Origin of the sequence: Mitsuaria chitosanitabida ATCC BAA-476 = NBRC 102408 (assembly GCF_001598255.1) — a bacterium.
Lineage (GTDB): Bacteria > Pseudomonadota > Gammaproteobacteria > Burkholderiales > Burkholderiaceae_C > Roseateles > Roseateles chitosanitabidus.
This window is the reverse complement of sequence record NZ_BCYP01000018.1, coordinates 1-56,142: the sequence shown is the minus strand read 5'-3', so window position 1 is coordinate 56,142 and position 56,142 is coordinate 1. Positions and strand designations below refer to the sequence as shown.

Sequence of the window (56,142 nt, the reverse complement as noted above, 5' to 3'; positions counted from 1 at the left end):
TCGCCACGCGGGGGCTGTACATGACGAACGAGAAAGAATGAACGATGGCATCGTCGACGGAACCGGCAGGGTTCCCGCGGCGAGCGATGAATGCCGGTGGAACTACAGCACTGTTAATGCCCGGGTCGTGGGTTCGAATCCCACCGGTCTCCTGCGGGAGGCCGTAGCTCAGTCGGTAGAGCAGGAAACCGTTTCACCTCCCCTTGTCATCGCTCTCCGCGGGAACTCGCCGGTCGAGTCGACGCGCCAAAGGAAACAGCCATGAAGAACTACAACGAGATGGAAGTCGCCGACGGTGTGTCGGTGAAGATGTGGACGAAGGGCGTGCCCGTCGAGGACGAGGCGCTCAAGCAGCTGGCCAACGCGGCCAGGCTGCCCGTCGTGTTCAAGCACGTGGCCGCCATGCCCGACGTCCACGTGGGCATCGGCGCGACGGTGGGCTCGGTGATCCCGACGCTGAAGGCGATCATCCCCGCCGCGGTGGGCGTGGACATCGGCTGCGGCATGATGGCCTGCAAGACCACGCTGCGCGCCGAGGACCTGCCCGACAACCTGGCGCCCCTGCGCTCGGCGATCGAGGCCGCCGTGCCTCACGGCCGCACGCCCAAGGGCCGCGACGTGGGCGCGTGGGAGAACCCGCCCGAGGCCGTCGACGCGGCCTGGGCCGAGCTGGCGCCCGAGTTCGCCGAGCTCTGCCGCGATTACCCCAAGCTGAAGAACACCAACAACCACAAGCACCTGGGCACGCTGGGCACCGGCAACCACTTCATCGAGGTCTGCCTGGACGAGCTGGGCTTCGTGTGGTTCATGCTGCATTCGGGCTCGCGCGGCGTGGGCAACGCGATCGGCACGATGTTCATCGAGCTGGCCAAGAAGGACGCGATGCAGCATCAGGCCAACCTGCCCGACGCCAACCTCGCCTACTTCGAGGAAGGCGCGAAGTATTTCGGTGACTACGTGCGCGCGGTGAGCTGGGCGCAGAAGTTCGCCGAGACCAATCGCGAGGTGATGATGCGCCGCGTGATCGCCGCCGCGAAGAAGGTCATCGGCAAGCGCTTCGAGAGCCACATCGAGGCGGTGAACTGCCACCACAACTACGTGCAGAAGGAGACCCACTTCGGCCAGGACGTGTTCGTGACCCGCAAGGGCGCGGTCAGCGCGAAGCAGGGCCAGATGGGGATCATCCCCGGCAGCATGGGGGCGCGCAGCTACATCGTGCGCGGCAAGGGCAATCCCGAGAGCTTCGAGAGCTGCTCGCACGGGGCGGGCCGCACGATGAGCCGCACCGAGGCCAAGCGCCGCTTCACGCTGAAGGACCAGCGCGCCGCGACCGAGGGCGTGGAATGCCGCAAGGACAAGGACGTGATCGACGAGATCCCCATGGCCTACAAGGACATCGACGCCGTCATGGCCGCCCAGCAGGACCTGGTGGAAGTCGTGCACACGCTCAAGCAGGTGGTGTGCGTGAAGGGCTGAGCGCCCGCCCCCCTCCGGGGCGTGGCGCCGACCCCGGAGGATGAGGGAGAAGCGACATGGATTGGAAGCAATGGTTCTCCGGCGACCGACCGCCGGCACTGTCCGCCGAGGCCTGGTTGCCTCATCTGCGCTCGTACAACGGCCACGAACGCGAGGCCGCGGTCAAGGCGCTCGGCCGCCTGGGCGCGCATCAGGCGCTGCCGGATCTCATCGCCCGGGTGAACGACTGGGTGCCACAGGTGCGCGCGGCCGCGGACAGCGCGGTGCGGCGTTGCCTCGTCGACGCGGCGCTGCCCACCTGGCTGACCGTGCTGCCGGCGCTCGTCGAGCTGCTGCGTGGTCGACGCGCCGACCATGCCCCGCTGCTGGCGGCGATCGCCGGCTATCTGGTCGCACCATCTCGCATCGACCACCTGAACGAGGTGCGCGCCTCGCTGCCGCGCCTCGTGCAGCGCTGGCTGGATGCGCAGGAATGGCAGTCGGCCTCGGAGGAGCGGCGCGCCAGCCTGATCGCCGAACGGCTGACGGGTCACGACGTCGCGGCGATCCGCTGGGCCCTGCATCGGATCGATGACCTCGCCAGCCCGATGGCACGGCCCGCGCTGTGGCTGCTCGCCTGTGATCAGGCGCACGGTCCCGTGCGCGCGCAAGCGCTGCGGCGTCTCTGCGACGAGTTGCCCGAGGTGGGCTCGGCGACAGCCTTGCGGCTGACGCTCGACCCGAGGGCTGCGGTGCGCGATGTCGCGATCGCACGCTTGCGCGGGACGGGCGGCCTGGAGACGATCCGGGACCGGGCGCTGGCCCAGCTCGAGTCGCCGGCATCGGCGCCGCATCGCGGCGTGCCCGCCCTGCTCTTCCTGGCCACGGTCGATCCCGACGGGATGAACGCGCGCTGCGAGCGACTGCTCTCGAGATCCGGCGAGGCGCGCCCTCCTGGATCGCTGCGGGCCGTCGCGCTGCATCACCTGGTCAGCGCGAGCAAGGACGAGGCGCAGCAGCGCTGGATCCGGCAGGCCCTGGCCGAACCCTCGCCGCGCATCCAGCGGATGGTGGTGGAAGCGATCCGGCGCGGCGCGCCGCCCCCGACACCGGACGAGCTGTGGCCCCTGGTGCTCGAGCATCGTCGGGCCGATGCCTTGCGTCGGGGGCTGACGGTGCTCCGGCACTGGGGCACCTGGACCCAGCTTCGCGAGCTGCTCAAGCTGACGCGTCTGCCGCTGCCGGAAGGCGGCGCCGACGTGCTGCTGGAGGCGTTCGACCGCTGGTGCGAATCCACGCGCCAGGGCGTTTCGGCGCCCGCGGAACCGGAGGCCGGCCGACTTCGCGCCCAGTGGGCCTCGTGCGCCCCCGCGCTGCCGCCCGACCTTCAGCGACGCTTGAGCTTCGCGCTGATCGTGAGCCGCCTGCTGGAATCCGCCTGAACGTCCGTCGCGCCGTGCCCCGGCACGACGGGCTCGACAGGCACAGGAAATGGACAACAAGGAGAGGCGCTCGCCCGCGGCCGATGTCGCGCGGCGGCGCCATGAATGAGATGAACACGAGGGAGAACATGATCGAACTGGACGGCTCGCAAGGCGAAGGCGGCGGGCAGATCCTGCGCACGGCGCTGGCCTTGTCGATGTGCACCGGCGTGCCGCTGCGCATCGTCGATATCCGCGCCAGGCGCCCCAAGCCCGGGCTGATGCGTCAGCACCTGACCTGCGTGCTGGCCGCGCAGGAGGTCTGCGGCGCGACGGTGATCGGCGCGGAGCTGGGATCGCGGACGCTGGAGTTCCGGCCGGGCCAGGTGCATGCGGGCGACTATCGCTTCGCGGTCGGCACCGCCGGCAGCTGCACGCTGGTGCTGCAGACCGTGCTGCCCGCGCTGATGCTGGCCGACGCGCCCAGCCGCCTGCAGCTGTCGGGCGGCACCCACAACCCGATGGCGCCGCCCTTCCATTTCCTGGAGCGCAGCTTCGCGCCGCTGCTGCGGCGCGCGGGCGTCGGCCTGGACCTGACACTGCGCCGGCACGGCTTCTTCCCCGCCGGGGGCGGTGAGCTCGAGGCCATCATCACGCCCGCGATCGAGGGGCTCGACCCGTTCGAGCTGCTGGAGCGCGGCGCGGCGGTGGAGGCCTATGCGGAGGCGCTCGCGCCGGCGCTGCCGCGCGGCGTGGCCGAGCGCGAGCTCGAGACCGTCGCGCAGCTCACCGGCTGGGCCGAGTCGCAGTTGCGTCTGGGACAGGCCCGTCAGAACGAGGGCCCTGCCAACGCGTTGATGCTGACCTTGGTCCATGCGCAGGTGGCCGAGGTCTTCATCGCCTTCGGCGAGCGGGGCGTGTCGTCCGAGGAAGTGGCGCGCACCGCGGTGAACGAGATGCGCGCCTATGAAGCCTCGGCCGGCGCGGTCGGTCCGCACCTGGCGGATCAACTGGCGCTGCCGCTCGCGCTGGCGGTGGCCGGCTCCGGTCGTCCGGCGGCCTACACCTGCACCGAGCTGACCGAGCACAGCCGCACCAACTTCGCGGTCATCGAACGCTTCCTCGACCTGCGCTTCGACACGCGGCTGGAAGTCTCACGTGCAGGCAACGCCTGGCGGGTCGACGTGCTCCCCGGCGGCCGCTGACGCCACGCACGCCCCTGGGCGTCGTCCGCCGCGGCGGCACACGGCGGTCACGCGCCGCGGATGAAACCACCTTGAAACACACCGCCCACCTGCCACGTCACAATGCCGCTCCTCGCGCTCGGCGAGCGCGAGCTCCCACGCGCCCGCAAGGGCGCGTTCCTCATTCCCAGCTCCCTCCGCAGGTCCCGCCATGAGCCACGCCCTTCCGCTGCAGCAGCACCTCCCGACCACCAGCCCACTCGCCTACGGCTGCATGGGCCTGGGCGGTCATTGGGACCACAACCCGTGGACCGAGGCCGACGTCGACCACGCGCAGGCCGCCACCGAGGCGGCGCTCGAGATCGGCGTCACGCTCTTCGACCACGCGGACATCTACACCTTCGGCAAGGCCGAGTCGGTCTTCGGCGCGCTGTTCCGCCGCATGCCCTCGCTGCGCGACCGCATCGTGCTGCAGAGCAAGTGCGGCATCCGCTTCGCCGACGACGAGGGCGGCAAGCGCTACGACCTGTCCGGCGGCTACATCGTCCAGGCGGTCGAGGCCAGCCTGCGCCGGCTCGGCACCGAGAAGCTGGACATCCTGCTGCTGCACCGCCCCGATCCGCTGATGCAACCGGACGAGATCGCCGAGGCCTTCCAGCGCCTGCGCGCCGCGGGCAAGGTCGCTCACCTGGGCGTGTCCAACATGAACGCGGGCCAGATGGCCTGGCTGGGCCGCGCGCTGGACCAGCCGCTGGTGGTGAACCAGCTCGAGCTGGGCCTGGGTCATCTGGAGCCGATCGACGCCGGCACCTGCTTCAACGATCGCCAGGCCGGCGCGCGTCCCGGGGCGCTCGCCTGGGCCGGCACGCTGGAGCACTGCCAGCAGCACGGCATCCAGCTGCAGGCCTGGGCCGCGCTGGCCCGCGGCCGCTTCAGCGGCGAGACCGCGCAGGACCCCGCCGACGAGGCGGGCCGCGTGCTCGTGCGGCAGCTGGCGCAGCAGCATGGCGTGAGCACCGAGGGCATCCTGCTGGCCTGGCTGATGAAGCACCCGGCCCGCATCCAGCCCGTGATCGGCAGCGCCAACCCGGCGCGCATCCGCGCCTGCGGCGACGCGCTGCGCGTGACGCTCAGCCGACCGGAGTGGTACGCGCTGTACGAAGCGGCACGCGGCGCCGCGCTGCCCTGATCCCATCCCCCGCTCGCGCCAGCCGCGCGCGCTCAGGCCGATGTGCCTGCTCGCGGGGCTCGACCGTCGCTCACACGCGGATCAGAAGGCCGCCGACAGCTCGGCGACGATGGTCGCGGCAGGCGCCTCGCGCACGGCCGAGAAGTTCTGGCCCGCCCACATCGACGAGAACTCGCCGCTGCCCTGCGATTCGACTTTCGCGCGCAACGGCGCGAGACCGGCGGTCGCGAGCGGAAACTCGGGCGCGTCCTCGCTCAGCGGACCGACCTCGCGCATGAAGCGGTTGACGATGCCGCGCGCTGGACGACCGGTGAAGAGGTTGGTCACCGCCGTGTGCCGACCCGCCGGCTCGCGCAACGCCGCACGATGATGGGCGCTGGTGGTGGCTTCCTCCGCCAACAGGAAGGCGGTGCCCAGCTGCACCGCTGACGCGCCCAGCGCCAGCGCCGCCCGGATGCCGCGGACATCGGCGATGCCGCCCGCCGCGATCACCGGCACCCTCACCGCGCGCACGATCTGCGGCAGCAGCGCGAAGGTGCCCGGCTGGCGCGTCAGGTCGTGGCTGAGGAAGTGGCCGCGATGGCCGCCCGCTTCCCAACCCTGCGCGATGATCGCGTCCGCCCCGTGCTGCTCCAGCCAGAGCGCCTCGTCGACCGTGGTCGCGTTGCCCAGCACCTTGCTGCCCCAGCCCTTGACGCGGGCGATCAGGTCCGCGGGCGGCAGGCCGAAATGGAAGCTCACCACGGGGGGCTTGAAGGGCTCGACCAGGTCGGCGATCTCGGGCGAGAACGGGGCGCGGCCGGGACCGGGCTTGATCTGGGACGGGTCGATGCCGAACTCGGCGTAGTAGGGACCGAGGCGGTCACGCCAACGCGCCTCGCGGGCCTCGTCGGGCACCGGCGGGGTGTGGGCGAAGAAGTTGACGTTGAAGGGATGGCGCGTGCCGTCGCGCAGGGTCCGCAGCTCGGCGCGGAGCTGGTCCGGCGAGAGCATCGCCGCCGGCAGGGAGCCCAGGCCGCCGGCCTCGCTGACCGCGACGGCCAAGCGCGCGCCTTGCACGCCGGCCATCGGTGCCTGGATCAGCGGCAGCTTCGTGCCGAGAAAGAAGGGGGCGAAGGGAGCGGCGGTCGACATGGCATGGATCCTGACTCGATGGACGAGTCGCGATGATCGCGCAAGGTCGATGCCTTTGTCGGGGCGGGTCCGAAGACCCTCACCCCAGCCCTCTCCCGCAAGCGGGAGAGGGGGCATTCGGACCGGGCGGGCCAGGTCGGGCCGAGGGGGCCAGGTCCAGCGGGCGAGCTCAGCGGGCCGAGCTCGGCGAGCGGGGCTCAGCGAGCGGGGCTCAGCGGGTCGGGCTCAGCGGCGCTCGCTCACTTGCAGGTGAAGCTCTTGGCGTTCACTTCCTTGACGTAGCCGGCGCCGCAGGTCGCGGTGGCCTGCTCGCTCATCTTGCGCACGTCCTCGGCGCGCTGGGCGTTGCCCTCGCTCGAGTTCGGGGCGATGACGCAGCCGGTGGACAGGGCGGTGGCGGCGATGGCCAGCATCAGGGCGGCGGTGCGGACGGTCATGGGGGACTCCCTCGTTGGTTTCGGATGGGTGCGGAGTCTAGGGGCCGCCGTGCCCGTCGCCCCCGGGGTCCGACGAACTGCGCCCGGGGGATGACGAACTGCAGGGCCGCGCGACGGCCCGGGGAACCGGATCGGCGGCGCCGGCCACGCCACGCCCCCCCGACGACAGTGGTCCGTTGCAAGACCTGACCCCGACTCGCGCGGGAGGCCGCGTCGACACCGGCCGGGGCGCACCGCTGCGCGTCGCTCCGGGCCGGGCGCCGCGTCAAGGCCGCGCCAGCGCCTCCACCGGATCCAGCCGCGCCGCGTTGCGCGCCGGCAGGAAGCCGAAGATCACCCCGATCAGCGACGAGACGCAGAACGCGCCCGCGATCGCCGTGGTCGAGATCGCCATCCGGAAACCCGTGCCCGCCGCCAGGTGGTCGACCAGCAGGCTCGCGCCCACGGCCAGCGCCACGCCCAGGCCGCCGCCGATCAGGCAGACCAGCACGGCCTCGATCAGGAACTGCCGCAGGATGTCCCCTTGCCGCGCGCCCACGGCCATGCGCACGCCGATCTCGCCGGTGCGCTCGGTCACCGACACCAGCATGATGTTCATCACCCCGATGCCGCCCACCACCAGCGAGATCAGCGCGATCGACGAGATCAGCAGCGTGATCGTCGCCGTGGTCTGCTCCACCGTCTTGCGGATGCTGTCGGTGTTCATCATGAAGAAGTCGGTCTTGCCGTGGCGGTGCGTCAGCAGCGCGCGCACACCCTCCTCCGCCGCGGCGTTGGGCACCGCGTCGCTGACCCGCACCGTCACCCGCGCCAGATAGTCCTGCCCGGTGAGCCGGCTCATCGCCGTCGTGTAGGGCAGCCAGATGCTGTTGGACTCGTCGTTGCCGAAGGCGCTCTCCTTCCTGGCCGTCACGCCGACGATGCGCACCGGCACCGTGCCCAGCAGGATCACCTCGCCCAAGGCCGGTTCCCCGTTGGGGAACAGCGTCTTGCGCGCGTTGTCGTCGATCACCGCGACCTGCTCCTGCAGCCGCACCGACTCCGCGTTGAAGGCCTGCCCCTGCGCGAAGTCATAGCCACGCACGCGGAAGAACTGCTCGCCCACGCCGGTGATGGACGCGCTGACGTCCACGTTGCGGTAGCGCAGCCCCGCGCTGACGCTGACGGACGGCGTCACGCTGTCGACGTACTCCAGCTGCGACAGGGCTGTCGCATCCGCCGCCCGCAAGGTGCGCACCGCCGCCGCTCGGCGGTCGCCGAAGCCCTCGCCCGGCATGATGTCGATGGTGTTGGTGCCCATGGCGCTGATGTCGGCCAGCACCTTCTCGCGCGTGCCCTGCCCCAGCCCCACCACCGACACCACCGAGGCGATGCCGATGATGATGCCCAGCATGGTCAGCAGCGTCCGCAACCGGTGGGCCGCCATCGCGCGCAGCGCCATGTGCGTGGCCTCGGCGACGCGGCCGAGCACCGCCGCCCACGCCGACAGCCAGCCCGTGCCCCGCGGCGCCGTCTCGGGCTTGGCCAGCACGGCGGGAGCCGTCGCGTCGGGCCGCCGGCGGTCCGCCACGATGCGGCCGTCGCTGATCTCGATCACCCGCTGCGCATGCGCCGCGACCTGCGCGTCGTGGGTCACCAGGATGATGGTGTGGCCGTCGGCATGCAGCTCCTCCAGGATCTTCATGACCTCGCGTCCGCTGGCCTGGTCGAGCGCGCCGGTGGGCTCGTCGGCCAGGATCACGTCGCCGCCGTTCATGAGCGCCCGCGCGATCGAGACGCGCTGCTGCTGCCCCCCCGACAACTGGCCCGGCCGGTGATGCAGCCGCTCCGCCAGGCCCAGGCGACCGAGCAGCCGGCGGGCGCGCTCGTGCCGGCGCTCGGCCGGCGAGCCCGCGTAGATCGCCGGGATCTCCACGTTGCCGACCGCGTCCAGGTCGCCCAGCAGCTGGTAACGCTGGAAGATGAAGCCGAAGTGCTCCCGCCGCAACCGGGCGAGCTCGTCCGGGACCATCGCGCCGGTCTCCTGGCCGGCCACGCGGTAGCTGCCGCGGGTGGGCCGATCCAGGCAGCCCAGGATGTTCATCAGCGTCGACTTGCCGGAGCCCGAAGGGCCGATGATCGCGACCATCTCGCCCGCCTCGATCGTCAGGTCGACGTCCCGCAGCACGGCGACCACGCCCTCGCCGGCGGGGAATTCGCGGACCAGGCCGCGCAGTTCGAGCAATGCCGCCATCGCTCAGCCCGGAGGCGGACCGCGACGCGGGCCCATCTGCGCGGCGGCGGCGCCGGCCGCGGCCTGGCTGGTGACGACGCGCTCGCCTTCACGCAGACCGTCCAGCACCTCGGCCCGCACGCGGTTGTTCATGCCGATGCGGACCTGGCGCTCCTCGATGCGGTCGCCCGCGGCGAGCACGCGCACCGTGTACAGGCCCTTGGGGTCCTTCTTGCCCAGGGCGGTCGACGGCAGCGTCAGCACGCCCTTGGCGCGCGCCAGCACGATGGTCGTCTGCGCCGTCATGTTGATACGCAGCGTGCCGTCGGGATTGGGCACGTCGAAGATCCCGTTGTAGTAGATCGCGCTGGTGCCGCTGCTGGTCGAGGAGCTGCTGGTGCTGGTCGACGTGGTGTCGGCCAGCGTGGTGTCGCCCGGCTCGACCGCGCGCAGCGAGGCCTCGATGCGGTGGTCCGGCGAGCCCAGCAGCGCGAAGTACACCGGCATGCCGGGCCTCACGCGCGGCACGTCGGCCTCGGAGATCTTGGCCTTGATGGTCATGGTGTCCAGACGCGCCAGCTTGATGATGGTCGGCGCCGTCTGCGCCGCGTTCACCGTCTGGCCCTGCTCGGTGACGATGGCCACCACCGTGCCGTCCATCGGCGCGACCACGCGGGCGTAACCCAGGTTGACCTGCGCCGTGTCCACGTTGATGCGGGACTGCGCGACCATCGCGGCCTGCGACTCGACGTCGGCGCGCGCGGTGTCGAGCGCGGCTTCCGCCGTTTCCAGATCGGCGCGGGCGCCGGCATCGGCGGCCTCGAGCGCGCGTTGCCGCCTGGCGGTGAGCTCCGCCTGCGCCAGCGTCGCCTTGCGCGAGGCCAGCAGCGCCTCGGCGCTGCGCAGCGAGGCCTGCGCGTCGCGCAGCGCGTTCTGCTGCGTGAGGGCGTCGATCTCGGCGATCAGTTGGCCTTCCTTGACCTTGTCGCCGAGCGCCACGGCCAGACGCTTGACCTCGCCCGTCGCGCGGGCGCCGACGCTGACCAGCTTGTAGGCGTTGATCGTGCCGGTGGCCAGCACCGAGTCCTCGATGTCGCCGCGCTCGACGGCCGCGGTCGTGACCTGCGGCGGGGGCGGCGGACGGAACCAGATCGCCCGCGCCGCGATCACCGCGGCGATGACGATCACCGCGACCAGCGCCAGCCGGCCGGGCTTCAACCACTTCTTCATCGGATCTCCCTCGAATCGATCAGTTCGTCGCGCCGGCCGCGCCGGTGGGCCGGGGCACGGCGCTGTCGGCCACCCCCGCTCCGGCGGCCGCGGCGGGCGTCGCCACGACGTTCGGCAAGGCGTTCGGCGAGGCGTTCGGTGCGGCATCCGGTGCCATGGGGGGCACGTCTTGCCAGCCGCCGCCCAGCACCTTGTAGAGCGTCACGCGGTTCAGCTGCTCGCTCAGCCGCAGCGCGATCAGCGACTGCTGCGCGCCCAGCAGCGAGCGCTGCGCATCCAGCAAGTCCAGCTGGGTGGTGCTGCCGACGCGGTACTGCGCCTCGGCCAGCCGCAGCTGGCGCTCGCTGGACGCGAGCAGCGCCCGCTGCGCGGCCAGCCGGGCCGCGAGCGTGGCGCGCTCGGACAGCGCGTCGGCGACCTCGCGGAACGCCGTCTGGATGGTCTTGTCGTAGGTCGCCAGCGCGATGTCGCGGCTGGCCTCGGCCTGCCGCAGCGCCGCGGCGCGCGAGCCGCCGTCGAAGATCGGCAGCGACACTGACGGCCCGAAGCTCCAGTTGCCCGAGCCCGCGTCGAACAGCCCCGACAACGCGCGGCTGCCGGTGCCGGCCGAGGCCGTCAGGCTGATGCTGGGGAAGCGGGCCGCGCGCGCCGCGCCGATGTCGGCGTGGGTCGCGATCAGCGAATGCTCGGCGGCCAGCACATCGGGCCGCCGCTGCAGCACCGAGGACGGCACGCCCGCGGGCAGGTCGACGAGCTGGCTCAAGGTACCCGCCGCATCGGCCGCGCGGGGCTCGAGAGCGGCTGGCAGCGCGGTGCCCAGCAGCAGCTCCAGCGCGTGGCGGTCCTGCTCCAGGGTGGTCGGCCAGACGACGGCGTCCGCGCGCGCGCTCTCCAAGGCGGTCTCCGCCTGAGAGAGCACCAGTCCGGAGATGGCGCCCAGCTCATGCCGGCGCCGCGTCAGGGCCAGGCTGCGCTCTCGGCTGGCGAGCGTCTCCTGGGCCAGACGCTGCCGTTCCAGATCGGCCGCCCAGGTGAGCCAAACGGCGGCGGTCTCCGAGACCAGGCTGATCTGCGTGCCGCGACGCGACTCCTCGCGCGAGAACAGCGCCTGCGCGGCGGAATCGCTGAGGTTGCGGACGCGGCTGAAGAAGTCGAGCTCGTAGCTCGACAGCGCCAGCTGCAGCGAGACCTGCTGGGTCGTCACGCCGGCCGCGCCGGAGCGGCTCGCGCCGCCCGAGGCAGTGAGCGTGGGCAGGCGCTGGGCATCCGTCTGGCGGAAGGCGGCGCGGGCCTGCTCGATCTGCAGCGCGGCGATGCGCAGGTCACGGTTCTGGCGCAAGGCGAGCGCGACCGTGTCGCGCAGCCGATCGTCGAGGAAGACGGCGCGCCAGTCCGGCAAGGCGAGGTCGGTGGTCGTGGCGCTCCCCGCGGTCCCGCTCGCGCTGGCGGCGCTCGAGGTCGCCGCAACGCCGTCCGCGGCGGGGCCAGGTGTTGCCGCGCTCGCGAGGCCGGCATGCGGCACGGCCGGCGCGGGGCGGGCGTAGTCGGGGGCGAGGTTCACGCAACCGGCGAGCCCGAGGCTCAGCAGCAGCGCGGTCAGCGCCGGGACGCGGCCAGCGCGGCCCGGAAGGTGTGCAAGGGTCATCGACGGGTTCTGGCGGCGGCTGAACAGGCTGAATGGGTCAACGAAGGGCGATGTTGGCCGAAGTTGGGGCAAGGTCGCGCATCAGGCGGGCGAATGATGCACCACCCGCCGGTGGCGCTTCTTACTCGCCCGTAAATTGCGTTGTCAAAGCTGACGCACACCGACATGGGAGCGCGACGCGGGCGAAGGGCGCCCGGCGGCTCGCGGCCCGCGCCAGGACGGATACTCGCGGATCCTGGACTCGCGGAGCCTCCGTGGCCGACTCTTCCGACCCAAGCGCCCAGCCGGCCTTCCTTTCCGGCGGCGGCGAGATGGCCCGCCTGATCGCGGCGCTGGACTGGAGCCGCACGCCGCTGGGGCCGCTCGCGCAGTGGCCGGACCACATCCGGCACGCCACGGCGCTGATGCTGCGCTCCCAGGTCCCCATCGTGATGCTCTGGGGCACCAGCGGGGTCATGATCTACAACGACGCCTACGGCGTCTTCGCCGGCACGCGGCATCCGCGGCTGCTCGGCAGCAACGTCCTCGAGGGCTGGCCCGAGGTGGCCGACTTCAATGCCCACGTGATGGCCGTCGGCCTGGCCGGCGGCACCTTGCACTACGAGGACCAGCAGCTGGTGCTGGACCGCCACGGCCGCGCCGAGCCGGCCTGGCTGAACCTGGACTACTCGCCGCTGCTCGACGGCGAGGGCCGTCCGGCGGGCGTGATGGCCATCGTGGTCGAGACCACCGCCAAGGTCGCCGCCGAGCGCCGGGTGCACGGGGAGCGCGAGCGGCTGGTGCAGCTCTTCGAGCAGGCGCCCAGCTTCATGGCCGTGCTGGCCGGGCCCGAGCACCGCTTCGAGAGCATCAACCCCGCCTACCAGCGGCTGGTCGCCGGACGTGACCTGATCGGCCGCACCGTCGCCGAGGCGATGCCCGACGCGGCGGCCCAGGGCTACGTGAAGCTGCTCGACTCCGTCTACGAGACGGGCCGCGCGTACACGGCGCAGTCCGCGCTGTTCGCCGCCGAGACCGGGGGACAGGCCGACGAGCATTTCCTGGACTTCGTCTACCAACCGATCCGCGACGACAGCGGCGCGGTGACGCACATCTTCGTCGAGGGCGTGGACGTGACCGCGCGCGTGCGCGGCGAGCAGCGCCGCGCCGCGATGGCCGGCCTGAGCGAGCGCCTGCGCGAGGTCCGCGACCCCACCGCCATCGGCCATGCCGCGGCGCAGATGCTGGGCATGATGCTGGCCGCCAGCCGCTCCGGCTACTGCAGCGTGGACCATGACGCCGAGGTCGTGCGCATCGACCGCGACTGGGTGCGCGGCGCCGGCGTGAGCGTGTCGGGCGAGCGCCAGTTGCGGGACTACGGCGACTTCATCGACGTCCTCAAGCGCGACGAGGTCGTCGCCATCCCCGACGTGCGGCTGGACCCGATGACCAACGGCCACCTGGCCGGCTTCGAGTCCTTCCAGGTGCGCTCGCTGGTGAACGTGCCGGTGGTCGAGCACGGCAAGCTGGTGGCCCTGCTGTTCGTCCACGACGAGCAGCCGCGCGCCTGGAGCCCCGACGACATCGGCCTGATCCGCGAGGTGGCCCATCGCACCCGCGTGGCGGTGGAGCGCGCCCGCGGCGAGCGCGCGCTGCAGGACCGCGAGGAGCGGCTGCTGCGCTCGGACCGGCGCAAGGACGAGTTCCTCGCCACGCTGGCGCATGAGCTGCGCAATCCGCTGGCGCCGATCCGCAACGCGGTGCACCTGCTGGGCGCGGCCGATCGCGAGGGCCGCTTCGCCGACATCCGCGAGCTGATGGAGCGCCAGGTCAATCACATGGTGCGCCTGGTCGACGACCTGATCGAGGTCTCGCGCATCAGCCGCGGGCTGATCACGCTGCGGCACGAGGAGGTCAACCTGCGCGACATCGTCGACGCGGCGGTCGAGAGCAGCCGCCCGCTGATCGATCGCGAGCACCACCGGCTCACGCTGCGCTTCGACGGCCCGGCGCCCTGGGTGCGCGGCGATCCGGTGCGGCTGACGCAGTTGCTGGTGAACCTGCTCAACAACGCGGCGCGCTACACCGACGCCGGCGGGCAGATCGACGTCAGCCTGGGCCGCGACGGCAGCGAGGCGGTGCTGACCGTGAGCGACAGCGGCATCGGCATCGCGGCCGAGCAGCTGCCGCGGCTGTTCGAGCTGTTCTCGCAGCTGGACCGCTCGCACAGCCGCTCGCAAGGCGGGCTGGGCATCGGGCTGAGCCTGGCGCAGACGCTGGCGCGGCTGCATGGCGGTCAGCTCAGCGCGGCCAGCGAGGGCCTGGGGCTGGGCAGCCGATTCCAGCTGCGCCTGCCCGAGATCGCGGCGCCCGCAGTGGCGGCGCCGCAGGACGAGCTGGACGACGCGCCCCTGGCCGCGCGGCTGCTGCTGGTCGACGACAACCGCGACGCGGCCGACACCACGGCGGAGCTGCTGCGGCTGATGGGCGCGGAGGTGGCAGTCGCCTACGACGGCGCGACCGCGCTGGCGACCGTGCGGACGCTGCGGCCCGACGCGGTGCTGCTGGACATCGGCATGCCGGACATGGACGGCCACGAGGTGGCACGGCGCCTGCGCGACATGGCGCCGGACATCGGCCACCCGCGCCTGATCGCACTGACGGGCTGGGGCCAGGAACAGGACCGCGAGAAGACGCGCGCCGCCGGCTTCGACGAGCACATGGTCAAGCCGGTCGACGTCGAGGCGCTGCGCGAGACGCTGCGCGCGGGGCGTTGATCACGATCGGCCCGCGGGGGCCTGCGACATCACGGCCGGATCGGGTGAGCCTCGATCCGGCGGGACACGAGTGAGAAGGAAGGCGGGAATGGACACGGGGACGATGCTGCGAGGCCTTCACCATGCGGCGATCATCTGCGCGGACTATCCGCGCTCGAGGCACTTCTACGTCGAGGTGCTGGGGCTGCGCGTGATCGCGGAGCATTACCGCGCGGCGCGGCGCTCCCACAAGCTGGACCTGGCGCTGCCGGACGGCACGCAGATCGAGCTGTTCAGCTTCCCCGAGCCGCCGGAGCGGCCCTCGTATCCGGAGGCGCGGGGCCTGCGACACCTGGCCTTCGTCGTTGACGACGTGGCCGCCTGCAAGGCGGCGCTGGAGGCACGGGGCGTGCCGGTGGAACCGGTCCGGGTGGACGAGTTCACCGGCAAGCGCTTCGTGTTCTTCGCCGACCCGGACGGCCTGCCGCTCGAGCTCTACGAGCGCTGAGCGGCGACACCCGGTCCGGGTGCCCGGCCCGGACGATCAGTTCAGGCGGTAGTTCAGCCGCAGCCAGGTCACCGTGCCCTCGGGGCGATTGCGCACCGAGAACTCCTTCATCACCTTGACGTCGACGCCCCAGTCGCCGCTCTCCGACAGGTAGGCGACCAGCGGCCCGGCGGACAGCGCCTGCACCTTGTTGGCGCCCGCGGTGCCGCCCTGGTCGGCGGTGAACTGCTTGAGCACGTAGCCCTGCACGCCGACCTTCCACTGGTCGTTCAGCTGATAGGTGCCGGACCAGTCCGCATGGAGGTACTGGCCGGAGCGCACGCCGGTGTCGTCGTTGCGGGTGTTGAACGAGTAGGTCGCGCGCAGGCCCACGGCAAAACCGTTCTCCCACACCCGCGAGGCCACCAGCAGCGGCTTGAAGGTCCAGAACTTGCCGGCGCCCGGATTAACGGCGCGGCTCGCGTCGTAGGCGCCCAGCGGCGGGTTGAACGCGACACCCAGCGCCACGCGCGATTCGTCCTGCTGCCAATCGAGGTAGGCGGCCAGCTCCGGATCCGCCAGGCCGCTGCGCGTGCCCGACAGCGCGGCGCCCGCGCCCGCCAGTTGCGCGTTGATCTGCGCGGCGGCGGCCGCCGGCACCGCGGCGGGAATCACCGTCGTCAGCACGAAGTCGTTGGTCTGGCGGACCATGGGGAAGGCGGCGGAGAAGCCCAGACGCCCGTCCATCACGATCTGCTCGGTGACCCAGGTCAGGCGCGGCACGAAGACGTCCGCCTTGACCGACCCGTTCACCGCCAGCGGCAGCGTGCCCACGCCGGGCACGGTCAGCGCGCGCACGGGCGTGTGGCCGTCGGCGTCGCGCAGCTTGTCGGCCTCGTAGTGCTGGGCCCAGAACTGCGCGTAGAGGCCGGGGAACTGCGGCGTCGAGATCTCATAGGACGGCGCGCCGAGCAAGGCACGGACCTGGCTGTTCTCGGTGGCGTGGGCGGCGCCCGCCGCGGCGATCGTGGCGGCGGCCACGGCGAGCGCGCGCGGCATCAGGCGGAAACAGTCGATGGACACGGGGATCTCTCCGGAAAGCTTGGAATTCTTGGGGCGGCGCGCATCCTGCCAGCGGAAGCGCGCGGGTCGCGTGGCAAACGTCACATCGAGCGGTCGATTAGAGGCACGGCCCCAGTTTCCAAGGCTGACGCGCCACGGACGCTCGCGTTTAATGCGCCCCCATCGCGATTCGCGCGGAGGAGACACCCATGCCATTCAACACAAAGACCGCCTGTCGCGGCGCCCTGGCCCTCGGCCTCGCGGCCCTGTCCGCCCTGTCCTTCGCCGCCGAGGTGGACGTCGAGGGCTACAAGTTCCAGGACACCGTGGTGCTGCACGGCCAGACGCTGCCGCTGAACGGCGCGGCGACGTCGAGCATCCTGTCGACCCGCTCGACGGCGGTGGCCTTCTATCTGCCGCGCAAGCAGACGACGATGGAAGCGGCGGTCGCGGAGAAGGGAGCCAAGCGCATCACCTTCTTCATGATGCGTGACGTGTCCTCGCGCGACCTGGCCAACGCGATGCTGGACCGCATCCGGCAGAACGCCGCGGAAGAGTTCAACAAGAACATCATCCAGACCGCGCAGCTGGGCGTGATCTTCGGCAACCGCGCGAAGTTGCTCAAGGGAGATCAGTGCACGATCGACTACGACCCGGTGAAGCAGACCACCGAGTTCAGCCTCAACGGCCAGAAGATCGGCGACACCATCCAGGGCGAGAGCTTCTTCCCGATGATGATGAAGGTCTGGATCGGCCCGAAGGTGCGCGGCAGCACGCGCGACGGGTTGCTGGGCAGCGTTCCGGCGAAGTGAGCATCGGGGCGCGGCCCCGATGAATGCGGCGATCGCCGCGGCGCCATGCCGGCGACCGGCCGGGATGGCGGGGCCGGGCTGGTGCCCGGCCGGCGCGACCTCAGCGGCCCAGCTGCTTGAGCGCGGCCTGCAGGCCGGTGACGCCGCCGACGCGCTGGTCGTTGATGAAGACCTGGGGCATCTGGCGCACGGACGGGCCGCACTTCTCGTAGAACGCGAGGCGCTCGGCCTCGTCGTCGATCAGGATCTCCTGAAAGGCCATGCCGCGGGACTTGAGCAGCATCTTCGCCGTGTCGCATTGCGGGCAGGCGGACTTGGAGTAGACGACGATCTTGAGTTCCATGGGGCGGGAGTGTATTCGGCGCGCGCCGGCCCTGTCGCCGCCTGGGGCAAGTCCCGAGGGGGCCGTCGTCATGGGGCTCCCGTAAGCTGCGCCCCCATGGACGCCCTGATCACCGCCGCCGCCCGCTTCCTCGCCGCCGGGGATGCGCTGGGCGCCCTGCGGCGCGTGGCACTGCGGGACGACCCGCCCGCGCTGGCGCTGCGCGGCATCGCGATGGCCCAGCTGGGCGAGCATGCCCGGGCGCGCGAGCTGCTGCGGGAGGCGGCCAAGGCCTTCGGCCCGCGGGAGGCCGTCAGCCGGGCGCGCTGCGTGGTCGCCGAGGCCGAGGTGGCGCTGGCGATGCGCGACTTCGGCGAGCCGCCCCGCGCGCTGCTGCAGGCGGCCGAGGTACTGGCCGCCCACGACGATCGTGTCAACGCGCTGCAGGCCCGCCTGATCGCGGCGCGGCGGCTGGTGCTGCTGGGGCGGCTGGACGAGGCGGCCCGGGCGCTGCCGGCGATCGATCTCGCCACCTACCCGCCCTTGCCGGCGGCGCTCGCCGGACTGGCGGAGGCCGAGCTGGCCTTGCGGTCGTTGCGGATCCGCGATGCGCGGCTGGCGCTGATGCAAGCCTCGGCCGCGGCCCACCGCGCCGGCGTGCCCGCGCTGATCGCCGAGACCGAGGACCTGCGCGCGCTGATCGATCGCCCCGCCGCGCGCCGCATCGACGCCGGCGCCGAGCAATCGCTGCGACTGGACGAGGTCGAGGACCTCCTGGCCTCCCCGACGCTGGTCATCGACGCCTGCCGGCGCGCGATCCGCGGCGAGGGACTGGCCGTGGACCTCGCGCGACGTCCGGTGCTGTTCCTGCTCGCGCGGGTGCTGGCGGAAGCCTGGCCCGGCGGCGTCGATCGGCAGACGCTGATCCTGCGCGTCTTCCGCACCCGCCATCCCGACGAGACGCATCGCGCGCGGCTGCGCGTGGAGCTGGGCCGGCTGCGCGCGCTGATCGAGCCCGTCGCCGCCATCGACGCGACCGCGCGCGGCTATGCGCTGCGGGTCGACGAGGGCCGGGCGGTCACGATGCTGGCGCCGCCCATCGATGGCGAGTCCGCCGCGCTGCAGGCGCTGCTGGCGGATGGGGCGGCGTGGTCGACCTCGGCGCTGGCGCTCGCGATGGGCGCGAGCCAGCGTACGGTGCAGCGGGCGCTGGCGGAGCTCGAGGCCGACGGCCGGGTGCGGGCGCTGGGGCAGGCGCGGGCCAGGCGCTGGCTGGCGCCGCCCATGACAGGCGGGCTGACGGGAATCGCGACGATCTTGTTACTCCCCGCCTGGCCGCCGGCTGGCTAGATTGAGGTCCATGCGGCGGCGTCTCGCCGCACAAGGAGAGCACGATGTCCTGTTCAGACTCCACCGCGGGCGCCCCGTCCTGCGACCCGCATGCCGAGGCGCTGATGGCCTCCAACGCCGGACTCCCGGCCGCCCGTCCCGCGGAGATCGTCCGCGAGTACGGTCCCTACCCCGGCGCGCCCGCCGTGCACGGCGTGAGCCATGACGGCGATCGCGTCTGGGCCGCGACGGCGCTGGGGCTGCTGGCCATCGACCCGCCGAGCGGCGAGGTCGTGCGCACGCTGCCCTGCGCCGCTGATGCCGGCACCGCCTTCGACGGCCGGCTGCTGTACCAGATCGCGGAATCCCGCATCGACAAGATCGATCCGGCGAGCGGGAAGGTGGTCGGCTCGATCCCGGCACCGTCGGGCCAGGGCAGCGACTCGGGCCTGACCTGGGCAGAGGGCAGCCTGTGGGTGGGGCAGTACCGGGACCGCAAGATCGTGCAGATCGATCCCGAATCCGGCGAGATTCGCCGGACCATCGAGTCCAACCGCTTCGTCACCGGTGTGACCTGGGTCGACGGCGAGCTCTGGCACGCGACCTGGGAAGGCGACGAGAGCGAGCTGCGCCGCGTCGACCCGAAGGACGGCCGCGTGATGGAACGCCTGGCGATGCCTGACAACGTCGGGGTCAGCGGGCTGGAGTCCGACGGCGCCGGCCTGTTCTATTGCGGCGGGGGCGGCAGCGGGAAGCTGCGCGCCGTCCGGCGCCCGGCTCGCACGTGATGCGCGCGATGCGCTTGACGCGCCTGATGCGCCCTGCCTGACGCGTCACGCCCGATTCGCCGCGCCTGAACGGCGAGGCCTCGCCCACTTCCTCCGATCCCTCCGTCCGCGCGCCTCGGCGCCGCGGCGATGGGCGTCCTCACGCCCGCGTTTCGGTCCTTGCCCGACATCCATTCCTTGGAGCACGACATGAACACCCTCACCGACTCCCAAGCCCTGACCCACCACGAGATCGTCACCCGCGATCGCTGGATCGCCGAGCGCAAGCGCCTGCTGGCGCGCGAGAAGGCGCTGACCCGGCTCGGCGATGAAGTCGCCCGCGAGCGCGGCACCCTGCCCTGGGTCCGCATCGACAAGGACTACGTCTTCGACACGGCGACCGGTCCCCGCCGGCTGGCCGAGCTCTTCGGCCCGCACCGGCGCCTGGTGATGCAGCACATGATGTTCACGCCGGGTGCGGAGGCGGCCTGCAAGAGCTGCTCGTTCATGGCCGACCACACCGATCCGGCGCTGCCGCACCTGGCCGCCCGCGGTGTCGCCTTCGTGGCGGTCTCGCGCGCGCCGCTCACGGACATCGCGCGCTTCAAGGCCCGCATGGGCTGGCGCTTCGACTGGGTGTCGTCGTTCGACAGCGACTTCAACCGCGACTTCCACGTCTCGTTCACGGAGGAGGAACGCGCCCGCGGCGACGTGTTCTACAACTTCACGATGCAGCCCTTCCCGCAAGGCGAGGCGCCCGGCATCAGCGTGTTCATCAAGGACAACGACGGGAGCGTCTACCTGAGCTACTCGACCTTCGGTCGCGGCGTCGAGCTGATGATGCACACCTACCGCTTCCTGGACCTGCTGCCCGAGGGCCGCGACGAGGGTGACCTGCCGTACACGATGGCCTGGGTGAAGCATCACGATCGATACGAGGAAGCACCGGCCGCGGCCGCCGGCGGGTGCTGCGGTTCACGGGCCTGAGCGCGGGCTCGCCGACTTGAGCGCGGACCTGTCGCGCCTCGATCCGGAACTGAGAGGGGAAGCGCCATGGGCCATGTGGTGGAGACGCTCTGGCCCTGGCTGGCGGTCGCGGGCGCCGGTGCCTTGCATGGCCTGAATCCGCTCGCGGGCTGGGGACCGGCGGCGGCACTCGCGGTCCGCGATGTCCGGTGGCGACGCGGGTTGAGCGCCTTGGGCGCGATCGCGGTCGGCCACCTCGCCTCGGTCATCCTCACCGCGGTCGTGATCGCGATCGTGCCGGTGGAGCGAATCGCGGAAGGGCGTATCGGCCTGGCGGCCCTGGCAGCGGTCGGACTCGTCGCGCTGGCGATGCGCCAAGCCCGGCATCGAACGATGTCACCTCGTTTGGAGCGCCTGGCGCAGACGTCGGCTCCCGCGTCAGGGGAGGCGTCAGCGTCAGCGTCGGCGTCAGCGTCAGCGTCGGCGTCAGCGTCGGCGTCAGCGTCAGCGTCAGCGTCGGCGTCGGCGTCGGCGTCGGAGTCGGAGTTCGGGGCGGGGTCGAAGTCCGGGGCGGCATCAGCATCAGCATCAGCATCAGCATCAGCGCCTGGTGCCGCTTCCGGCGGCTGGGGCCTGGGCCTCTGGTCCTTCGTCGCGGCGACGGCGCATGGCGCCGGGATGCTGCTGCTGCCCGCTCTGGCACCGCTGTGCCTAGGGTCGACGGTGGGTCGAGAGCTCACCGCGTCGGGCTCGCTCGCGCTGGCCTTGTCGGTGGTGGCGGTGCATGCCGCCGCGATGCTCGGAGCGATGGGCGCGGCAACGCTGCTGGCCGCGCGCGCGTGGGGTGCGTCTCGCCGACGCTGGCTCAGCGCGGTTTCGCCAGATCCATCACCCAGTACTTGCTGTACGAGTTGGACGACGACGCCGCGGGACGGCAAGCCACGCCGACGTTCACGTAGTTCGCCGACATCAGGTTCGCGCAGTGCCCCGGGCTGTTGATCCAGGCGTTCATCACGGCCTCGACGTTGGCCTGGCCGGCGGCGATGTTCTCGCCTGCCGCGCTCCAGCTGTAGCCGGCCGCGGTGATGCGATCGGAGAACGAGCGGCCGTCCTGGCTGTCATGGCTGAAGTAGTTCTTCGTCGCCATGTCCTGCGCATGGCCGTCGGCGGCGGTGGCGAGCGCGGAGTTCCAGGTCAGCGCCGTCGTGGGCGGGAAGGTGCCGGAGGATCCGCAGGTCGCGCCCGCGGCCCGCAACGCATTGATACGAGTCAGCAGGTCCTGCTGGAAGTTGGGCAGGTCGCAGGTGCCGGTAACGACGGGCGTGGTCGGCAGCGTCGGCGTCGTGGGAGTCGTCGCGACCGGCGTGCCGTCGCCACCGGTGGCGTCTCCGCCGCCGCCACCACAAGCGGCCAGGACCAACACCAGCAACATCACGGCGTCGAGCGGCAGCCGCGGGCCGTCCGACTTCTTCGAGGATCGATTCATCCCGGCATCTTAGAAATTAAGGCCGGGGAAAGCTGGAACCAAACGTACGGGGCCCGCCGTGCAGCGCGGCTCAACGTGCGACGCCGCGCTGAATCAGCCCCCGATGCTGTCGGTCGAACCAGGTCGCGACATCCGTCAGGAACGGCGCGACCCAATCGAGCGCCTCGTTCAGCTCCTCGGTCTCGACCACGTAGCCGGGCCGGTACTTCCGGTTGCGCCAATCGCGAAGGATGTCGAGCTCATCGAAGCGGCGCTCGCCGATTGCGAGCGCGTGCGCGGCGCCTTCGAGGGCCACGGCATGGTGCCCCCGATCGCTCGTCACGCGCCAGCCTTGGGCGCACGCCACGGCCATGCAGGACAGCAGCACCGCGTCCCATGCCGCGTCCATGCGCGTGCCGTTCGAGATCGCCGGCTGGCGAGCGTCCTCGAGCTTGGCCTGGGCCTGATGGAGCCACTGCACGACGTCGCGTGCGTTGACCGCCAGCGGCTTCAAGGGGGCATCAGGCCCCGCCGCCAACTCCTGAAATGACTTCGGCATCGACGTCCCCGATCAAGGGAATTCGCGGCCCTCGCACGATGTCCTGCGCGAAGCTCTCCCCGCCGCGAAGTTGCTCCTGGAAGGAGGCGATCGTAGAAGCCGTCGCATGCACGTCGCGCCCCAGCGCCCGCGCCGCGGGCTTCAAAGCAACGTTGATCTTGAGTTCCGACAAACTTCCCAGCACAAGGACATCGATGTCGCTGTCCGCCCCCGCCTCGCCGCGCGCGACGGAGCCGAAGACACAGGCGGCCTGCACGCCCTTCAGCGGCAGCAGCGCCTCCCTCAAGGTCCGGACGAGTCGGCTGTCCTGTTGCATCAGCGCGACCAGCGGGGCGAGCGATGGATCCTTGCTGGCCTGATAGCGCGGCAGCCCATCCTGTTCGCGCCGCGTCACGAGTCCGGCAGCGACCCAGCGTCGCAGCCAGCGGGCGATGCTGCCCGCATCGATCCCCGCCTCCGAGGCCAGCTCCCGTTGCCCGAAGCCACGCGCCGGCTCCGCGAACAGGGTGCGCAGGACGCGGAAGCGGCCGATGCTGCCGAAGACTTCGGTGAGCTGGGATTCGTTCATGAGAAAGCCGGTGGGCGTAGGCGATTTGCCTACATTGTAGGCAATCGGGCTACATCGTAGGCACTTTGCCTACGACGTAGCCAACTTGCCTACACCCTCGCCCACCGTTCAAAGCAGGTCGTACCGATCCAGGTTCATCACCTTGGTCCAGGCCTTCACGAAGTCGCGGGCGAAGACCTCGCGGCCATCGCTGGAGGCATAGACCTCGGCCAGCGCGCGCAGTTGCGCGTTGGAGCCGAACACCAGATCCACCGCCGTGCCCGTCCACTTCAGCGCCCCGCTGCTGCGATCGCGCCCCTCCAGCACGCCCGGCTCCGCCGCGCGCTGCCATCGGGTCCGCATGTCCAGCAGGTTCACGAAGAAATCGTTGCTCAGCACCCCCGGGGTCTGGGTGAAGACACCGTGCTTCGCGTGCGCGTAGTTGGCGCCCAGCACCCGCAGACCACCGATCAGCGCTGTCATCTCCGGCGCGCTCAGCGTCAGCAGCTGGGCCTTGTCGATGAGCAGCTCGGCGGCGGAATCGACCAGGTCCGGACGGATGTAGTTGCGGAAGCCGTCCGCGGCCGGCTCCAGCACCTCGAAGGATTCGACGTCCGTCTGATCCTGCGACGCGTCCGTGCGGCCCGGCGTGAAGGGCACCGTCAGCGTGATCCCCGCCTGCTTCGCCGCGGCTTCGACGCCCGCGCCGCCCGCCAGCACGATCAGGTCGGCCAGCGAGATCTTCTTGCCGCCGCCCAGGCTGGCATTGGCCTCCTGCCGCAACGTCTCGAGGCGGCTCAGCACCTGCTCCAGCTCGGCCGGCTGATTGACGGTCCACGCCTTCTGCGGCGCCAGCCGGATGCGCGCGCCGTTGGCGCCGCCGCGCTTGTCGCCGCCCCGGAAGGTCGAGGCCGAGGCCCAGGCCGTCGCCACCAGCTGCGACACGCTCAGCCCGCTCGCCAGCACCTTGGCCTTGAGCGCCATCACGTCCTGGTCGTCGACCAGCGGATGGTCCACGGCGGGCACCGGGTCCTGCCAGATCATCACGTCCTTGGGCGCCAGCTTGCCCAGGTAGCGCGCATGCGGGCCCATGTCGCGGTGGGTGAGCTTGAACCACGCGCGGGCGAACGCGTCCGCGAAAGCCTTCGGATCCCGCATGTAGCGGCGCGAGATCTTCTCGTACGCCGGATCGACGCGCAGCGCCAGGTCGGCGGTGGTCATCATCGGGGCGTGACGCCTGGACGGGTCGTGCGCGTCGGGCACCGTGCCCGCGCCCGCGCCGCCCTTGGGCGTCCATTGGTGCGCGCCGGCCGGGCTCTTGGTCAGCTCCCATTCGTAGCCGAAGAGCGTCTCGAAGTAGCTCATGTCCCAGGTCGTCGGCGTGGCCGTCCACGCGCCTTCGATGCCGCTGGTGATGGTGTAGACGCCCATGCCGTCGCCGAACGCGTTCTTCCAGCCCAGGCCCTGCTCCTCCAGCGCCGCGCCCTCGGGCATCAGGCCGACCTGGGCCGCGTCGCCCGCGCCATGGCACTTGCCGAAGGTGTGACCGCCGGCGACCAGCGCCACCGTCTCCTCGTCATCCATGGCCATGCGGCGGAAGGTCTCGCGGATGTCGCGCCCCGAGGCGGCCGGATCGGGATTGCCGTTCGGCCCTTCCGGGTTCACGTAGATCAGGCCCATCTGCACGGCGGCCAGCGGATTCGCCAGGTCGCGGTCGCCCGCGTAGCGCTCGTCACCGAGCCAGGTGGTCTCCGGCCCCCAGTAGATGTCGGTCTCCGGCTCCCAGATGTCGGCGCGGCCGCCGGCGAAGCCCAGCGTCTTGAAGCCCATGGACTCCAGCGCGATGTTGCCCGCCAGGATCATGAGGTCCGCCCAGGACAGCTTGCGGCCGTACTTCTGCTTGATCGGCCAGAGCAGCCGCCGCGCCTTGTCCAGGTTGCCGTTGTCCGGCCAGCTGTTGAGCGGCGCGAAGCGCTGCGCGCCCGTTCCCGCGCCGCCGCGGCCGTCCTGGATGCGATAGGTGCCCGCCGAGTGCCAGGCCATGCGGATGAAGAACGGACCGTAGTGGCCGTAGTCGGCGGGCCACCAGTCCTGCGAGTCCGTCATCAGCGCGTGCAGGTCCTTGACGACGGCGTCCAGGTCCAGGGTCTTGAACGCCTCGGCGTACTTGAACTGCTCGCCCATCGGGTTGGCCTTGGCCGAGTGCAGATGGAGGATGGAGAGATTGAGCTGGTCGGGCCACCAGTCGCGGTTGCCCTTGCCGCCGGCGCTGGTGTGCTTGCGCGGGGCGCCCGAGAACGGGCACTTGGTGTCACCTGACATGTCGGTCTCCTGAAGGATCGTGTGGGGGGATGAGCCTGAGCCCCGAGACTGTCCGCTGGGTGGGATCGCCGGGCGAGTCTAGGACCGCGATCCGAGCCTGGGCAAGTGAACGTCTCAATCGACCCGATAGCCGGAACCGGATGTCATCACGGCGTCGGCGACCTGATGGACACTCGCTCCAGGAGATCCTCATGCCCGCCATCCTGACGGTCCTGGCCGCGCTGCTCGCCGCCCTGCTGCTGTCCAGTCACTGCCATGCCGCCGGCGGCCACCACGCGGTGGACGACGCGTCCATCCTCGACCCCGGCCAATGCAACGTGGAGCTCTGGGCCGAGCGCGCCCAGCAGCAGCATCGGCGCCTGCAGCACGCCGGCACGGCCTGCCATGTCGCGGGCGTGGAGCTCGGCCTGAGCCTGGACCGCGGCACGGCGGCCGATTCGCCGGCGCTCCATCCTCACGCCGCCCAGGTGAAGTGGGCGACGGCGCTGACGGCGCAGTGGAGTCTGGGCGCCGTCGCGGCCCTGGGCTGGCAAAACCTGGCCCCGAAGCGCCAGGCGATCCTGCTGGTGCCCGTGACCTGGACGCCGCGCGAGGACCTCGCCCTGCACCTGAACGTCGGACGCGTGCTGCGAGAAGGCGCGCCGGACCGCTGGCAGCGCGGCGCCGCGATCGAGTGGCAACCGTTGCCCGAATGGCAGGGACTGGCCGAGGTCTTCCACGACGGCCAGCGCCCGCTGGCGCGGCTGGGGCTGCGGCGCTTCCTCGGGGAGAAGCTCTCCATCGACCTGAGCCGCGCCCGGGCCCGCGCCACGGCGCAGGCGCCGCGCGAAGACTGGTGGACGCTGGGCGTGAACTGGGAGTTCGGCCACCCCTTCTGAGGCGTCGGCACGGGCCCGGAGCGCGCCGCACCGGGGCTCATGCGCCCGGCGCGCATGCATAGACGCGGCGCGCATGAGGACATTGATCCAGGGGTCGTCATCCTCAATCGGAGGGATGAGAATCAACCTCCGTCCGCGACCCGCCTGCAGGCGTCCCGCGACGCGGAGAGAATCGCCGCTTTCCGTTCCCGATCACCCCAGGTTTCACCCCACATTCGACCTGACGACACTGGAGCCCACCATGTCCCTGCGCATCAACGACACCGCCCCCAACTTCACCGCGAAGACCACGCACGGCGAACTGACCTTCCACGACTGGATCGGCGACAGCTGGGCCATCCTGTTCTCGCACCCGAAGGACTTCACCCCGGTGTGCACGACCGAGCTGGGCTACATGGCCCGCATCGAGCCCGAATTCACCAAGCGCAACGCCAAGCTGATCGGCCTGTCGATCGACCCGGTGGACAACCACGCCAAGTGGGTCGCGGACATCGAGGAAACGCAGGGCGCCTCGGTCAAGTACCCGATGATCGGCGACACCGACCTGGCGGTGGCCAAGCTCTACAACATGCTGCCGGCCGATGAAGGCGGCACGTCGGACGGCCGCACCGCGGCGACCAACGCCACGGTGCGCTCGGTCTTCATCGTCGGTCCGGACAAGAAGATCAAGCTGATGCTGACCTACCCGATGACCACGGGCCGCAACTTCGACGAGATCCTGCGCGTGCTGGACTCGATGCAGCTGACCGCCAAGCACCGCGTCGCCACGCCGGTGAACTGGAAGCAGGGCGAGGACGTCATCATCGCCGGCTCGGTCTCCGACGACGAAGCCAAGACCCTCTACCCTGAAGGCTGGAAGGCCCCGAAGCCCTACCTGCGCATCGTCAAGCAGCCGAAGTGATCGCCGCGTAACGCGCATCCGCCAGGTCGTCGCCCAGCGTCGGCCCGGCGGCTGCCCAGCCCAGGGTCTCGCGCGTCCACGCGCTGCTCGCCGCGAGCCGCAATCCGGCGAATTTCGCGAGCCAGCCGAAGTGCGCCTGCGCCTCCTCCGGGGTCAGGCCTTGCACCGGCAACCCCAGCCGCGTCCCGATCGCCGCGGCGATCGCCTTGAACGGAATCCGTTCCTCCGCGATCGCATGCCAGCGCGCCCCGGTGATCGGCGACTCGATCGCGCGGCGATAGACGACGGCCGCATCCTCGCGATGGACGGCGCTCCACAGATTGGCGCCCTCGCCCACCATGGCCGACACGCCGGTGCGGCGCGCCAGGTCCATCAGCATGGGCACGAAGCCGTGATCGCCCAGGCCGTGCACCGTCGGCGGCAGGCGGACCACCGCCGCGTTCACGCCCGCCGCGGCCAACGCGAGCGCCGCTGGTTCCGACGCCCGCGGATAGTTCTCCGAGGTCGGCAGCGCCTCGTCCCGCTCATCGGCTTCGCGGGCCCCGATCGACGGCGACAACGCCAGGCCCGAGGTCGCGATCAACGGCCGGTCCGAGCCGCGCAAGGCCTCGCCCAGCGCCTCGATGGCGATCCGATCGCGCCGGCAGTTCTCGGCGAAGCGCGAGAAGTCGTGATCGAAGGCCGTGTGAATGACCGCGTCGCAGTCCGACGCGCCGGCGCGCAGGCCGTCCAGATCGTCGATCGAGCCGCGACGCACCGTCGCGCCCGTGGCGGCCAGTGCCGCCGCCGACGCGTCCGATCGCGCCAGCCCCAACACCGTGTGACCGGCGCTCAACAGTTCCCGCACCACCGCCGACCCGACGAAGCCCGTGGCACCCGTGACGAAGACTCGCATGGAGAAGTCCTTTCAGTTTCAACGGTCGGCATGCTCGACGCAGAATCCATCCCGTTAAAGACGTGGCCGTATCCCGGTATGGCAACCAACAGGATGTCGATCCCTTCCGCCACCACCGCCTCTCCTGCCGGCGCCGCGCCGGCCCGCAAGTCGCCCGCCCTCCCGGGCACGGGGGCCTCGCCAACCTCGGCGTCCTCCGATCCGGCCGTGGTCGATGCCGGGCGGAACGCTGCTCCCGGCCCCTCGGCCGCGGACAACGAGCTCGGTGCCTACCTCCGCGACCGGCGCGAGCGCCTCGACCCGGCCGCGTTCGGTCTCCCGCTGACCCGCCGGCGCACGCCGGGCCTGCGCCGCGAGGAAGTCGCCCAGCGCGCCCATGTGAGCGCCACCTGGTACACGTGGCTGGAGCAGGGCCGCGGCGGCGCGCCGTCGGAGGCGGTCCTAGATCGCCTGGCCGGCGCGCTGATGCTGACCGACGTCGAGCGCGAGCACCTGTTCCTGCTCGCCTTCGGCCGACCGCCGGAGCCCCGCCTTCCCGGCGAGGCCAGCGTCACGCCGCGCCTGCAGCGCATCCTGGACGCGCTGCCGCTGAGCCCGGCCATCGTGAAGACGGCGACCTGGGACGTGGTGGCCTGGAACCGCGCGGCGTCGCTGGTGCTGACCGACTACGGCCAGCTTGCGCCCGAGCAGCGCAACATCCTGCGGCTGATGTTCTGCGAGCCTCGCGTGCGCGTCGCGCAGGACGACTGGGAGAGCGTGGCCCGCTTTGTCGTGGCGGCCTTCCGCGCCGACGCGGCGCGGGCGGGCGACTCGGCGCGTGCGCAGGCGCTGGTCGAGGAGCTCTGCCAACGCAGCGCCGCCTTCGCCACCATCTGGCGCGAGCGCGAGGTGCGCGAGTTCGGCGGCGGCCTGAAGCGGATCCACCATGCCACCGCCGGCGCGCTGGCCTTCGAGTACTCGGCCTTCGCCGTCGACGGCCGGCCGGACCTGGGGCTGGTGATCTATCAGCCGGCGACCGCCGAGGACGAGGCGCGCGTCAGGGACCTGATCGCGACCGACGACTCACGCCGCAGTCCCTGAGCGACGCGGGGAAGCCAGGCTCGATCAGGACTCGAAGAGCGCCCGGGCCTCCTCGAACACGCGGATCAAGTGCTCCGCCACCGTGCGGATCGGCAGGTCGTGGCGATCCTGGCCACGGATCAGCAGCCAGATCTCGCGCGGCTCGGGCACCGGGCCGAGCTCGCACGGAAGGAGATCCGGCACCTGTCGCCCGATGTAATGCGGCAACAGCGCCAAGCCCGCGCCCGTGCGTGCCGCCGTCGCCTGCGCCATCTGGTTGTCCGCGCGGAACGCCACCCGCGCGCGTGGGAAGCGACGCGCGAGCCAGGCCGCATCGGGCATGTCGGCATTGGCCTCGTCGAATCCGATGAACACGGGTTCCTCGGCTGGACGCCCCGAACGCGCCTGTTCATCGACATCCGCGAGGCCATGCCGCTCGCGCAGCCCCGCCGTGCCGTAGAAGCCGAAGCCCATCACCCCCAACGGCCTGGCGATGAAGTCGCCATCGGCGGGACGATCGAGCCGGATCGCGATGTCCGCCCTGTGCCGGTCCAGGCTGACCGCGCGCAGGTCGGTCGCGAGGTCCACGTCCAGTCCCGGATGCCGCCCGGGCAGCTCCGCGAGACGGCCGATCACGAAGGCCTGCGCGAGCGCCGGCGGCGCGTTCACCCGCACCAGGCCCCGCGGCGCGTCGTCATCGCCGGCGCGGCCCAGCGTCTGCGCGGCGGCTTCCATCTCGCGGGCCGCCGCGAGCACGCGCGTACCCGCCGCCGTGAGCAAGTAGCCGTCCGGTCGGCGATCGACCAGCTTCTGCCCGAGGCTGTCCTCCAGCGCCTGGATGCGGCGCGAGATCGTCGCGTGATTGACCGACAGCGCCCGCGCCGCGGCCGAGAGGCTGCCGTGCCGACCCAGCGCAAGGAAGATGCGAAGGTCCTCCCAGTCGGGCGCGCCACGCGCGGCGCTCGATGCGGACGCTGTCCCTGTGCGTTTCTGATCAGCCATTGAGCGAGGATAGCGGCTACCGCTCGCGAGACCCCGTCCCTACTCTTTCGACAACGCCGGAACGCCCCGGCGCCAACTCCGAAAGAAAGGACCCTCCCCATGAGCACTTCCGCCTCCCAGCCCCGCCGCGTCGCCCTCGTCACCGGCGCCTCTCAGGGCATCGGCGCCGGCCTCGTCGCCGCTTATCGCGCGCTCGGCTACGCCGTCGTCGCCAACTCCCGCAACATCCGTCAGGGCGACGACACCGACATCGTCGCGGTGCCCGGCCACATCGGCGAGCGCGCCGTCGCCGAGCGCATCGTGCAGACCGCGCTCGACCGCTTCGGCCGCATCGACACGCTGATCAACAACGCCGGCATCTTTGTCGCCAAGCCCTTCTCCGAATACACCGTGCAGGACTTCCGCGACGTCATCGACGTCAACCTCGGCGGCTTCTTCCACGTGACGCAACTCGCCATCCCGCAGATGCTGCGGCAGCGCGCCGGCCACATCGTGCAGATCACGACCACGCTGGTCGAGCAGCCCATCGCCGGCGTACCGGCCGGACTGGCGAGCCTGACCAAGGGCGGCCTGGACGCGGTCACGCGGGGCCTGGCGATCGAGTACGCCAAGGACGGCATCCGGGTGAACGCGGTCTCGCCCGGCGTGATCCGGACGCCGATGCATGCTCCCGAGACGCACGCCTTCCTCGCCGGCCTGCACCCGATGGGCCGCATGGGCGAGATCGACGAGATCGTCGACGCGGTGCGCTACCTCGAGCAGGCGGCCTTCGTCACCGGCGAGACGCTGCATGTCGACGGCGGCCAGCATGCCGGCCGCTGAGCCGTCGCCCGCGTCGACCTCCCCCCGTCACGTCCAAGGAAGCCTCATGCCCTACGTCAACATCCAGGTGACCCGCGAGGGCACCACCCCCGGCGCCAGCGCCACCACGCCCGCGCAGAAGGCCGCCCTGATCCAGGGCGTCAGCGATCTGCTGTTCGAGGTCCTCGGCAAGCCGCGTCATCTGACCTTCGTGGTCATCAATGAGATCGAGCTGGAGAACTGGGGCGTGGGCGGGCTGCCCACGCCGGAATACCGGCGGCAACAGGTCCCGGCAGCCGGCCCGGCCTGACGGGCCCGCTCCGACCGCGGCGGCGAGCGGCTCGCCGCCGCCCTCACAGCACCGCGTACCGTCCCGGCTTGTGGTTCACGGCGATGAACAGATTCATCACCACGGCCGCGAGCACGGAGTACGCGACCCGCTCCACGTCGACCACGGTCAGCGCCAGCAGCACGATGGCGCAGTCCATGCCCATCTGCACCTTGCCCGCGCGCCAGCCCTTGGCCTTCTGCAGGTAGAGCGAGACGATGGTCGCGCCGCCCAGGCTGGCGCGATGCCGCGCCAGGAACAGGCAGCCCGAGCCCAGCAGCAGCCCGCCCAGCACGGCCGCGTAGGCCGGATGGATGCGGTCGATGGCGAAGAGCTTGGGCGAGAACTCGGTCATCACCGACAGCAGCGCGATCGAGACGAAGGTCTTGAGCGTGAACTCCCGGCCCATGCGGGTCCAGGCGAACCAGTAGAACGGCAGGTTGATCAGGAAGAACAACTTGCCCAGGCTGATGCCGGTGGCGTAATGCAGCACGAAGGCGGCGCCCGCCGTGCCGCCGGTCAGCAGCCCGACCTGCGCGAAGAGGATCAGCGCCAGCGACACGAAGATCGTTCCCGTGAAGATCGCCTGCGCGTCCTCGAAGGTCGTGTGCGAGCGGATCGCCAGGTCGGCGAGCGGCTCGACGGCGGACGGCTCGGGGGCGGGGTCGGCAGAGGGCTCGCCGGAACGCGCGTTGGAACGCTCGGCGTGGGAAGGGGTTGGCTGGGGATCGCTCATGAAGGGAAGCTAAGCAGATTGCGTGCCCGCGAGGGGGCGCGCATTGTCCCGCAATCGCCATCCCCGATGAAGCGTCCCTATCGTCCGCGCGCCTTCAGCCGCGCGTCAAGCCGGGGGAACACGCGACGCGCGTTGCCCTCGTAGACCAGGTGGCGTTCCTGGTCGCTCAGGTGCGGCGTGGCGGCGATGTAGCGCTTGGTGTCGTCGTAATGGTGACCGGTGAGCGGGTCGATGCCGCGCACCGCGCCGATCATCTCGGAGGCGAAGAGCACGTTCTTCACCGGGATCACCTTCGTCAGCAGGTCGATGCCCGGCTGGTGATAGACGCAGGTGTCGAAGAAGATGTTGTCGAGCAGGTGCTCGTCCAGCAGCGGCTTCTTGAGCTCCTGCGCCAGGCCGCGGAACCGGCCCCAGTGATACGGGACCGCCCCGCCGCCGTGCGGGATCAGGAAGCGCAGGGTCGGGAAGTCCTTGAACAGGTCGCCCGTGAGGCACTGCATGAAGGCCGTGGTGTCGGCGTTCAGGTAGTGCGCGCCGGTCGTGTGGAAGCAGGCGTTGCAGCTGGTGCTGACGTGGATCATCGCGGGGATGTCCAGCTCGACCATCTTCTCGTAGAGCGGATACCAGTGGCAGTCGGTCAGCGGCGGACTGGTCCAGTGGCCGCCGGACGGATCGGGATTCAGGTTGATCCCGACGAAGCCGTACTCGCGCACGCAGCGCTCCAGTTCGGGGATGCAGCTCGCGGGATCGACGCCGGGACTCTGCGGCAGCATGGCCGCGCCGACGAAGTGATCGGGGAACATCTCCGCCACGCGGTGGCAGAGCTCGTTGCAGATCGCGGCCCAGGTCGACGAGGTCTGGAAGTCGCCGATGTGGTGCGCCATGAAGCTGGCGCGCGGGCTGAAGATGGTGAGGTCGGAGCCGCGCTCGCGCATCTTGGCGAGCTGGTTGGTCTCGATGGATTCGCGCAGTTCGTCGTCGCTGATGCGCAGGTCCGAGGGGCGAGGACCTCGGGACGGGTCCTCGAGCGCCGCGATCTGCAGGTCGCGCCAGGCGCCGAGCGCGGCGGGAGCGGTGGTGTAGTGGCCGTGGACGTCGATGATCATGGGGGGCTTGCGCGGCAGGCGATGAGGCGTTGCGGCGGATTGTGGAGAGCCCGGCCTCGTCGTCCTAGTTATGGCGGGGACTAGCTGCTATTCGGATTGGGCATACCCCGAAGACCCTCTCCCCGGCCCTCTCCCGCAAGCGGGCGAGGGAGTTCATGCAGCGGCTCTGCTGCAAACGGGCGAGGGGCTCCTCTGAGGCGACCGCGTTACTCCCTCTCCCGCTTGCGGGAGAGGGCGGGGGTGAGGGTCTTCTCGCCGCCCCTCACCGCGCCCGCCCATGCTCGAGGACATAAGCCGCCCGATGCAGATGCGCCAGGAAGTGCCGCACGCCCGGCTTCATCGCCGCATCCGCCCGCGCCAGCGCCCCGAGCTGCAGCCGCAGCGGCCCTTCCTTCACGTTGACGACCTGCAGATGCTCCGCCACGAACGGATGCGACGCGATCTGCCTCGGCTGCAGCCCCACGCAATTCCCTCCGGCGATCACCGACAACGACCCCAAGGTCGAGTTCACCAGCGCGCCCGCGCGTGGCGGCGTCAGGCCGTGCCTCTCGAACAGCGTCCTCGCATAACCCGTCTCCGGCGTGCTTCCGGTGTAGACCCAAGGCGCGTCAGCCAGTTCCTCCAGACGCCGGGCCCTCCCCAGCGGATTGCCCTTCCTGACGACGATGACCATGTCGATGGGCATCAGCGGCTGGACCGCGAATTCACCCGGCGAGAGATGCTCGGGCAAGGGCCCCAGCGCGATGTCGACCTCGCCCTTGCGCAGCCGGGTGAGCTGCGCGATGTAGAGCTCCTCGACGATGCGCAGTTGGATCTCCGGGAACTCCGCCCCGAAGGTCCGCAGCGCCTCCGGCACCAGCAGCATCACCGCCAGCGGCACCGCGCCGATGGTCAGCGAGCCCGCCATGTGACCGCCGAGTTGCCGGATCTGCTCGACCGCCTGGGACAGTTCCCGGTCCGCCGCGATGGCGCGGTCATAGAGCACCATGCCCTGCGCGGTCGCCAGCACGCCCGTGGTCGAGCGCAGCAGCAGCGTCGTCTCCAGCGAGCGCTCGAGCTCCCGGATCATCTTCGTGAGCGCCGGCTGGGACACCCCGATGCGACGCGCGGCGGCGCGCAGGCTGCCTTCCTCGATGGCCGCGACCAGCGCGCGCAGGTTGGTGAGCTTCATCGGCCCATGCTAGCCACGGGTGATAACGAAGCGTTATCGCGCTTGCCCGCATGGCATCTTCTGAGCCCTCGGGGTGGTTCCTAGACTGCGCCGCGCTGAACGACCCGCAGCGGTCGGCGCATCCACCCCGAGGAGACAGACTCATGAAGAAGACCCTGGCGGCGCTGGCCGCCGTCGCCGCCGCGAGCGCGGCATCCGCGCAGTCCAACGTCACGATCTACGGGCTGATCGACCAGTCCGTCGAGCACATCGATCACGTGGGCGCCGCCTCCGCGGGCCTGACGCGGATGCCGGGCCTGACCGGCGGCTTCGCGCCCTCGCGCCTGGGCTTCCGCGGCAGCGAGGACCTGGGCGACGGACTCAAGGCCGTGTTCACGCTGGAGATGGGCCTGGGCGCGGACAGCGGGACGCTCAACCAGGGCGGTCGAGCCTGGGGCCGGCAGGCCTTCGTCGGGCTGCAGGGCCCCTGGGGCACCGTGAGCCTGGGCCGGCAGTACTCGATGCTGTTCTGGTCGCAGACCGAGGCGGACCTGCTCGGTCCGGCGATGTTCGGTTCAGGCTCGCTGGACAGCTACCTGCCCAATGCGCGCGTGGACAACGCCATCGCCTACCGCGGCAGCTTCAGCGGCGTGACCGTGGGCGCGACCTGGAGTCCCGGCCGCGACGCGGTCAACGCGGGACCGAGCCCCTCGGGCACCAACTGCGCGGGCGAGAACTCGGCCGATTCGAAGGCCTGCCGGCAGTGGTCGGCGATGGTCAAGTACGACGCGGAGAACTGGGGCGCCTCGGCCGCGATCGACGAGATCCGCGGCGGCCCCGGCGCCTTCGCGGGCCTGACCAGCAGCGCCATGACGGACCGTCGCAGCACGGTGGCGGGGTGGTTCAAGGTGTCGGGCTGGAAGCTGGGCGCGGGCGTGATCGCGCGCCGCAACGACGGCAGCGCGGCCACGCCCAGAAGCCGGCTCTGGTACGCCGGCGCCAACTGGTCGCCGAACGCGCAATGGATGCTCGACGCGCAGGTCTTCAAGCTGGACTACAAGCACAGCGCGAACGCCGCGACCCTGTACGCCGTGCGCGGGACCTACTTCCTGTCCAAGCGCACGGCGGTCTACGCGACCGCCGGCCGCGTGGACAACAACGGCAGCCTGGCCCTTGGCGTCAGCAACGCCGCCGCCGGCAGCGGTCCGGTGGCCGGCGGCACGCAGGACGGGATCGCGGCGGGGATCCGGCACGCGTTCTGAGCGCGGGGCGAGAGGAATCCGGCCTCCCCGTGTCATCGTCGACATCGACCGCCCCCGCGCCAGCCGGCGCCGCCGACACCATGCGTTAAGCTCCCGCGCCCGCCTCAGCGGTCGGGCAGGGTTTCAAAGGTCGAAGGGAAGCAGTCGTGTTGGACATCGATGTCGTGATCATTGGCGCGGGCGCCGCGGGCCTGATGTGCGCGGCGCACGCGGGCGCGCGCGGACGGCGCGTGCTGGTGATCGACCACGCCAACAAGGCGGGCAAGAAGATCCTGATGTCCGGCGGCGGCAACTGCAACTTCACCAACCTGTACACCGAGCCCGCCAACTTCCTCTCGCAGAACAAGCACTTCTGCAAGTCGGCCCTCGCGCGCTACACGCAGTGGGACTTCATCGCGCTGGTCAACAAGCATCAGGTCCCCCACCACGAGAAGAAGCTGGGCCAGCTCTTCTGCGACAACAAGTCCATCGACATCCTGCGCATGCTGCTCGCCGAATGCGCGGCCGTGAACGCGGAGGTCAAGCTCGACACCGCCGTCGAGACCATCGAGAAGGTCGAGGGCGGCTACGCGCTGCAGACCTCGGCTGGCCCGATGCGCTGCCAGTCCCTGGTGATCGCGACCGGCGGCCTGTCCATCCCCTCGATGGGCGCGACGGGCTTCGGCTATCAGGTCGCCAGGCAGTTCGGCCACGAGCTGCTGCCCACGCGCGCCGGGCTGGTCCCCTTCACCATCACCGACCAGCTCAAGGACCTCTGCAACGAGCTCAGCGGCACCTCGGTCGATTGCCTGGTCAGCTGCAACGGCAAGAGCTTCCGCGAGAACATCCTGTTCACGCACCGCGGCCTGAGCGGCCCGGCCATCCTCCAGATCTCCTCGTACTGGCTGCCCGGCCAGGCGGTGGAGATCAACCTGATGCCGGACCTCGACGCGGCGCAGTGGCTCGCGCAGCAACGCAACGACCGGCCCAATGCCGAGCTCAGGACGCTGCTGGGCGAGGTCTTCACCAAGAAGATGGCGACGCTGATCGCGGACCAGTGGTTCGAGTCCAAGCCGATCAAGCAGTACACGCATGCCGAGCTGGAGCGCATCGCCACGCAGCTGTCCGCGTGGCAGGTCGTGCCGGCGGGCACCGAGGGCTATCGCACCGCCGAGGTGACGCTGGGCGGGGTCGACACCAAGGAGGTGTCCTCCAAGACCATGGAATCGCTGAAGTCGCCAGGGCTGTACTTCATCGGCGAGGTGCTCGACGTGACCGGCCACCTGGGCGGCTTCAATTTCCAGTGGGCCTGGGCCTCCGGCCACGCGGCGGCGCAGTTCGTGTGAGCGGACAGGCCCGCGGCTGAACGAGGATCCCCGGAGGACGCCGGCGGCGGCGGCCCCTGCCACGGGAGCGCGGGACAGGCGGCACTCCGCCGCGCGCTTGTCACGGAGCGTCGTCAACATCGCGGGTTCCCTCTTGCCGGAGACCCGTCCCATGCGCCCGACCGCCCTGCTGCTGCCGCTGTTGCTCCTGACCGTCGCGCCGATCCGCGCGGCCGAGACGCCGTCGACGGCACCGGCGACCGGGTGGAGCTCGATCAAGGCCACGGCCTGCCAGGAGACGGACCGGATGATGGACTGGCGCGAGATCAGTTGCGCGATCCCGGCCGGTGCCGCGGGTCGACAGTTCCGCTTCCAGGCGATGTTCACCGGCGGCCATGACGACACCTCGGCGAGCCTCGCGCCGGAGCTCGACGGCCAGGCCTTCACCTGCGAGGACGGCAGCAAGCTGAGCCTGTTCGGCGAGGACGGCGACGTGAGCGTGCATTGCCGCTTCAGCGGCGCCGCGACGGCCGGCAAGCCGGGCCGCCTCAAGGTGCTCATCAAGTGGAGCCACGCGCAGTACGCGGATTACGAGTTCCTGGCGGAGTGAGCCCGAGGCGACGCGCCGTCCAAGCGCGCGCGCCGAACGGACAAACGGCCGCGCCCGGACGGATCCGGGCGCCGGGGCTACGATCCGCGCTTCCATCGATCCCCTGGGAGGGACAGGTCGTGCCTCGTGAGCTCCACCCCTGGCAAGTCTCCACCGGCGGCATCGCCGGCCTGATCCTGAGCATCGGCCTGGCGCGCTTCGCCTACACGCCCTTGCTGCCGCTGATGCAGCAGCAGGCCGGGCTCGGCGATGCGATGGGCGGCACGCTGGCGGCGATCAACTACGCCGGCTACATGAGCGGCGCCCTCCTCGCCGCCTGGATCGACGACCCGCGATGGCGCGCCCGTCTCTACCTCTGGGGCATGCTGCTGGGCCTGATCGCGACCGCGCTGATGCCGCTCGCGCCCAACCTCGCGCTGTGGGCGCTCTCGCGCTACCTCGGCGGCCTCAGCGGAGCCGCGGGCATGCTGCTCGGCTCCGGGCTGGTGCTGGGCTTCCTCATGCGCGCCGGCAGGCGTCCCGAGCTCGGCGTCCATTTCATGGGGCTCGGACTGGGCATCGTCGTGTCCGCCCTCGGGGCGATGGCGATGGACCGGCTCGGGCTCGACTGGGCCGGGCACTGGTGGGGCTTCGTCGTGATCGGCGTGGCGCTGCTCGCCGTGACCTGGTGGTGGCGGCCGCCCGCGCCGCCACCGACGACCGTCGCCCTCGGCGCCGGCGCGCCCAGCGCGACCTGGATGCGATGGATGCTCGCCAGCTACTTCTGCGCGGGCTGGGGCTTCGTCATCAGCGCGACCTTCACCGTCGCCATCGTCGAGCGCCAGCCCCTGCTCAAGGGCCAAGGCCCGTGGGCCTGGCTGCTGGTGGGCCTGGCCGCCACGCCGGCTGTGTTCCTCTGGGACCGGGTCGCGCGCCGCATCGGCGATCTCAACGCGCTGCTCACCGCCTTCGCGCTGCAGATCCTCGCCGTCGTGCTGCCCGCCGTGTCGGGCAGCCTCGCGGCCGCGCTCGGCGGCGCGCTGCTGTACGGCGCCACCTTCATCGGCCTCGTGAGCCTGACGCTCGCGCTGGTCGGCCGCCGCTCGCCGGGCAACCCCGGCAAGGCGATGGCGCGGCTGACGCTCAGTTATGGCGTCGCGCAAGTCACCGCGCCCGCCCTGGCCGGCGCGATGGCGCAGGCCAGCGGCAGCTACCAGGCGGCGCTGTGGATCACCGCCGTCGTGCTGACGGCCGGCATGCTGATCCTCTGGCGACTGCGCGCGCTCGAGCAGGGCGGCAAGGCCTGACCCCCTCGCCTCCCCTTCAAACGCGACGCTTCAAGCACAACGCCTCGAAGGCGGGGCTTCAAGGTCGAGGCGTCGATCGCCAGGCGAGGTGCTTCGCAGCCCCTCTCCCACTGGGTGGGAGAGGCGTGGGGGTGGGAGGGTCGTCGCCCCGCTCAATGCCCCAGCGCGTCCTTCAGATACACGCCATCGGACAGCGCCCGCTTGACCTGCCGTGACGCCTCGTCGACCGCCACCTCGCTCTCACCCGCCACGACCGCGTCCAGCGTCAGCCGCACGACATCCTCGGGCCGCGACTTCGGCACGTCGAAGGCCGCGATCATGTCCGTGTCGATGAAGCCCGCGTGGAAGCCCAGCACCTGCGTGCCCTGCGCGCCCAGCTCCTGGCGCAGGCTGTTGCTCATCGCCCAGGCTGCCGACTTGCTGACGCCATAGGCGCCCAGCAGCGGCGTGTTGATCCAGCTCAGGACGGACAGGATGTTGACGATCGCGCCGCCCCCGTTGCGGCCCAAGGTGCCGGCGAAGGCCCGGCTCAGGCGCCACACGCCGAAGAGGTTGGTTTCCAGCTGATCGCGCAGCAGCGCCTCGGCGTCCTCCGCCAGCACGCCACCGGTGCGGCCGATGCCCGCGTTGTTGATCAGCAGCGTCACGTCGCCGCAGGCGGCCACCGCGGCGGCCACCTCCTCCGGCCGTGTCACGTCCAGCTTCACCGGGATGACGCCCGGCAGCGTGATCGACTCGATCTGCCGCGCCGCGGCGTAGACCTTCTTCGCGCCGCGGGCCAGCGCCTGCTTGGCGAACTCCAGTCCCAGGCCCCGGTTCGCACCGGTGATGAAGACAACGGATCCTTCGATGTTCATGGGAACTTCCTTTCAGCGGCGAGAGTGCCTTCGGTGGATGAATTCATATGATGCTCGTCATATTCAGTGTCGAACGAAAGGCCTCGCGGAGGAGGCCTTGTCGAATCAGCGGCGACGTGGGGCGCTGGTCTTGGTGTCCTCGTGGCGGGCGTTCATGACATTCCCGTCGTCGCCGTAGCGGGTGAGCAGCGCGTGCCGGGTGCTGTCGAGCACCGCCCGCCCCTGCGCGTTGTCGCCGAAGGCGCGGGCCAGTTGCAGCGCGCCGACCAGGCTGCTGACGATCGCCCAGGCGTCGTCCTCCGTGGTGCGTTCGCCGAGCGCCGCGACCGCCATGCGATGCAGGTGCGTCATCAGCGCGCGCGACACTGCCTGCACCGGACCGGACTGCCGCGGCATCTCCGACACCAGGGCCGCCACGGGGCAGCCGTTCTCGCAGTCGGTGATGCCGCTCTCATGCAGATAGGTCTCGACCATCGCCCGGAACGGCGGGACGCCGGCCGCCGTCAGGCGCTGAACGAGCTCATCGAAGCGCGCCCGGCTGTCCTGCCCGGCCCGCGTCGCCGCCGCGCCCAGCAGCTCGTCGCGCGACTCGAAATGGGCATAGAAGCCGCCGTGCGTCAGGCCCGCCTGCTTCATCACGTCGGCCACGCCGATGCCGTGGAAGCCGGACCGGCGCAAGCCGCGCGAGGCCACCTCGAGGATGCGCTCGCGCGAAGCCTCCTTGCGATCGGTCTTCGCGGTACGCGGGGGACGTGGGGTCGTTGCCATGGGTGCGCATCGTAATATGACGCGCATCATATTGCAACGTAGGGGGATTCACTCGATCGTGACGTTCGCCGCCTTGACCAGCTTGCCGAAGCGCGCGGTCTCGTCGCGGATCTGCTGCGCCAGCTGGGCGCTGGTGCCCCCGGTGGGCTCGGCGCCGATGTCCAGCATGCGCTGCCGGAAGTCGGCCGACTGGATGATCTTCACCATCTCCGTGTTGAGCCGGGCCACCAGGTCCTTGGGCGTCGCCGCCGGCGCGAGCACGCCGAACCAGGTCCCGATGTCGAAGCCCTTCAGGCCGGCCTCCTCCAGCGTCGGCACGTCGGGCAGCGCGGACGAGCGCCTGGCCGTGGTCACCGCCAGCGCGCGCAGCTTGCCGGCCTTGATGTGCGGCAGCACCGGCGTCACCGTGTCGAAGGACATCTGGATCTGCCCGCCCAGCAGGTCGGTCGCGAGCGGGCCGCTGCCCTTGTAGGGCACGTGCAGCAGCACCGTGCCGGTGGCGTTCTGGAACTGCGTGCCGATCAGGTGCTGCGCGGTCCCGTTGCCGTTGGAGCCGTAGGTCATCCCGCCCGGCTGCGCCTTGATCATGGCCACCAGTTCCGCGACCGATCTGGCCGGCGTGGCCGCGGCGTTGACCACCAGCACGTTGGGCACCATCGCGATGCCGGTGATGGGCACGAAGTCCTTCTGGAAGTCGTAGGGCAGGCGCTTGTAGACACTGCTCGCGATGGTGTGGTGCACCGCGCCGACCAGCAGCGTGTAGCCATCGGGCTTGGCCTTGGCGACGTAGTCCGCGCCCAGGGTCGCGCCCGCGCCGGGCTTGCTCTCGACGATGACGGGCTGGCCCAGGCTCTGCTGGAGCTTGTCGGCCAGGGCGCGCGCCAGCACGTCGGTCGTGCCGCCTGCCGGGAAGGGCACGATCAGCGTGATGGGCTTGGCGGGCCAGCTGTCGGCGAAGGCCGGCGTCACGGCGGCGGAGGCCGCGAGCGCGGCGATCGCGGCGGCGCCGGCGATCAGCGCGCGGCGGGCGGCGTGGGGTCGGACTGCGGTCATCGTGGGTCTCCTGTCGCCGTCGAGCGGCCTTGTTGTATGGACGATGCGAGGTCGTGAGCAGTGCGGATCGGGTCGGGTCCCGAGGTCCCCGCCGCGAGGCGGGGGATGGCGTCGGCGCGGGCGGCCCGCGTCCGCGCGCGGCGCCGCCCGCGGCTTCAGTCGCCGGCGCGCAGCGCGGCGCGGACGGCCGCGGTCACGTCCGTCGTGCGGGCCTTGCCGCCGAGGTCGCCGGTGTGCAGCGCGGGATTGGCGGTGACGGCCTCGATGGCGCGCATCAGACGGCGCGCGGCGTCGTCCTCGCCCAGGTGTTCCAGCAGCATCACGGCCGACCAGAAGGTGCCGACCGGATTGGCCAGGCCTTGACCCATGATGTCGAAGGCCGACCCATGGATGGGCTCGAACATCGAGGGATAGCGGCGCTCCGGGTCGATGTTGCCGGTGGGCGCGATGCCCAGGCTGCCGGCCAGCGCCGCGGCCAGGTCGCTGAGGATGTCGGCGTGCAGGTTGGTCGCGACGAGGGTGTCCAGGCTGGCGGGCCGGTTGACCATGCGCGCGGTCGCCGCGTCGACGAGCTCCTTGCCCCAGGTCACGTCGGGGAACTCCGTCGCCACCTGGGCGGCGATCTCGTCCCACATCACCATCGCGTGGCGTTGCGCGTTGCTCTTGGTGACGACGGTCAGCAGCTTGCGCGGACGGGACTGCGCGAGCTTGAAGGCGAAGCGCATGATGCGCTCGACACCGGCGCGGGTCATGATGGACACGTCGGTCGCGGCCTCGATCGGATGCCCCTGATGGACGCGGCCGCCGACGCCCGCGTACTCGCCCTCGGAGTTCTCGCGGACGATGACCCAATCCAGATCCTGCGGCCCGCAGCGCTTGAGCGGCGCGTCGATGCCGGGCAGCACGCGGGTCGGGCGCACGTTGGCGTACTGGTCGAAGCCCTGGCAGATCTTCAGGCGCAGGCCCCACAGGGTGATGTGGTCGGGGATATCGGGATCGCCGGCGGAACCGAACAGGATCGCGTCCTTGTCGCGCAGCGCGTCCAGGCCATCGGCCGGCATCATCTCGCCGTGCTTCCGAAACCAGTCGCCGCCCCAGCCGAAGTCCTCGAACTCGAAGCGGAAGCGGTCGGTGGTGGCGGCCAGCGCCTCCAGCACCTCGCGGCCGGCGGGGATCACTTCCTTGCCGATGCCGTCTCCGGGGATGGTGGCGATGCGATAGGTCTTCATGGGGACTCCTGCGGTGATGCTCATGCGATGCGCGCCGGGCTCCGCTCTGACGGAACCCCTGAGGCGCGTGACCCGCGAGAGGCGGGCCGGAGCCCGGACTCTAGGAATCGGAGGCCCTGTCGGATCACGGCTAAAGTCAAAGCGCCGTTAACCTGAATTCAACAATCCCCCGGAGAATCCCCATGCCCGCTCGAGCCTCTCGTGCCGCCCGCCCGGCGCCCGCCGCCGCCTCGGGTCATGCCAGCCGCGATGGCGGTACGCCGTCGATCGCTCGCGCGGTGCCGCCGGCGCCGACGGCGCCAGCGATCTCTCCGGCCGATCTGGGCTTCTTCTCGACGCTGTGCGGCGCGGGCAGCCTCAGCGCCGCGGCGCGCGAGCTCGGCGTCTCGACGGCCGCGGTGAGCAAGCACCTGTCGCAGATGGAAGCGCGGCTGGGGGCGGCCTTGCTGACGCGCACGACACGGCGCATGAGCCTGACCTCGGAGGGCGAGCTCTACCTGGAGCACGCGCGTCGCATCCTCGGCGCGATCGACGATCTGCAGGAGTTGATGGGCGCGAGCGGCGCGACCGTCACCGGCCTGCTGCGGGTGAACGCGACGCTGGGCTTCGGTCGCACGCACATCGCGCCGCTGATCTCCAGCTTCGCGCGCCAGCATCCGCAGCTGGAGGTGCAGCTGCAGCTGTCCGTGAATCCGCCCCCGCTGCACGAGGACGCCTTCGACGTCTGCATCCGCTTCGGTCCGCCGCCGGACGCCCGCGTGATCGCCAAGCGCATCGCGCCGAACCGGCGACTGCTGTGCGCGTCGCCGGCCTACCTGGCGGCGAACGGCACACCGCGCACGCCGGCGGAACTGGCCGCCCATCGCTGCATCGGCATCCGCCAGGGGGAGGAAGCCTACGGGTTGTGGCGGCTCAGCGCCCGGCGTGGCCGCAAGACGGTCACCGAGTCGGTGAAGACGCGCGGCGCGCTGACCACCAACGACGGCGAGATCGCGGTGAACTGGGCCCTGGACGGCCACGGGATCCTGATGCGCGCCGAGTGGGACATCGCGCGCTACCTGGCCAGCGGTCGCCTGGTGGCGGTGCTGCCGGAATGGGCGACGCCCGATGCCGACATCTACGCGGTGTATCCGCAGCGCAGCCAAGGCACCGCGCGGGTGCGGCTGTTCGTCGAGCACCTGATCCAGGGACTGGGCGGGAAGAAGCGCTGAACGCGGGGTCGGGTACGCTCATCCCATGAGAATCGAGTCGCCCCCCTGGCTGGACCTGCCGGGCTTCGCTCTGCGTCAGATCGAGCGCGCCGACCGCCAAGCCTGGTACGACTACCTGAGCCGGCCGGAGGTCCACGCACGCACGAGCTGGAACTTGCGCCGGCCCGAGGATCTCGATCCGCTGTTCGACGCCTTCGAATCGACGCTCGCGGGCTCGCCTTGCCGGTTGGCCGTGGTCGACACGAACCACGACCGTCTGGCCGGAACCATCGGCTTCCACACGCTCTCGGAGGTCCATCGCAATGGCGAGATCGCCTACGACCTCGCGCCTGACTACTGGGGCCGCGGTCTGGCGACACGGCTTTGCGCCACGGTGACGCGGTGGTCCTTCGAGCGCCTGGGACTGATCCGCGTTCAGGGCACGGTGCTGGTCGGCAACGCTCCATCGGACCGCGTGCTGCTGAAATGCGGCTTCCAGCGCGAAGGCCTGCTGCGCTCGTTCCGCCTCGTGCGCGGCACGCCGGGCGACTTCACGCTCTACGCGCGATTGGCGACGGATCCCGTGCCGGCAACATGACCCACGCGACCTAGCGAAACCCCTTCCCACCTTGGCAGGATTCTTGAACCTGCCTGGGTGACGTAGATTCGCCGACCTCAGTTCCTTTGACGGCCCGCCTCCAGGGCCGACCATCGATGCACGGCTTGGGTCGCAAGGTGAATCGTGTCTTCCTGCTGGTGAGCGCCCTGGTGGCGGTCGGCATCGTGACCTGGTTGATCACCGGGAGCGCCACCACGCCCCGCGACGAGCCCTCGATGTCGGCTGCCGTCGGGCCCGCGATCCAGCGATCCGAGGATGCCGAGCCGCCGGCAAGCGCGGCAACCGCGAGGGACACCCGGGCTTCGGAAGCCTCGGCGCCACGCCCGTCGCCCGGCATCGCTGACGGCATGACCACGCAGGAGACCTACGCCTTCGTCGTGGAACAGCATCGGCGCCGGCAGCGCGGCAGCTTCGCCGTCGCCACCTATGTGCAGGACGCCTGCCGCGCGGGCATGGGCGCGTTGCTGCGCTACAGGGATCGCAGCTCGCCCGAGGCGATCCAGCGCAGACTCCAGCGCAGCACCGGCAGCGTCGAGCAGGGCGAGGCGCTTCAGGCCCGATATGCCCAACAGATGGAAGCCCGCTGCCGCCAGGTCGCCGCGGACGACGCCATCGACACCCCGCTGGCGGGCGACACCGACGGCGAGAAGCTCCACGACGTCAGGCGCAAGGGGATGACCCCGCAGAGGTCGATCGAGGCCTTTCTCCTTCTGGCGCAACAAGGCCAGTTGGCCGCGGGCCGAGAGTGGCTGATGTTCTGGCCCTACTTCGAAGGACAGCTCTTCAAGTCCGGCGACGACGTCGACGTGTACATCGCGGCGATGAACGTCGCGGCCTTCCGGGCGACCGCCGACCCGGCACGCGCCGACACGGATCTGCGCCTCATGGCCGGCTGTCTGTCCTACGGTGTCTGCGACGGAAGGATCGAGTCCGTCTGGTTCGGGGGATGGCCCGAGGGCTCCGACCGCCGCCTCCGGGCGGAGTCGCTGGCCGAGAGGCTCACGCGCGCCCTCGCGCGGAATGATCTCCCGTCCTTTCTGCCCCCGCTGCCCAACGGAAAGAAGTGGGCCGACGTGCTCGAGCGCCCCTGAGCTCAGCCGCGCTCGTTGCGCTTGCGCTCCCGCAGCATGAAGAGATAGAGCCCCTCGACCTTCTCGCGGGCCCAGGGCGTCTTGCGCAGGAACTTCAGGCTGGACTTGACGCTGGGCTCGAAGGCGAAGCAGCGCAGCGGGATGCGGTCGTCCAGCCCCTCCCAGCCGTACTCGTCGACCAGCGCGGTCACGATGGCTTCCAGCGTCATGCCGTGCAGGGGGTTGCGGGGCTGCGCTTGCGGCGGCGGGGCGGTATCGGTCATGGCGCGATTGTCCTCGCGAACCTGTCAGCCCACGGCATCACGCATCAACGCGGTGTCGGTCACGTAAGCCCTCGAGGCCCTCAACCACAGCGCCACCGTCGTGCCCTTCCCCATCTGGCTGGTGACGGACCATCGCGCGCCGAGCCCCGTCGCTCGCTCGCGCATCGCGGCCAGGCCCAGGTGGCCCGGGCGGCCGTCGACCAGCACCTCGGGCGCGATCCCGCGGCCGTCGTCGTCCAGCGTGACCCGCAGGCCCCACCAGCCGTAGCGCAGGCTCAGCGTCATCCGCGCCGCGCCGGCATGGCGGAACGCGTTCAGCAGCGCCTCGCCGAAGATCATCCGCAGCTCCTCGCGCACCTCCGGCTTCAAGGGCCGCTCGCGGCCGTCGACCACCACGCGGCACTCGCCGTCGTAGTCGCGCGCCAGCTGCGACGCCACGTCTTCCAGGTCCCGCGACAGGCTGCCGCCGGCCTCGGGCGAGCCGCGCAGCGCCATCACCCGGCGCCGGCTCTCGTCGAGCACCTCGTCCGCCAGGGCCAGGTCTTGCGCCATCGCGGCGCGCGCGGGGTGGTCCGCCGGCAGACGCGCCGCGTTGGCCTCGAAGCGCAGGATCAAGCCTTGCACGCCCTGCAGCAGCGTGTCGTGCAGCTCGCGCGCGATGCGCTCGCGCTCGGCCAGCCGGGTGCGCAGCTTCTCGCGCGCGGCGTTCGCGGCCTGCCGCATCCGCAGGCGGTGCAGCACCCAGATCAGTGCCGCGGCCGCCAGCACGCAAGCCGCGCGGAACCACAGCGTCTGGTAGAAGGCCGCGGGAATCTCGATCAGCTGCGTGGCCTCCTCGGCCGCCGGCACGCCGTCGTTGTTGAAGGCTTGCACGCGGAAGGTGTACCGGCCGGGCCCGAGGTTGGTGTACATCGTCTCGCGGCGCGTCGTCGTGTCGCGCCAGCCGCGATCCATGCCCTCGAGCCGGTAGCGGAAGCGCACCCGCTCCGGGATCGACAGGCTCGCCGCCGAGAAGCGCAGCTCCAGCATCGAGCTGTTGATCGGCAGCCGCAGCGGCGCGCCGGCGGGGTATTCGACGCCATCGGCCCGCACGCCCGTGACGCGCGCGACCGGCGCCACCGGATTGCGGCGCGGATGCCGCGGATCCAGCCAGGCCACGCCGGTGATGCCCGCGAACCAGAGCCGCCCATCCGCCGCCTCCACCACGCTGGGCTGCGGCCAGAACGAGGTCGCGCTGACGGGATAGCCCTCGAGCGCGTCGATCAGCACATGGCGCAACGGGCGTCGCGGATCGGCGAGGAAGGCATCGAGATCGGCCTTCGTCACCTGCACGGCCCCCTTGCGGCCGTTGAGCCAGAGGTCGCCGTTCGCCGTCTCCACGATGCCGGACACGCCCGTCAGCGCATCGGCGGAATCGACCATGAGCGGCACGAAGCGGTCGCCCCGCAGCACGTCGACGCCGCGATCGCCGGCCACCAGCACGCGCGTCCGTCCCGCGTGGACGAGGAAGGGGTCGCCGACGTCGACGCCCTCGGCCGGTCCCAGGCGGCGCAGCGCGCCGTCCTTCAGGCGCAGCACGCGGTTGTCCTTGAGCCCCAACCACACCGCGCCGTCGGGCGCGACCGCCATCGCCGCCTCGATCGGTCCGGTCTCGCCCGGCACCGTCAGCGGCTGCCAGACGCCGTCCTCGAAGCGCTGCACGCCGAGCTTCTGGAACGAGGCCAGCACGCCCTGCCCGTGCGCCGCGAGGCCCAGCACCCAGCGCCCCTGCGCGCCGACGGGCCGCGGCAGCTCGACCCAGCGCTCGCCCTCCCGGCGCCACAGGCCGGTGGAGCCGCCCATCAGCAGGCGGCCCTGCGCATCGCGGCCGACCGCGGTGACCTGCGCCTCCGGCGCCGGCAGGCGGGTCGCCTCGCCGACGCCGCTCAGGCGCCACTTGGAGTAGGCCCCGGTCGCGGACGCCGCCGCCCAGACACTGCCGTCGGGCTCCGCGGCGAGCGCGTAGTTGCTGGTGCCGCGCGGCAGCGCGGCGGGCACCAGCGCCGCGCGCCGGAACCGGTCGAGGCCGGTCTTGGTCGCGACCCACAGGTTGCCCTCGACGTCCTCCATCATCGTCATGCCGAAGTCGCCGCTCAGGCCCTCCGCGGCGCCCATGCGCTCGGTGGGCTCGGGAAGGGCGATGGGGTCCGTGCCGGCGACCGCCGCGCGGTCGGTCGACGAGATCGGCAGCGTCCGCCGGCACAGCCCCGCGGGGCAGAACAGCGACCACAGGTTGCCGCCGCGGTCGATCCAGGTCGGCGACGAGCGTCGCGCGGCCCAGGACAGCCCCGGCAGCATCGGTGCGCGCGACACCTCGGGCAGCCGCCGCGCCGTCTTCGCGTCGACGATCCAGGCCTGGCCGTCCACCACCGGCAGGCTGCGCGCGTCGGTGCAATCACCGACCGTCTGGAAGCTGGCCGCGCCACGGGGCAGGGCCTGCAGCAGCCGGTCCCGCGCGCACACCCACACGGTGCCGCGCCCGTCGACGACCAGACCGCCCAGCGGCATGCCGCCGAAGCCGGGCAGTTCGTCGGCCCGCGCCCAGCGCTGACCGTCAAAACGGAAGAAGGCGGACTCGCCGCCCACCCAGATGCGCCCCTCGGCGTCCTCGGACAGATAGCGCAGCCGCTGCGCGGTCACCGGCTCGGATTCGGGCACCTGCCACACCTGACCCTGGCGGATGCGCACCAGCCCGCGCGGCAGGAAGCTCACCCACAGGTCACCGTTGGACGCCGCCATCACGCGCAACACCGCGCCCGCCGGGAACGGTGTCGAGCGGGACGCCGGGAAGCGCTCGAAGCGCACGCCGTCGAAGCGCAGCAGCCCGCCGGGGCCGCCCATCCAGATCTGGCCGTCGGTCGACTGGGTCATGGCCCAGGTCTCGGTCGGCGCGCCGTCGGCGGCCGTCCAGGCGCGGTGCTGGAACTGGTTCAGGCGCAGGTCCGCGTCCAGCGCCCAGGCCGGCGGGGCGAAGGCCGCCCACAGCAGCACCCACGTCGCGAGCAGGCGCGGCATCAGGGTCGAACGGGAGGGAACGGGCGTCATCGGCTCGGGAGGAAAGTCGCGCGGACGCTAACAGAACTTCAGAGGGCCGCGGTCGAGGAATAACTCTTTCGAGGGAGGTCCTGGCCACCGGCGACGACCGGGGCGCGGGCGCTGCGGCTACGCTTCGGGGTCCGCGGTCCGGCCGATCGCGTCCCTTGCCCCTGCCACGAGCGTGACCGAATCTCCCCTGCCCCAGCGACCCATCACCGTGATGGCCGTCGACGACCATGCGCTGATGCGCAGCGGCATCGCCACCGTCGTCGACGCCGAACCGGACCTGCGCATGGTCGCCGAGGCGGGCAACGGCCTGGACGCGTTGGCGCGCTTCCGCCAGCACCAGCCCGACGTCACGCTGATGGACCTGCGCATGCGGGACATGGACGGCATCGAGGCGATGGCCGCCATCCGGCGGGAGTTCCCCGACGCGCGCATCGTGATCCTCACCACCTTCCCGGGCGACTTCCAGGCCGCGCGGGCGATGAAGGCCGGGGCCTCGGGCTATCTGCTCAAGGGTCTGCTGCGCACCGAGCTGGTGGACACCATCCGCGGCGTGCACGCCGGGCGATTGATGGTCCCGCCCGAGATCGAGTCGGCGATCGCCGAGCACGCCAACACCCGCACGCTGTCGCTGCGCGAGACGCAGGTGCTGCGCCTGGTCGCGACGGGCCTGGCCAACCGCGAGGTGGCCGAGCACCTGTCGCTGACCGAGGAGACGGTCAAGGTCCACATCCGGACCATCCTGGGCAAGCTCTCGGCGAAGGACCGCACGCATGCGGTCACGATCGCGATCAAGCGCGGGATCATCGAGCTCTGATCCCTCGGACGTCGATCCCGCGCTGACCGGATCAACTCACGTCGAACGACACCTCGATGTTCCCGCGCGTGGCGTGGGAGTACGGGCACAGCTGATGCGCGCCGTCGACCAGGGCCCACTTCTGCGCCTCGGTCAGCCCGGGCAGCTTGACGTGCAGCCGGGCGGCGAGGGCGAAGCCGCCGTCCGCCGTCGTGCCCAGCGTGACCTCGGCCTCGATGGACGCGTTGTCGGGCACGCGGACGTTGTCGGCGGTCTTCACGCGGCGCATCGCGCCCATGAAGCAGGCCGAGTAGCCGACCGCGAAGAGCTGCTCCGGATTCGTGCCCTTGCCGCCGCCACCCGGCGTGCTGAGCCGGACGTCGAGCGCGCCGTCGCTGGAGACGCCCTGGCCCTCGCGGCCGCCGGTGGTCAGGGTGGTGGCGGTGTACAGGGGTTTCTCGATGATGCGGGTCATGGGGGATCTCCTCTCACCACTTGCTGATGTCGATGATGGCCTTGGCGAACTCGGCCGGGGCTTCCTGCGGCAGGTTGTGACCGATGCCGCCGCCCAGGTTGCGGTGCTCGTACTTGCCCTTGAAGCGCGAGGCGTAGGCCGCCGGCGCCGGATGGGGCGCGCCGTTGGCGTCGCCTTCCAGCGTGATGGACGGCAGCGACACCGACTGCACCTGCGCCAGGCGCGCCTCGAGCGCGTCGTACTGCGGATCCCCGTCGGCCGCGGCGATGCGCCAGCGGTAGTTGTGCACCGCCACCGCGACCTGGTCCGGATTGACCAGGCTGGCCGCGGCGCGATCGAAGGTGGCGTCGTCGAAGTTCCACTTCGGCGAGGCCTGGCGCCAGATGAAGCGCGCGAACTCCTTGAGGTTCTTCTCGTAGCCGATGCGGCCGCGCTCGGTGGCGAAGTAGTACTGGTACCACCACGAGAACTCGTCGGCCGGCGACAGCGGCGTCAGCGCGGTGGCGCGGTTCAGCACCAGGAAGCCGCTGACCGACACCAGGGCCAGGCAGCGCTCCGGCCACAGCGCGGAGACCACGCAGGCATTGCGCGCGCCCCAGTCGCAGCCGGCCATGATCGCGCGGCCGATGCCCAGCGCGTCCATCAGCGCGATGGTGTCGGCGGCCAGCGCGGTCTGCTGGCCCGAGCGCGGCGTCGCGTCGGACAGGAAGCGCGTGGAGCCGTAGCCGCGCAGGTGCGGCACGATCACGCGGAAGCCCTGCGCGGCCAGCAGCGGCGCGACCTCCTCGTAGGTGTGGATGTCGTAGGGCCAGCCGTGGAAGAGCATCACCGGCGTGCCGTCGCGCGGGCCGAGCTCGACGTAGCCGACGTCGAGCAGGCCGGCCTTGATCTGGCGCACGGGACCGAAGGCCGCGCGGCCGGTGGCCGCGGTGGCGGCGAGCGCGCCGCCGGCGAGGCCGGACAGGGCCAGGCCGGCGCCAGCGGCGGCGGCCAGCGACAGGAAGTCGCGGCGGGAGGATTCATTCGTCATGAGGATCTCCTGGAAGAACGGGGACTGCTGGCGGGAAGGCGGCCCGCGGCGATCGGGGGACGTGACGGCCGCCGCGGGCGCGTCGCTCACTGGGCGTCGCGGGCGGCGGTCTCGATCAGCGCGGCGACTTCATGCGCATGGCTGACCATGACCACGTGCGACGCGTTGCGGACCACGACGGTCTTGCGCGCGTGGGCGCGCTCGGCCATCCAGGCCATCGCGGCGGGCGGGATGTTCTTGTCGGCGCTGCCGTAGACGTAGTAGGTCGGCAGGTCCTTCCACGCGGTGCCCTGGCTGGGCTCCTTCAGCGCGGCCTCGGCCACCGGACGCTGGCCCACGGCCATCAGGCGCGCGGCGTCGGGCTTGACGTCGGCGGCGAACTGGTCGCGGAACTTGTCCTGGTCGATGTACAGGTCCACGCCGCCCTCGGGCAGCGGCACCGGCGCGGCAAGCGCGCCGCCCAGCGTGCCGCCGGGGAACTTGCCGGCCAGCTCGACGACGGATTCACCGGTCTCCGGCGCGAAGGCCGACACGTAGACCAGGGCCTTCACCTTGGATTGGCCCACCGCGGCGTTGCTGATCACCGAGCCCCCGTAGGAATGGCCGACCAGCACGACCGGGCCGGCGATCTTGTCGATGACCGACGCGGCATAGCGCGCGTCGCCGGAGACGCTGCGCAGCGGGTTGGCCACGGCGACCACGGGATAGCCCTTGCCGCGCAGCTCGCCGGCGACGCCGTTCCAGCTGGACGAATCGGCGAAGGCGCCGTGCACCAGCACGATGGTGGGCTTGGCGCCCGCGGTCGAGGCGGACGGCGCGTCCTTGGCCAGGGCCGGCGCGGCGATCGCGAAGGCGGCCAGCGCGGACAGGGAGAGCGTGCGGAGGATGCGTTTGGACATGGAAGTCTCTGAGGTGATGGTGTCCCGCCATCAGAGCAGCCGCCCTCGCCCGGGAGAATTGAACGAGCGGCCTGCGGCGCTCATACCTTGGTTTCGGATGTCGCGCGGCATCCGCACATGGACGCGGGCCGCACGGCCGGGCGCGCGCCGCGCGATCCCCCGATTGCCGGAAGTCATGGCCCTGCGTATCATTCGCTGCATTCATGTAGTGTCCGCTACATGAAATCAACCTCCGGCGCGGCGATCCCGCACCGGGACGGAGATCGCGGCCATGGGGGCGCGCTCCGTGGACCGGAACATTCATGGCCCAGACGAAGCAGACCAAGACGGCGCGCGGCACCGGCGTGCGCGAGGCCGCCGCGCAGGCGACCCGCGACAGCATCCTCAAGGCGGCGACCAAGGTGTTCGCCCGGTACGGCTACGACGGCGGCAGCATCGAGAAGATCTCCAGCTCCGCGAAGACGCACGACCGGATGATCTACTACTACTTCGGCAGCAAGGAGGGCCTGTTCATCGCGGTGCTGGAAGGCATCTACCAGCGCATGGACGAGGCCGAGGCCAAGTGCGTCGCCGACCCCGAGGACCCGGTCGAGGCGCTGAACACGGTGATCCGCTTCAAGATCGACTACTACCGGCGGCACCCGGAGTTCGTGAACCTGCTCAACACGGAGAACCTGCTCAAGGGCAAGCACGTGCAGAAGTCGGACAAGGCGACGGAGTACTCCTCGCACGCGGTGCGGCTGATCGACCGCATCCTGGGCACCGGCGCGGAACGCGGCCTGTTCCGGTCCGGGCTCAACGCGCGCGACGTCTATCTGCTGATCGTCTCGGCGTCCTACTTCTTCACCTCCAACCGATACACGATGTCGGCCTTCCTGGGCGATTCCATCGACAACGGCGTCGCCACCGAGCAGTGGGAAGCCTTCGTCATCGACAGCCTGCAGCGCGTGGTGAGGGCCGATCCGGCCTGAACCGCGTTTCTCGCCGCACCTCAAGGTCCCGATCAGGGCCGCGCGCCCGTCGCGCGAGCGCGCGGCAGCGCGCACACGCCGCGCCCCGCCGCCCGGCCGTCTTACCTCGTTCGAGGTAGGCCGAGGCGCCATGGCCCCTCGGCGGCGCGGCGGCGTGCACCGTCCGCCATCCTCGACTTGTAGGATCGCCCGCACGGCCTCCAGAACCACACCTCCCCTCGGCGTCATGCGCCCGCCAGGCGGCATCGCCCGCGGCGCGTCATGAGGACCGGGACCGGCCGCTTGCCTCGATGAACTACCTTCGCGCCCACACCCTCGACGAGGCGCTGGCCGAGCTCGCGCGCCTTCCGCGGCGCGTGATCTGCGGCGGCACCGATGTCTACGCCGATCCCGCCGCGCCGGTCGCGGCCTCGGCGTGGCTGGACATCGGGCGCGTGGAGGCGCTGCGAGACATCGCGCGGGTCGGCGGTCAGCTGCGCATCGGCGCGGCCGTGACCTGGGAGGCGCTGGCGCGGTCGCCGCTGACGCCGACGGTGCTGCGCGAGGCGGCGGACCAGGTCGGCTCGCGGCAGATCCGGGTGCAGGGCTCGCTGGGCGGCAACCTCTGCCACGCCTCGCCCATCGCCGACGGCGTGCCGCCGCTGCTCGTGCTGGACGCGCAGGTCGAGCTCGCGAGCACCGCCGGCTCGCGTCGCCTGCGGCTCGATGAGTTCCTGCTGGGCCGGCGCCGCACGGCGCTGCGACCGGACGAGCTGCTCACCGCGGTGCTCGTGCCCGTGCCCGTCCCTGCGGGGTCCATATGGCCAGTCGCCGCATCGCGTGTCGCAGCGCCGCCGCTCGCCGGATCGCCAACCGCCGCATCGCCGGTCGCCACGTCGCCTCTCGCCGCATCGCCGGTCGCCACGTCGCTTCTCGCCGCGACGCCGCTCGCCGCGTCGCCGTCGACCGAGCGCGGTGCCTTCATCAAGTGCGCGAACCGCGACGGCACCGCCCTGGCGGTGGTGTCGGCCGCGCTCCTCCTGCGCCGGAACGACCGCGGCCTGCCCGCTCGCGCGGCGATCGCGATCGGCGGCGCGTCCGACGTGCCGGTGCGGCTGCGCGGCCTGGAAGCGCTGTTCGAGGGCATCCGCCCCGCCGATCTGCCGCGCCTCATCCGCGAGACGCCGCTGCCGGAGCTCGCGCCCATCGACGATCACCGCGGCAGCGCCGCGCTGCGACGGCATCTGGTGCGCGTCGCCATCGAGCGCGCGCTCGCCCGCGTGCTCGCGCCCTGCCCGCCGGAGGTGGCCCATGCCGCAGCCTTCTGAGGGCATCGCTCCGGCGGATCGCGCCGAATGGACGGACATCAACGGCACGCGTCGGCCGCTGCCGGCCGATCTCTCCCGCACCGCCGTGGCCTTCCTGCGTGACGACCTCGGCCTGACCGGCACCAAGGTCGGCTGCGGTCAGGGCGATTGCGGCAGCTGCACCGTGGTGGTCGACGGCGAGCCGCGCTACGCCTGCATCACGCCGGTGGCGCAACTGGCCGGCCGGCAGGTGCTCACCGTCGAAGGCCTGGCCGAGCGCAGTCCCTGCGGCGCGCGGCTGCAGCAGGCCTTCCTCGCGCACCAGGCGGTGCAGTGCGGCTTCTGCATCCCGGCCATGCTGACGGCCGCGACCGCGGCCATCGACGCAGGCCGCGTGACCGATCGCGCCAGCGCCTGCGCGGCCATCGACGGCGTCCTGTGCCGCTGTACCGGCTATCGCAAGATCGTCGACGCGGTCGTCGAGGTCGCCACCGGGGCGACGCCACGTCCGCTCACGCCACCGCCCGAGACCGGCCTCAACGTCGGCCAGCCGCTGACGCGCCTGGACGGCCCCTGCAAGGTCGACGGCAGCCAGCACTTCGGCGCGGACGGCATCCCGCCGGACGCCCTCTTCCTGCGCGCGGTCCGCAGCCCGCATCACCGCGCGCGCTTCGTGCTCGGCGACCTGGACGCCTACGTGCGCGAGCACCCAGGTCTGGTCCGCGTGTTCACCCATGCCGACGTGCCCGGCCGCAACCTCCACGGCATCGCGCCCGCCTATGCGGACCAGCCCGTGCTGGCCGAGCACGAGACCCGCCACCATCTCGAGGCCGTCGCCCTGATCGCCGGCGAGCGCGACGCGGTCGCCGCGCTGGACCTCGCGGACTTCCCGGTCCTCTGGACGCCGCTGCCCGCCGTCTTCAGCGTCGAGGACGCGGCGCGACCGGACAGCCCGCAGCTGCACGCGAACCGCGCCGGCAACCAGCTGATCGAGGGCCGCGTGTCGCGCGGCGACGCCGCGGCCGCGATCCGCGAGGCGACGCACGTGGTCAGCGGTCGCTTCAGCTCCAGCTTCGTCGAGCATGCCTACCTGGAGCCCGAGGCCGGCTGGGCGCGGCGCGTCGGCGACACGATCGAGGTGCACTCCCCGACGCAGGCGCCGCATCCGCATCGCGAGGACCTCGCGCGCGTGATAGGCGTCGTGCCCGAGCGCATCCGCGTCGTGCCCACCGCGGTGGGCGGCGGCTTCGGCGGCAAGCTCGACATGACGGTGCAGCCGCTGCTCGCGGTCGCGGCCTGGCACCTGGACCGCCCCGTCGGCCTGGTCTTCACGCGCGAGGAGTCGATGGCCACCTCGACCAAGCGCCATCCCGCACGGATCGAGTCGACGCTCGCGGCCGACGAGCACGGATTCCTGCGCGCCGTCGCGTTCGAGGGCGACTACAACACCGGCGCCTACGCGTCCTGGGGCACGGCCGTCGCCAACCGCGTGCCGGTGCATGCGGGCGGTCCCTACCGCGTGCCGCACTACGCGGCGCGGGCCCGCGCCATCCACACGCACATCACGCCGGCCGGCGCCTTCCGCGGCTTCGGCGTGCCGCAGACGACGATGTCGCAGGAGCAGCTGATCGACGAGCTGGCGCTGCATGGGGGATGGGACCCGCTGGAGTTCCGCGCCCGCAACGCGCTGCGACCGGGCGATTCGCTGCCCACCGGGCAGGTGCTCGACGAGAGCGTCGGCATGGTCGCCTGCCTCGACGCGCTGCGCCCGCATTGGATCGCCGCGCGCGAGCGCGCCCGTGCCCGCAACGAGGCGGCGGCTCCGCGGCCGCCATCGCAGCAGCAACGCCAGCATCAGCATCAGCATCAGCATCAGCATCAGCATCAGCATCAGCATCAGCATCAGCATCAGCATCAGCATCAGCATCAGCATCAG

At 71.3% G+C, this 56,142-nt stretch carries 51 protein-coding genes; 26 read left to right on the top strand and 25 right to left on the bottom strand.

Annotation, left to right across the window (positions count from 1 at the left end; translation table 11 throughout):
- Positions 1–261: 261 nt before the first annotated feature.
- The 4 genes from MCHT01_RS11155 (at position 262) to MCHT01_RS11140 (ending at position 5,249) form a co-directional block, all read left to right on the top strand.
- Positions 262–1,476 (top strand): RtcB family protein, encoded by a 1,215-nt coding sequence (locus tag MCHT01_RS11155; protein WP_067065418.1) that lies wholly within the window; start codon positions 262–264, stop codon positions 1,474–1,476.
- A 56-nt stretch (positions 1,477–1,532) separates the two neighbouring features.
- Positions 1,533–2,897: a hypothetical protein gene (locus MCHT01_RS11150; protein ID WP_067065417.1), complete on the top strand. Its 1,365-nt coding sequence runs from the start codon at positions 1,533–1,535 to the stop codon at positions 2,895–2,897.
- 128 nt (positions 2,898–3,025) lie between these two features.
- Positions 3,026–4,081, top strand: coding sequence for an RNA 3'-terminal phosphate cyclase (gene rtcA, locus MCHT01_RS11145; protein WP_067065783.1), 1,056 nt, complete (start codon positions 3,026–3,028; stop codon positions 4,079–4,081).
- Between the two features lie 190 nt (positions 4,082–4,271).
- Positions 4,272–5,249, top strand: a complete 978-nt coding sequence (locus MCHT01_RS11140) for an aldo/keto reductase (protein ID WP_067065416.1) — start codon at positions 4,272–4,274, stop codon at positions 5,247–5,249.
- Positions 5,250–5,330: 81 nt separating this feature from the next.
- Here MCHT01_RS11140 and MCHT01_RS11135 read toward each other — a convergent pair whose 3' ends face one another.
- The 5 genes from MCHT01_RS11135 to MCHT01_RS11115 form a co-directional block, all read right to left on the bottom strand.
- Complete coding sequence (locus tag MCHT01_RS11135) at positions 5,331–6,383, bottom strand: NAD(P)H-dependent flavin oxidoreductase (RefSeq protein ID WP_067065415.1); 1,053 nt, start codon at positions 6,381–6,383, stop codon at positions 5,331–5,333.
- Positions 6,384–6,622: 239 nt separating this feature from the next.
- Positions 6,623–6,820, bottom strand: a complete 198-nt coding sequence (locus tag MCHT01_RS11130; protein ID WP_067065414.1) for a hypothetical protein — start codon at positions 6,818–6,820, stop codon at positions 6,623–6,625.
- Between the two features lie 265 nt (positions 6,821–7,085).
- Complete coding sequence (locus MCHT01_RS11125; protein WP_067065413.1) at positions 7,086–9,053, bottom strand: MacB family efflux pump subunit; 1,968 nt, start codon at positions 9,051–9,053, stop codon at positions 7,086–7,088.
- A 3-nt stretch (positions 9,054–9,056) separates the two neighbouring features.
- Positions 9,057–10,262, bottom strand: a complete 1,206-nt coding sequence (locus MCHT01_RS11120; protein WP_067065412.1) for an efflux RND transporter periplasmic adaptor subunit — start codon at positions 10,260–10,262, stop codon at positions 9,057–9,059.
- A gap of 19 nt (positions 10,263–10,281) precedes the next feature.
- The gene (locus tag MCHT01_RS11115; RefSeq protein WP_084452400.1) at positions 10,282–11,907 is read right to left on the bottom strand and encodes an efflux transporter outer membrane subunit; all 1,626 of its coding nucleotides are present in this window, start codon (positions 11,905–11,907) and stop codon (positions 10,282–10,284) included.
- Between the two features lie 254 nt (positions 11,908–12,161).
- Here MCHT01_RS11115 and MCHT01_RS11110 point away from each other — a divergent pair, with 254 nt between their 5' ends.
- Together MCHT01_RS11110 and gloA2 are read left to right on the top strand one after the other, a co-directional pair.
- Positions 12,162–14,663 (top strand): hybrid sensor histidine kinase/response regulator, encoded by a 2,502-nt coding sequence (locus MCHT01_RS11110; protein ID WP_169806123.1) that lies wholly within the window; start codon positions 12,162–12,164, stop codon positions 14,661–14,663.
- Positions 14,664–14,766: 103 nt separating this feature from the next.
- A complete protein-coding gene (gloA2, locus tag MCHT01_RS11105; RefSeq protein ID WP_067065782.1) occupies positions 14,767–15,150 on the top strand; it encodes an SMU1112c/YaeR family gloxylase I-like metalloprotein in 384 nt (127 codons plus the stop codon).
- 36 nt (positions 15,151–15,186) lie between these two features.
- Here the strand turns inward: gloA2 and MCHT01_RS11100 are convergent, their stop codons facing one another.
- Complete coding sequence (locus MCHT01_RS11100; protein WP_067065410.1) at positions 15,187–16,212, bottom strand: SphA family protein; 1,026 nt, start codon at positions 16,210–16,212, stop codon at positions 15,187–15,189.
- Positions 16,213–16,400: 188 nt separating this feature from the next.
- Between MCHT01_RS11100 and MCHT01_RS11095 the strand changes: the two genes are divergently transcribed.
- Positions 16,401–17,003, top strand: a complete 603-nt coding sequence (locus MCHT01_RS11095; protein ID WP_067065409.1) for a chalcone isomerase family protein — start codon at positions 16,401–16,403, stop codon at positions 17,001–17,003.
- A gap of 100 nt (positions 17,004–17,103) precedes the next feature.
- Here MCHT01_RS11095 and MCHT01_RS11090 read toward each other — a convergent pair whose 3' ends face one another.
- Positions 17,104–17,346, bottom strand: a complete 243-nt coding sequence (locus tag MCHT01_RS11090) for a glutaredoxin family protein (protein WP_067065408.1) — start codon at positions 17,344–17,346, stop codon at positions 17,104–17,106.
- Positions 17,347–17,442: 96 nt separating this feature from the next.
- Between MCHT01_RS11090 and MCHT01_RS11085 the strand changes: the two genes are divergently transcribed.
- The 3 genes from MCHT01_RS11085 to MCHT01_RS11075 all read left to right on the top strand — a co-directional run bounded on the left by MCHT01_RS11085 (position 17,443) and on the right by MCHT01_RS11075 (position 20,408).
- A complete protein-coding gene (locus tag MCHT01_RS11085) occupies positions 17,443–18,675 on the top strand; it encodes a DNA-binding protein (RefSeq protein ID WP_067065407.1) in 1,233 nt (410 codons plus the stop codon).
- Positions 18,676–18,779: 104 nt separating this feature from the next.
- On the top strand, positions 18,780–19,442 hold the full coding sequence (locus tag MCHT01_RS11080) for a Vgb family protein (protein ID WP_067065781.1): 663 nt from the start codon (positions 18,780–18,782) through the stop codon (positions 19,440–19,442).
- Positions 19,443–19,631: 189 nt separating this feature from the next.
- Positions 19,632–20,408 carry a DUF899 domain-containing protein gene (locus MCHT01_RS11075; protein ID WP_067065406.1) on the top strand — a complete coding sequence of 259 codons (777 nt, stop codon included), beginning with the start codon at positions 19,632–19,634 and terminating at the stop codon, positions 20,406–20,408.
- An 844-nt stretch (positions 20,409–21,252) separates the two neighbouring features.
- On the opposite strand, the gene MCHT01_RS11070 is transcribed toward MCHT01_RS11075, so the two are convergent.
- The 4 genes from MCHT01_RS11070 to katG form a co-directional block, all read right to left on the bottom strand.
- Complete coding sequence (locus tag MCHT01_RS11070) at positions 21,253–21,873, bottom strand: CAP domain-containing protein (protein ID WP_245643225.1); 621 nt, start codon at positions 21,871–21,873, stop codon at positions 21,253–21,255.
- A gap of 70 nt (positions 21,874–21,943) precedes the next feature.
- Positions 21,944–22,366, bottom strand: a complete 423-nt coding sequence (locus MCHT01_RS11065; protein WP_067065405.1) for a hypothetical protein — start codon at positions 22,364–22,366, stop codon at positions 21,944–21,946.
- A gap of 7 nt (positions 22,367–22,373) precedes the next feature.
- Positions 22,374–22,979 carry a nucleotidyltransferase domain-containing protein gene (locus MCHT01_RS11060; RefSeq protein WP_067065404.1) on the bottom strand — a complete coding sequence of 202 codons (606 nt, stop codon included), beginning with the start codon at positions 22,977–22,979 and terminating at the stop codon, positions 22,374–22,376.
- 108 nt (positions 22,980–23,087) lie between these two features.
- Entirely contained in the window at positions 23,088–25,280 is a 2,193-nt protein-coding gene (katG, locus tag MCHT01_RS11055; RefSeq protein WP_067065403.1) for a catalase/peroxidase HPI, read from the bottom strand.
- A 191-nt stretch (positions 25,281–25,471) separates the two neighbouring features.
- Between katG and MCHT01_RS11050 the strand changes: the two genes are divergently transcribed.
- Positions 25,472–26,158: a PA4824 family protein gene (locus tag MCHT01_RS11050; RefSeq protein WP_067065402.1), complete on the top strand. Its 687-nt coding sequence runs from the start codon at positions 25,472–25,474 to the stop codon at positions 26,156–26,158.
- 241 nt (positions 26,159–26,399) lie between these two features.
- Positions 26,400–27,059 carry a peroxiredoxin gene (locus tag MCHT01_RS11045; RefSeq protein ID WP_067065401.1) on the top strand — a complete coding sequence of 220 codons (660 nt, stop codon included), beginning with the start codon at positions 26,400–26,402 and terminating at the stop codon, positions 27,057–27,059.
- Here the strand turns inward: MCHT01_RS11045 and MCHT01_RS11040 are convergent.
- Complete coding sequence (locus MCHT01_RS11040) at positions 27,043–27,954, bottom strand: SDR family oxidoreductase (RefSeq protein WP_067065400.1); 912 nt, start codon at positions 27,952–27,954, stop codon at positions 27,043–27,045. The genes MCHT01_RS11045 and MCHT01_RS11040 overlap by 17 nt on opposite strands.
- Positions 27,955–28,047: 93 nt before the next feature.
- Here MCHT01_RS11040 and MCHT01_RS11035 point away from each other — a divergent pair, with 93 nt between their 5' ends.
- Positions 28,048–29,034: a helix-turn-helix transcriptional regulator gene (locus tag MCHT01_RS11035; protein WP_084452535.1), complete on the top strand. Its 987-nt coding sequence runs from the start codon at positions 28,048–28,050 to the stop codon at positions 29,032–29,034.
- A 24-nt stretch (positions 29,035–29,058) separates the two neighbouring features.
- Here MCHT01_RS11035 and MCHT01_RS11030 read toward each other — a convergent pair whose 3' ends face one another.
- Positions 29,059–30,015, bottom strand: a complete 957-nt coding sequence (locus MCHT01_RS11030) for a LysR family transcriptional regulator (RefSeq protein WP_067065398.1) — start codon at positions 30,013–30,015, stop codon at positions 29,059–29,061.
- 99 nt (positions 30,016–30,114) lie between these two features.
- Here MCHT01_RS11030 and MCHT01_RS11025 point away from each other — a divergent pair, with 99 nt between their 5' ends.
- Positions 30,115–30,837: an SDR family NAD(P)-dependent oxidoreductase gene (locus MCHT01_RS11025; protein ID WP_067065397.1), complete on the top strand. Its 723-nt coding sequence runs from the start codon at positions 30,115–30,117 to the stop codon at positions 30,835–30,837.
- A 46-nt stretch (positions 30,838–30,883) separates the two neighbouring features.
- Entirely contained in the window at positions 30,884–31,126 is a 243-nt protein-coding gene (locus tag MCHT01_RS11020) for a tautomerase family protein (protein ID WP_067065396.1), read from the top strand.
- A 43-nt stretch (positions 31,127–31,169) separates the two neighbouring features.
- Here MCHT01_RS11020 and MCHT01_RS11015 read toward each other — a convergent pair whose 3' ends face one another.
- The 3 genes from MCHT01_RS11015 to MCHT01_RS11005 form a co-directional block, all read right to left on the bottom strand.
- Positions 31,170–31,880, bottom strand: coding sequence for a YitT family protein (locus MCHT01_RS11015; protein ID WP_084452397.1), 711 nt, complete (start codon positions 31,878–31,880; stop codon positions 31,170–31,172).
- A gap of 77 nt (positions 31,881–31,957) precedes the next feature.
- The gene (locus MCHT01_RS11010; protein WP_067065395.1) at positions 31,958–32,986 is read right to left on the bottom strand and encodes an amidohydrolase family protein; all 1,029 of its coding nucleotides are present in this window, start codon (positions 32,984–32,986) and stop codon (positions 31,958–31,960) included.
- Positions 32,987–33,248: 262 nt separating this feature from the next.
- Positions 33,249–34,157, bottom strand: a complete 909-nt coding sequence (locus MCHT01_RS11005; protein WP_067065394.1) for a LysR family transcriptional regulator — start codon at positions 34,155–34,157, stop codon at positions 33,249–33,251.
- 143 nt (positions 34,158–34,300) lie between these two features.
- Between MCHT01_RS11005 and MCHT01_RS11000 the strand changes: the two genes are divergently transcribed.
- The 4 genes from MCHT01_RS11000 to MCHT01_RS10985 all read left to right on the top strand — a co-directional run bounded on the left by MCHT01_RS11000 (position 34,301) and on the right by MCHT01_RS10985 (position 38,598).
- Positions 34,301–35,398 (top strand): porin, encoded by a 1,098-nt coding sequence (locus MCHT01_RS11000; RefSeq protein WP_067065393.1) that lies wholly within the window; start codon positions 34,301–34,303, stop codon positions 35,396–35,398.
- Positions 35,399–35,544: 146 nt separating this feature from the next.
- A complete protein-coding gene (locus MCHT01_RS10995; RefSeq protein ID WP_148661490.1) occupies positions 35,545–36,723 on the top strand; it encodes a BaiN/RdsA family NAD(P)/FAD-dependent oxidoreductase in 1,179 nt (392 codons plus the stop codon).
- A gap of 151 nt (positions 36,724–36,874) precedes the next feature.
- Positions 36,875–37,312 (top strand): hypothetical protein, encoded by a 438-nt coding sequence (locus MCHT01_RS10990; RefSeq protein WP_067065392.1) that lies wholly within the window; start codon positions 36,875–36,877, stop codon positions 37,310–37,312.
- A 119-nt stretch (positions 37,313–37,431) separates the two neighbouring features.
- Positions 37,432–38,598, top strand: coding sequence for a YbfB/YjiJ family MFS transporter (locus tag MCHT01_RS10985; protein ID WP_067065391.1), 1,167 nt, complete (start codon positions 37,432–37,434; stop codon positions 38,596–38,598).
- A 152-nt stretch (positions 38,599–38,750) separates the two neighbouring features.
- On the opposite strand, the gene MCHT01_RS10980 is transcribed toward MCHT01_RS10985, so the two are convergent.
- The 4 genes from MCHT01_RS10980 to MCHT01_RS10965 form a co-directional block, all read right to left on the bottom strand.
- Complete coding sequence (locus MCHT01_RS10980; RefSeq protein WP_067065390.1) at positions 38,751–39,455, bottom strand: SDR family oxidoreductase; 705 nt, start codon at positions 39,453–39,455, stop codon at positions 38,751–38,753.
- 105 nt (positions 39,456–39,560) lie between these two features.
- Positions 39,561–40,223, bottom strand: coding sequence for a TetR/AcrR family transcriptional regulator (locus MCHT01_RS10975; RefSeq protein ID WP_067065389.1), 663 nt, complete (start codon positions 40,221–40,223; stop codon positions 39,561–39,563).
- A 48-nt stretch (positions 40,224–40,271) separates the two neighbouring features.
- A complete protein-coding gene (locus MCHT01_RS10970) occupies positions 40,272–41,276 on the bottom strand; it encodes a Bug family tripartite tricarboxylate transporter substrate binding protein (RefSeq protein ID WP_067065388.1) in 1,005 nt (334 codons plus the stop codon).
- Positions 41,277–41,431: 155 nt separating this feature from the next.
- Entirely contained in the window at positions 41,432–42,505 is a 1,074-nt protein-coding gene (locus MCHT01_RS10965) for a tartrate dehydrogenase (protein WP_067065387.1), read from the bottom strand.
- Positions 42,506–42,687: 182 nt separating this feature from the next.
- Between MCHT01_RS10965 and MCHT01_RS10960 the strand changes: the two genes are divergently transcribed.
- The 3 genes from MCHT01_RS10960 (at position 42,688) to MCHT01_RS10950 (ending at position 45,405) form a co-directional block, all read left to right on the top strand.
- Entirely contained in the window at positions 42,688–43,716 is a 1,029-nt protein-coding gene (locus MCHT01_RS10960; protein ID WP_084452395.1) for a LysR family transcriptional regulator, read from the top strand.
- A gap of 25 nt (positions 43,717–43,741) precedes the next feature.
- Positions 43,742–44,293: a GNAT family N-acetyltransferase gene (locus MCHT01_RS10955; protein WP_067065385.1), complete on the top strand. Its 552-nt coding sequence runs from the start codon at positions 43,742–43,744 to the stop codon at positions 44,291–44,293.
- 170 nt (positions 44,294–44,463) lie between these two features.
- The gene (locus MCHT01_RS10950; RefSeq protein WP_148661489.1) at positions 44,464–45,405 is read left to right on the top strand and encodes a hypothetical protein; all 942 of its coding nucleotides are present in this window, start codon (positions 44,464–44,466) and stop codon (positions 45,403–45,405) included.
- Between the two features lie 2 nt (positions 45,406–45,407).
- Here the strand turns inward: MCHT01_RS10950 and MCHT01_RS10945 are convergent, their stop codons facing one another.
- The gene (locus tag MCHT01_RS10945) at positions 45,408–45,668 is read right to left on the bottom strand and encodes a VF530 family protein (RefSeq protein WP_067065383.1); all 261 of its coding nucleotides are present in this window, start codon (positions 45,666–45,668) and stop codon (positions 45,408–45,410) included.
- 24 nt (positions 45,669–45,692) lie between these two features.
- Positions 45,693–48,752 (bottom strand): sensor histidine kinase, encoded by a 3,060-nt coding sequence (locus tag MCHT01_RS10940; protein ID WP_084452393.1) that lies wholly within the window; start codon positions 48,750–48,752, stop codon positions 45,693–45,695.
- A 172-nt stretch (positions 48,753–48,924) separates the two neighbouring features.
- On the opposite strand from MCHT01_RS10940, the gene MCHT01_RS10935 reads away from it, so the two are divergent.
- On the top strand, positions 48,925–49,566 hold the full coding sequence (locus tag MCHT01_RS10935; RefSeq protein WP_245643224.1) for a response regulator: 642 nt from the start codon (positions 48,925–48,927) through the stop codon (positions 49,564–49,566).
- 31 nt (positions 49,567–49,597) lie between these two features.
- Here MCHT01_RS10935 and MCHT01_RS10930 read toward each other — a convergent pair whose 3' ends face one another.
- From MCHT01_RS10930 to MCHT01_RS10920, 3 genes are all read right to left on the bottom strand, one after another.
- A complete protein-coding gene (locus MCHT01_RS10930; protein WP_067065380.1) occupies positions 49,598–50,020 on the bottom strand; it encodes an organic hydroperoxide resistance protein in 423 nt (140 codons plus the stop codon).
- A gap of 13 nt (positions 50,021–50,033) precedes the next feature.
- The gene (locus MCHT01_RS10925) at positions 50,034–51,050 is read right to left on the bottom strand and encodes an alpha/beta fold hydrolase (protein ID WP_067065379.1); all 1,017 of its coding nucleotides are present in this window, start codon (positions 51,048–51,050) and stop codon (positions 50,034–50,036) included.
- Positions 51,051–51,136: 86 nt separating this feature from the next.
- Positions 51,137–51,949, bottom strand: a complete 813-nt coding sequence (locus MCHT01_RS10920; RefSeq protein WP_067065378.1) for an alpha/beta fold hydrolase — start codon at positions 51,947–51,949, stop codon at positions 51,137–51,139.
- 302 nt (positions 51,950–52,251) lie between these two features.
- Between MCHT01_RS10920 and MCHT01_RS10915 the strand changes: the two genes are divergently transcribed.
- The 3 genes from MCHT01_RS10915 to MCHT01_RS10905 form a co-directional block, all read left to right on the top strand.
- Complete coding sequence (locus MCHT01_RS10915; protein ID WP_067065377.1) at positions 52,252–52,920, top strand: TetR/AcrR family transcriptional regulator; 669 nt, start codon at positions 52,252–52,254, stop codon at positions 52,918–52,920.
- Positions 52,921–53,210: 290 nt separating this feature from the next.
- Complete coding sequence (locus tag MCHT01_RS10910; RefSeq protein ID WP_067065376.1) at positions 53,211–54,227, top strand: FAD binding domain-containing protein; 1,017 nt, start codon at positions 53,211–53,213, stop codon at positions 54,225–54,227.
- Positions 54,211–56,142 (top strand): molybdopterin cofactor-binding domain-containing protein (locus tag MCHT01_RS10905; protein ID WP_148661488.1); only part of this gene is annotated, 1,932 nt, incomplete at its 3' end. The genes MCHT01_RS10910 and MCHT01_RS10905, both read left to right, overlap by 17 nt.

Coding starts and splice junctions, on each gene's coding strand:
- MCHT01_RS11085 (WP_067065407.1), top strand. CDS start 17,443: ATGGACGCCCTGATCACCGCCGCCGCCCGCTTCCTCGCCGCCGGGGAT.
- MCHT01_RS10925 (WP_067065379.1), bottom strand. CDS start 51,050: ATGACGAATGAATCCTCCCGCCGCGACTTCCTGTCGCTGGCCGCCGCC.
- MCHT01_RS11060 (WP_067065404.1), bottom strand. CDS start 22,979: ATGAACGAATCCCAGCTCACCGAAGTCTTCGGCAGCATCGGCCGCTTC.
- MCHT01_RS11010 (WP_067065395.1), bottom strand. CDS start 32,986: ATGATCATCGACGTCCACGGCCACTACACCACCGCTCCCGCCGCGCTC.
- MCHT01_RS11035 (WP_084452535.1), top strand. CDS start 28,048: ATGTCGATCCCTTCCGCCACCACCGCCTCTCCTGCCGGCGCCGCGCCG.
- MCHT01_RS11080 (WP_067065781.1), top strand. CDS start 18,780: ATGGCCTCCAACGCCGGACTCCCGGCCGCCCGTCCCGCGGAGATCGTC.
- MCHT01_RS10910 (WP_067065376.1), top strand. CDS start 53,211: ATGAACTACCTTCGCGCCCACACCCTCGACGAGGCGCTGGCCGAGCTC.
- MCHT01_RS11150 (WP_067065417.1), top strand. CDS start 1,533: ATGGATTGGAAGCAATGGTTCTCCGGCGACCGACCGCCGGCACTGTCC.
- MCHT01_RS11090 (WP_067065408.1), bottom strand. CDS start 17,346: ATGGAACTCAAGATCGTCGTCTACTCCAAGTCCGCCTGCCCGCAATGC.
- MCHT01_RS10970 (WP_067065388.1), bottom strand. CDS start 41,276: ATGACCGCAGTCCGACCCCACGCCGCCCGCCGCGCGCTGATCGCCGGC.
- MCHT01_RS11050 (WP_067065402.1), top strand. CDS start 25,472: ATGCCCGCCATCCTGACGGTCCTGGCCGCGCTGCTCGCCGCCCTGCTG.
- MCHT01_RS10980 (WP_067065390.1), bottom strand. CDS start 39,455: ATGAACATCGAAGGATCCGTTGTCTTCATCACCGGTGCGAACCGGGGC.
- MCHT01_RS11135 (WP_067065415.1), bottom strand. CDS start 6,383: ATGTCGACCGCCGCTCCCTTCGCCCCCTTCTTTCTCGGCACGAAGCTG.
- MCHT01_RS11040 (WP_067065400.1), bottom strand. CDS start 27,954: ATGCGAGTCTTCGTCACGGGTGCCACGGGCTTCGTCGGGTCGGCGGTG.
- MCHT01_RS11075 (WP_067065406.1), top strand. CDS start 19,632: ATGAACACCCTCACCGACTCCCAAGCCCTGACCCACCACGAGATCGTC.
- MCHT01_RS11120 (WP_067065412.1), bottom strand. CDS start 10,262: ATGAAGAAGTGGTTGAAGCCCGGCCGGCTGGCGCTGGTCGCGGTGATC.
- katG (WP_067065403.1), bottom strand. CDS start 25,280: ATGTCAGGTGACACCAAGTGCCCGTTCTCGGGCGCCCCGCGCAAGCAC.
- MCHT01_RS11045 (WP_067065401.1), top strand. CDS start 26,400: ATGTCCCTGCGCATCAACGACACCGCCCCCAACTTCACCGCGAAGACC.
- rtcA (WP_067065783.1), top strand. CDS start 3,026: ATGATCGAACTGGACGGCTCGCAAGGCGAAGGCGGCGGGCAGATCCTG.
- MCHT01_RS11125 (WP_067065413.1), bottom strand. CDS start 9,053: ATGGCGGCATTGCTCGAACTGCGCGGCCTGGTCCGCGAATTCCCCGCC.
- MCHT01_RS10965 (WP_067065387.1), bottom strand. CDS start 42,505: ATGAAGACCTATCGCATCGCCACCATCCCCGGAGACGGCATCGGCAAG.
- MCHT01_RS10930 (WP_067065380.1), bottom strand. CDS start 50,020: ATGACCCGCATCATCGAGAAACCCCTGTACACCGCCACCACCCTGACC.
- MCHT01_RS10975 (WP_067065389.1), bottom strand. CDS start 40,223: ATGGCAACGACCCCACGTCCCCCGCGTACCGCGAAGACCGATCGCAAG.
- MCHT01_RS11130 (WP_067065414.1), bottom strand. CDS start 6,820: ATGACCGTCCGCACCGCCGCCCTGATGCTGGCCATCGCCGCCACCGCC.
- MCHT01_RS11140 (WP_067065416.1), top strand. CDS start 4,272: ATGAGCCACGCCCTTCCGCTGCAGCAGCACCTCCCGACCACCAGCCCA.
- MCHT01_RS10960 (WP_084452395.1), top strand. CDS start 42,688: ATGCCCGCTCGAGCCTCTCGTGCCGCCCGCCCGGCGCCCGCCGCCGCC.
- MCHT01_RS11115 (WP_084452400.1), bottom strand. CDS start 11,907: ATGACCCTTGCACACCTTCCGGGCCGCGCTGGCCGCGTCCCGGCGCTG.
- MCHT01_RS11020 (WP_067065396.1), top strand. CDS start 30,884: ATGCCCTACGTCAACATCCAGGTGACCCGCGAGGGCACCACCCCCGGC.
- MCHT01_RS10955 (WP_067065385.1), top strand. CDS start 43,742: ATGAGAATCGAGTCGCCCCCCTGGCTGGACCTGCCGGGCTTCGCTCTG.
- MCHT01_RS10915 (WP_067065377.1), top strand. CDS start 52,252: ATGGCCCAGACGAAGCAGACCAAGACGGCGCGCGGCACCGGCGTGCGC.
- MCHT01_RS10940 (WP_084452393.1), bottom strand. CDS start 48,752: ATGACGCCCGTTCCCTCCCGTTCGACCCTGATGCCGCGCCTGCTCGCG.
- MCHT01_RS10945 (WP_067065383.1), bottom strand. CDS start 45,668: ATGACCGATACCGCCCCGCCGCCGCAAGCGCAGCCCCGCAACCCCCTG.
- MCHT01_RS11005 (WP_067065394.1), bottom strand. CDS start 34,157: ATGAAGCTCACCAACCTGCGCGCGCTGGTCGCGGCCATCGAGGAAGGC.
- MCHT01_RS11025 (WP_067065397.1), top strand. CDS start 30,115: ATGAGCACTTCCGCCTCCCAGCCCCGCCGCGTCGCCCTCGTCACCGGC.
- MCHT01_RS11030 (WP_067065398.1), bottom strand. CDS start 30,015: ATGGCTGATCAGAAACGCACAGGGACAGCGTCCGCATCGAGCGCCGCG.
- MCHT01_RS10920 (WP_067065378.1), bottom strand. CDS start 51,949: ATGTCCAAACGCATCCTCCGCACGCTCTCCCTGTCCGCGCTGGCCGCC.
- MCHT01_RS11015 (WP_084452397.1), bottom strand. CDS start 31,880: ATGAGCGATCCCCAGCCAACCCCTTCCCACGCCGAGCGTTCCAACGCG.
- MCHT01_RS11070 (WP_245643225.1), bottom strand. CDS start 21,873: ATGAATCGATCCTCGAAGAAGTCGGACGGCCCGCGGCTGCCGCTCGAC.
- MCHT01_RS10990 (WP_067065392.1), top strand. CDS start 36,875: ATGCGCCCGACCGCCCTGCTGCTGCCGCTGTTGCTCCTGACCGTCGCG.
- MCHT01_RS11155 (WP_067065418.1), top strand. CDS start 262: ATGAAGAACTACAACGAGATGGAAGTCGCCGACGGTGTGTCGGTGAAG.
- MCHT01_RS11095 (WP_067065409.1), top strand. CDS start 16,401: ATGCCATTCAACACAAAGACCGCCTGTCGCGGCGCCCTGGCCCTCGGC.
- gloA2 (WP_067065782.1), top strand. CDS start 14,767: ATGCTGCGAGGCCTTCACCATGCGGCGATCATCTGCGCGGACTATCCG.
- MCHT01_RS11000 (WP_067065393.1), top strand. CDS start 34,301: ATGAAGAAGACCCTGGCGGCGCTGGCCGCCGTCGCCGCCGCGAGCGCG.